Here is a 56,766-nt window from a genome sequence, read left to right as displayed (position 1 = left end):
TGTTCGTGCCGCTGTTCGACTTCATCCTCGGCGACGCCACCACCGAAGAGGTCGGCACCGGCGCCGGCGTGCTCAACGCCGCTCAGCAGTTCGCCAACGCCATCGGCGTCGCCGCGCTCGGCACCGTGTTCTTCGCCCGCGTCGGGCCGCCCTCGGCGGCAACGTACATTTGCGCTGCCAAGCTGGTGTTCGGCCTCTGCGCCGGCGTCTACGTGCTGGTGCTGCTGCTGGTCCGGTTCCTGCCGAAGCATGCCCAGCGGTGAAGCTCAGTCGCCCAGGCCGTAGCGGCGGATGCGCTTGTACAGGGTGCCGCGCGACATGCCGAGCCGGTGCGCAGCCGCGGTCTTGTTGCCGCGGCAGGCGATCAGGACCTCGCGGATGATCTCGGCTTCCGCGTTCTGGAGCGGGTTTTCGTGCTCCGACAACGAAACCGCGCTGAAGATCAGGACACAGCCGTCCTCGAACCGGCCCGGCGTGACGGGGCGGACGATGGCGACGCGGCCGTCGGCGAGGGGCAGGTGCGTGGCCGAGGGGCCGGCTTCGCGCAGCATCGACCACAGCGTCGCGCGGTCGGGCAGGGTCGCGGTGGGGCCGCCGTCGCTGATCATGATCTCGCCGTCGAGCGTGATCACGGTGGTGCCGGGCAGGGAGCGGAACGTCATGTGCGCGTCGACCAGCCGGCGCTGCCGGGGCGTGGCCGCGTCTCGCAACGCCGAACGCAGGCGCTCGGCGAAGGCCACGACGGCGGCCATCACAAACCGGTTGGTGTGCTCGGCGCGGCAGCACACGTTGACCGAGCCGAGCAGCAGCCGCGTGGTCGGGTCTACGATCGGCGCGGTCGCGCAGGTGTAGGGGTGCCAGGCCTGTTTGTAGTGCTCGGCACCGACCACCATCGACGCGGAGCGCACCGCCATCGAGAGCCCGACCCCGCAGGTGCCGACGCCGTCCTCGACGTAGCGGTGCCCGGGCTCGACCTCCACCTGCTGCAGGTCACGGCGCAACGCGGGGTCGGACTCCCAGCGCCAGGTGAGCGTGCCGCGCGGGTCGACCAACGCGACCGACGCGGCGTCGCCCACGAGCAGATCGGCCGTGCCGGGAATGACGCGGCCGCCGACCGCGACGAGCAAGGTTTCGGGGTCGAACTCGGCGGGCGCGAGGTCGAGCCGCTCGGGATCGACGCCGGACTGCCGCGACCGCACCCACGACTCCTCGATCTCCGGCCGCGCCGCCCCGCGGCGATCGGCCTCGAGGAACTGCTGCCAGACGTCCGAGGTGGGCACGGGCGGCTCCTCTCCTGGCGTCGTCGCCGGGAAACCTCGAGTGTGCAGGATCGGCGAAGCGCGCTGCCAGCCCCCGATCGGGCGGGGTGTTCATCTTTTGAACGCTTCCGCCTCGAGCCCGGTGTGGCGCGGCACCCCGGCGTTACCGTCGATCACCCGGCCGGCGAAGTCAAGGAGGACTCATGCGTTTCGGCGTCTTCATGGCCCCGTTCCACGCCTCACCGATCAAGAGCCCGGTCGCGGCCCTGGCTCGCGACGTCGAGACGATCAAGCTGCTCGACCGGCTGGGCTACGACGAAGCGTGGATCGGCGAGCACCACTCCTGCGGCGTCGAGCTCATCGCGAGCCCGGAGATCTTCATCGCCCACGTCGCGGCTCAGACGAAGACGATCAAGCTCGGCACCGGCGTGCTCTCGCTGCCGTACCACAACCCGTTGTGGGTGGCCGACCGCGCGATCCTGCTCGACCACCTCACGCGCGGCCGGTTCATGCTCGGCCTCGGCCCGGGCTCGCTGCCGACCGACGCGTCCATGATCGGCCTCGACCCCCTCAGCCAGCGCGGCGCGCTGGAAGAGGACGCCGACGTGCTGATGCAGCTGCTCAACGGCGCCGAACCCGTGACGGCCAAAACCGACCGCTATCAGCTGCGTGACGCGCTGTGCCAGCTGCGGCCCTTCACCCAGGGCGGGCTGGAGGTCGGCGTCGCCGCGATCGCGTCGCCGTCGGGGCCGCGCATTGCCGGCAAGCACGGGCTCAGCCTCCTGTCGATCGGCGCGACCCTGACCGGCGACCTCGACCTGCTGGCCCAGCACTGGGACGTCGCCGAGGAACGCGCCGCGCAGTTCGGCACCACGATGAACCGCGACGGCTGGCGCCTTGTCGGACCGATGCACCTGGCCGAGACGAAGGAACAGGCCTACGCCGAAGTCGAGCACGGCCTCGACGACTGGTGCGACTACCTGCAGCACGTCGCCGCCGTCCCCCACTTCGAACCCGGCGGCGCGACCTTCACCGAGCGCGTCGACTGGATCAACGCCAGCGGCATCGGCGTGATCGGCACCCCGCAGGACGCGATCCGCCAGATCGGCAACCTCGAGGCTCAGTCGAAGGGCGGCTTCGGCTCGTACCTGATGATGGCGCACGAGTGGGCGACCCCGGCCGCCACGGCGCGGCACTACGAGCTGTTCGCCGAAGCCGTCGCCCCGCACTTCCAGCAGCGGCTCGACCGCCTCGCCGCCACCGAGGCGCAGGCGAAGAAGCTGCGGGCCGAGCTGCACAGCCGGCAGGGCCAGGCCCTGGAGGAGGCGAAGGCCCGGCACGAAGCGGAGAAGTCCGCCTGATCGGCGCGGGCGTGGCGGCTTCGGTGCCGCCGTGGACGTTTCCGTTGGTCAGGCGGGCATCGCGCGCGAGTGGGCGGCGCGGAGCTCGGCGAGCTTTCCGGCCTCCGGCTGGGTTCCGACCATCGAGATGTCGCGGACGTCGGGGCCCGGCTCGCGGTCGAGCGACGGGATTTCGAACCGTCGGCGACCACTTTTGCCGGAAAACGAAGCGACAGCCCGCCCGCGCATGAATACCTTCGGGCGCATGGACACCACGTCTCTCACCTGGCAGCCGCTCACCCGCGACGACGCCCAGGCAGCAGCCGATCTGCTCAACGCCATGGAGACCGTCGACCGGATCGGCGAGAACTACACCGCGCAGGACACCCTGCAGGAGCTGGTCGATCCCTACGCGGATCTGGAGCGCGCGAGCCTCGCGGCCTTCGACGGTGACGTGATGGTCGGGTACATGAAGATCCGCTACAAGCGGTTCGCGGAAGACGTCCACCGCGTGTTCCTCGACGGCGGCGTGCATCCGGACCACCGGCGCCGGGGTATCGGCACCGCGCTCGTCGAGGCCGGCGTGGCGGCGGCGAAAACGCTGCACGCGCTGCACCACCCGGCGCTACGGCTCGCGATCGACGTCCACAAGGCCGGGCACATCGCAGGCCTGGCCGAACTCCTGGGCCCGCAAGGCTTCGCGCCCGTCCGGCACTTCCAGCACATGGAGCACCCGCTCGGCGCCGCGCTCCCCGAAGCGGAGATCCCCGACGGGCTGCGGATCGAGCAGTGGTCGGCGGACAACGACGAGGACTTCCGCGTGACCCGCAACGAGGCGTACGCGGACAACTGGATTCCGGCGCCGGTGCCCGCGGACAACTGGAAGAACAAGATCGCGAACCACACCCTGCGGCCCGAGGCCAGTTTCCTGCTGCGCGACGCGGCGGACGGCACCGCGGTGGGAATGCTCGTGGCCAACCACTGGGAAGGCGACGCGGCGGTCACCGGTGTCCGCGACGTGCACTTCATGAACATCGGGACGATTCCCGCCTACCGCAACCGCGGCGTCGCCGGCGCGCTGATCGGGCACGCGCTGCGGGCGGCCGCCGAGCACGGCTTCCACCGGGCCAGCGTGAACGCGGACTCGGCGAGCCCCGCGGGCCCGTCCGGGATCTTCGCGAGGGCCGGCTTCACGTCGAAGCGGCCGTACGTCCGCTGGGCGCTCGAAGTCTGACGCGCGGCGCAAGCTCACCTCTCGCAGATGAGGCCGTTCACGACCCGCGCCCAGATGCTCGCCATGAGGGACGCGACGCAGAACGGAGGCAGATTCATGACGATCGGACCCATCCAACTCGTCGTGCTGGGATTTCCGGACCCGGACTTCCACGGCGCGATCATCACCGAGCTCGAGCGCCTGAGGGAGAGCGGCACCGTCAACGTGGTCGACGCGCTGGCCGTGCACAAGGATTCAAACGGCGAGATCGAGGTCGCCCACCTCAGCAACCTCAGTGACGAAGAAGCCATCGAGCTCGGCAGCAAGGTCGGCGCGCTGATCGGGCTCGGGATCGACGGCGAGGAAGGCATGGAGGCCGGTGCCCTCGCGGGTGCCGAGAAGGCCGCCGAAGGCGTCGAGGTGTTCTCCGACGAAGACGCCTGGGACGTCCTGGAGGAGATCCCAGACGGTTCCGCCGCCGCTCTCGTGCTGCTCGAACACCGCTGGGCCATCCCCCTCCGCGACGCCATCGCGGAAGCGGGCGGGTTCCGCATCTCCGACGGCTTCATCAGCCCGCTCGACCTCGTCGCCATCGGCCTGGTCACGGCGGAGGAAGCGCAGCAGCTGCACGCCTTCGAGACCGCCACCCCCAGCCACACCTGAGTCAAGGAGGCACCACCATGTTCGGATCGCGCAGGGTCGCCCGCCGCACCGGCCGCCGAACCGCACGGCGCGTGAGCCGTCGGCGGCGCTGAACCACGGCCGGTGCCGTGCGGGCTCCCGCGCGGCACCGGTTCCGGGTCCGATGTGGACTCCCGGCGATCAACGGGTCGGGCTTCTACACTGACCCGATGCCGGACGACAGCCGCCCCGCGTGTGTCGAGGACGTCCACGAGCTCGCTCTCGGGATGCCGCACGTCACCGTCTGGCCCGGAACCGAGCACAAGCCGGTGTACCAGGTCGGGGGCAAGTCGTTCGTCTTCTTCCGAAACCCGCGCCCGGACGCCATCGACCCGGAGACGGGCGAGCGCTACCCGGACGTGATCGTGTTCTGGGTGCCGTCCGAAGGCGACAAGGCAGCACTCGTCCAGGACGAGGACTCACCGTTTTTCACCACGCCGCACTTCCGCGGCCACCTGTCGGTGCTCGTGCGCGCCTGTCGGCTCGGCGAGATCAGCCGGGCCGAGCCGGCGGAAGTGGTCCAGGAGGCGTGGCTGTCGCGCGCTTCGGCCCGCCGGGGTGCGGCGTGGCTCGCCGATCAAGAGACCAGGTCGTGACCGAGCCGAGTCTTGACCGGGTGACTGTTATCGCTAACACTATGCGCCGGAAAGAGTGACGCGGACCACCCGGACGAGGAAGGCGGTGACGTAGTGTCAGCAGGAGCGGCCGGCGATCGGCAGGCGAGCCTCACGGACGTGGCCGGCCTCGCAGGCGTCTCCCACATGACTGTCTCGCGGGTCATCAACGGCACCGGCCCGGTCCGCCCCGAGACCCGCGCCCGGGTGATGGCCGCGGTGGAGGAGCTGGGTTACCGGCCCAACTCCGCGGCCCGCGCGCTCGTCACGGGCCGCTCCGGCACGCTCGGCGTCGTCGCGCTGGAGTCCAATCTGTACGGACCCGCGAGCACCCTGTACGGCATCGAGAACGCCGCCCGGGAAGCCGGTTACGCCATCACGATCTCGAGCGTGAGCCGTCCGGGCCGGTCGTCCATCGCGGACGCGGTGGAGAGCCTGCGGCGCCAAGCCGTGGAGGGGATCGTCGTGATCGCCCCGCACGTCACGGCCGGGCAGGCGCTTGCGGGAGTGCCTTCGGCGGTCCCGGTGGTCGCCGTCGGCGGCGGCGACGGCGCGCCGGTTCCGGTGATCTCCGTGGACCAGTACGACGGCGCCCGCCGCGCGACCGAGCACCTGCTCGCGCTCGGGCATCGCACGGTGTGGCACATCGCAGGGCCGGAGGACTGGCTGGAGGCGCTCGAGCGCGAGCGCGGCTGGCGCGAGACGCTGGAGCGCCACGGCGCAGAGGTGCCCCCCGTCATCCGCGGCGACTGGAGCCCGGCCTCCGGCTACGCCGCCGGGCGGACGCTGGCCAAGAAGGTGCCCGCCGGGAACGGCGGGCTGGACGCGGTGTTCGCCGCCAACGACCAGATGGCGCTCGGGCTGCTGCGCGCGTTCACCGAGACCGGCATCGGCGTGCCGGCGGACGTGCACGTCGCCGGCTTCGACGACGTCCCCGAGGCCGCGTACTTCACGCCGCCGCTGACCACGGTGCGCCAGGACTTCATCGAAGTCGGCCGGCGCACGTTCGGGCTGCTGACCGAACGGATGGGCGGCGGCGACCAGCACGTGCGGTACCTGGTCGAGCCCGAGCTGATCGTCCGGGAGAGCACCGGACCACGCTGAGCGCGGTCCCCACCGAAGGAGAAACCCGTGTCCCCGCACTCCCCGAATGTTAACGCTAACATTCACGAGCGTCTCGTGATCGGCGTCGACTTCGGCACGCTCTCGGGCCGCGCCGTCGTGGTGCGGGTCTCCGACGGCGCCGAGCTGGGCACCGCCGTGTACGAGTACCCGCACGGCGTCGTCGACCGGACGCTGCCCGTGACCGGCCAGCCGTTGCCGCCGGACTGGGCGCTGCAGGTCCCCTCGGACTACCTCGGGGTGCTGCGCACCGCCGTACCCGCCGCGCTCCGCGACGCCGGCGCCGATCCCGCCGACGTCGTGGGCCTCGGCACCGACTTCACCGCGTGCACGGTGGTTCCGACCACTGTGGACGGAACGCCGCTGTGCGAGCTGCCGGAGTTCGAGCGCGAGCCGCACGCGTACGTGAAGCTGTGGCGCCACCACGCCGCCCAGCCGCAGGCCGACCGGATCACCGAGCTCGCGCGAGCCCGCGACGAGAAGTGGCTGCCCCGCTACGGCGGGCGGATCTCATCGGAATGGGAGTTCGCAAAGGCGCTGCAGGTTCTGGAGGAGGCGCCCGCCGTCTACGCGGCGACGGCGCACTGGGTCGAGCTGGCCGACTGGATCGTCTGGCGGCTGACCGGCCACTACGTCCGCAACGCCTGCACCGCCGGGTACAAGGGCATCCTGCAGGACGGCGAGTACCCCGGCGCCGATTTCCTGCGCGAGCTGAACCCCGGGTTCGCGGACTTCGTGCCGGACAAGCTCGACCGGCCGCTCGGGCGCCTCGGCGACCGGGCCGCCTCGCTCACCGCCGAAGCGGCGTTGTGGACCGGACTGCCGGAAGGCATCGCCGTCGCGGTCGGCAACGTCGACGCGCACGTGACCGCGCCCGCCGCGCAGGCCGTCGAACCCGGCCGGATGGTCGCGATCATGGGCACCTCGACGTGTCACGTCCTCAACGCCGAAGAGCTGCGAGAGGTCCCGGGCATGTGCGGGGTCGTCGACGGCGGGATCGTGCCCGGGCTGTGGGGCTACGAAGCCGGGCAAAGCGGGGTCGGCGACATCTTCGGCTGGTTCGTCGAGCACGGCGTGCCGCCCGGCTACCACGAGGACGCGCGACGAGCGGGCGTCTCGCTCCACGAACACCTCACCGTGCTCGCGTCGGCGCAGGAAATCGGCGCGCACGGGCTGGTCGCGCTCGACTGGCACAGCGGCAACCGCTCGGTGCTGGTGGACCACGAGCTGTCCGGCGTCGTCGTCGGCCAGACGCTGGCCACCCGTGCCGAAGACACCTACCGGGCGCTGCTGGAGGCCACCGCGTTCGGCACCCGCACGATCATCGAAGCCTTCCGGGACGCGGGCGTGCCGGTCACCGAGCTGGTCGTGGCCGGCGGGCTCGTCCGCAACGCCTTCCTGATGCAGCTCTACGCCGACGTGGTGAACCTGCCCCTGTCGGTGATCGGGTCCGCGCAGGGGCCGGCGCTCGGCTCGGCCATCCACGCCGCCGTGGCGGCCGGCGCCCACCCGGACATCACCGCGGCTTCGCGCGCGATGGGCTCGGTCCACCGGGACGTGTACCGGCCGGTGCCCGCCCACTCCCGTGCCTACGACGAGCTCTACGCCGACTACCGCGAGCTGCACGACCACTTCGGCCGCGGCGGCAGCGACGTGCTGCACCGCCTCGCGGCCCGCCGCCACGCCACCGCCACCGCCGGCGAAAGGACAGTCCTGACATGTCGCTGACCGACGAGCTGCTCGGCACCGTCGCCGAGCTGCGCCGCACCGTCGCGGACCTGCACGGCGAGCTCACGCGCAACGAGCTGGTCGCCTGGACCGCGGGCAATGTCTCGGCGCGGGTGCCCGGGCGCGAGCTGATGGTGATCAAGCCGTCCGGGATCTCCTACGACGACCTGTCCGCCGACACCATGGTCGTCACCGACCTGCACGGGCGGCTGCGCCACGGCGACCTCGCGCCGTCGTCCGACACGGCCGCCCACGCCTACGTCTACCGGCATCTGCCCGACGTCGGCGGGGTCGTGCACACGCACTCCACCTACGCCACCGCGTGGGCCGCGCGCGGCGAGCCCATCCCGTGCGTGCTCACGATGATCGCCGACGAGTTCGGCGGGGAGATCCCGGTCGGGCCGTTCGCGCTGATCGGCGACGACTCCATCGGCCGCGGCATCGTCGAGACGTTGCGGGCCAGCCGCTCCCCTGCCGTTCTCATGCGCAACCACGGCCCGTTCACCGTCGGGCGCACCGCCCGCGACGCGGTGAAGGCGGCGGTGCTCGTGGAGGACGTGGCCCGGACCGTCCACAAGGCATTCGAGCTGGGCGCGCCCAAACCGTTGCCGGCCGAGGACGTCGACCGGCTCTACGCGCGCTACCAGAACGTCTACGGCCAGCGCTGAGCCCGGCCGGCGCACACGACGAGGAGACAAATGGCTTCGCAGAACAAACCCCAGGTCTGGTTCCTCACCGGGAGCCAGGCGCTCTACGGCGAGGACACGCTGGCGCAGGTCGCCGGCCAGTCGCTGGAGATCCAGCGGCTGCTCGCCTCGACGGGACGGCTTTCGGCCGAGCTCGTCGGGAAACCGGTGCTGACCGAGGCCTCCGCGATCCGCCGGCTGCTGCTCGAGGCCAATGCCGACAACTCCTGCGTCGGGGTGATCGCGTGGATGCACACCTTCTCGCCGGCGAAGATGTGGATCGGCGGGCTCGACGCGTTGCGCAAACCGTTGCTGCACCTGCACACCCAGCTCAACGAAGCCCTGCCGTGGCGCAGCATCGACATGGACTTCATGAATCTCAACCAGGCCGCGCACGGCGACCGCGAGTTCGGCCACGTGCTGACCCGCCTTTCCGTGCCACGCAAGACCGTCGCCGGGCACGCGGGCGACCCCGTGGTCGCCGACCGGATCGACGCGTGGGCGCGGGCCGCGATCGGCGCGGACCACCTGCGCGAGCTGCGGCTGGCGCGCTTCGGCGACAACATGCGCGACGTCGCCGTGACCGAAGGGGACAAGGTCGAGGCCGAGCTGCGCTTCGGCGTCTCGGTCAACACCTACGGCGTGAACGACCTCGTCGAGCTCGTCGACAGCGCGTCCGAAAAGGACACCGGCGAACTGGTCGCCGAATACGCGTCGGCCTACGACGTGGCGCCGGAGCTCGCCGAAGACGGCGCCCGCCACGAGTCCCTGCGGTACGCGGCGAAAGTCGAGCTGGGGCTACGGCGGTTCCTCACCGAGGGCGGTTTCGGCGCGTTCACCACGAACTTCGAGGATCTCGGCGGCCTGCGTCAGCTGCCGGGGCTGGCCGTGCAGCGGCTGATGGCCGACGGCTACGGCTTCGGCGGCGAAGGCGACTGGAAGACCTCGGCCCTGCTCGCCGCGGTGAAGGCGATGGGGACGGGCACCGGCCGCGGCACGTCGTTCATGGAGGACTACACCTACCACTTCGGGCCGGGCGAGCCGAAGATCCTCGGCGCGCACATGCTCGAGGTCTGCCCGAGCATCGCCGCCGCCCGCCCGTCGTGCGAGATCCACCCGCTCGGCATCGGCGGCCGCGAGGACCCGGTACGGCTCGTGTTCGACGCCGCCCCCGGCCCCGGCGTGGTGCTCGGCCTGGCCGACCTCGGCGACCGGTTCCGTTTGGTGGCCAACGAGATCGAGGTCGTCCCACCCGACGAGCCGCTGCCCAGCCTGCCGGTCGCGCGCGCGGTCTGGCAGCCCGCGCCGTCGCTCGCCACCTCCGCCGAGTCGTGGATCACCGCCGGCGCGCCGCACCACACCGTGCTGACCCAGGCGGTGCCCGTCGAGACCCTCCGCGACTTCGCAGACCTGCTCGGCGTCGAGCTCCTCACCATCGACGCCGGCACCACCACCTCCGGGTTCGCCGACCGGATCCGCTGGAACCAGGCCTACCACCGGCTCGCCCAGGGCTTCTGAAAGGAGCACGAACAATGAAGTTCATCCGAGGGATCCGAGGGGTCACCGTCGCCGCACTGGCACTGACGCTGGCCGCCTGCGGTTCGAGCGTCAAGACGGCCGACCAGCAGCCGGCCGCCGGCTCGTCGGCCGGCGCGCTGATCGGCGTCACCATGCCGACGAAGTCGTCGGAACGCTGGATCCACGACGGCGACAACATCAAGGCAGCGCTGGAGAAGCTCGGCTACAAGGTCGACCTGCAGTACGCCGAGAACGACATCCCGACCCAGGTCAACCAGATCGAGAACCAGATCACCAAGGGCGCCAAGCTGCTGGTGATCGCCTCCATCGACGGCACCGCGATCACCACCCAGCTGCAGGAGGCGGCCGACCACAAGATCCCGGTGATCGCCTACGACCGGCTCCTGCTCAACAGCCCGAACGTCGACTACTACGCCACTTTCGACAACTACAAGGTCGGTGTGGAGCAGGCGGATTCGCTGGTCAAGGGCCTCGGCACCGGTCCGGGTCCGTTCAACATCGAGCTGTTCGGCGGCTCGCCGGACGACAACAACGCGACGTTCTTCTTCAACGGCGCCATGTCCGTGCTCAAGCCCCTCATGGACAGCGGCAAGCTCGTGGTGAAGAGCGGCCAGACGACGTTCGCGCCGACCGCGATCCTGCGCTGGGACCCGGCCACCGCGCAGCGGCGCATGGAGGACCTGCTCACCAAGACCTACGGCGGCGGCGCGAAGGTCGACGGCGTGCTCTCGCCGTACGACGGCCTGTCCATCGGCATCCTCTCGGCGCTCAAGAGCAACGGCTACGGCACCGCGGGTCAGCCCTACCCGGTGGTCACCGGCCAGGACGCCGAGGTCGCGTCGGTCAAGTCCATCATCGCCGGCGAGCAGTACTCGACGGTGTTCAAGGACACCCGCAAGCTCGCCGACGTCACCGTGAAGATGGCCGACTCCGTCCTCAAGGGCGGCAAGGCGGAGGTCAACAACACCACGGATTACAACAACGGCAAGAAGGTTGTGCCCTCCTACCTGCTGCAGCCCGTGGTCGTGGACAAGACCAACTACCAGAAGGAACTCCTCGACTCCGGCTACTACACGGCGGGGCAGCTGAAATGACGGAACTGCTCGGCATGCGCGGGATCACGAAGACCTTCCCCGGGGTCACCGCGCTCGCCGACGTCACCCTTTCCGTGCGCCGCGGGGAGATCCACGCGATCTGCGGGGAGAACGGCGCCGGGAAGTCGACCCTGATGAAGGTGCTCTCCGGGGTGCACCCGCACGGCAGCTACGCCGGGGAGATCCGGTTCGACGGCGAGGCGTGCGAGTTCGGCTCGGTGCGCGACAGCGAACGCCGGGGAATCGTGATCATCCACCAGGAGCTGGCGTTGTGCGGGCAGCTCTCGATCGCGGAGAACATCTTCCTCGGCAACGAGCGGGCCCGGCGCGGGTTCATCGACTGGAACCGCACCAACCACGAGGCCGGCGAGCTGCTGCGGCGCGTCGGCCTCGCGGAGAACCCGGTCACGCCGGTGCGCGACCTCGGCGTCGGCAAGCAGCAGCTCGTCGAGATCGCCAAGGCGCTGTCGAAGCAGGTGAAGCTGCTCATCCTCGACGAGCCGACCGCCGCGCTCAATGACGACGACTCGGCGCACCTGCTCGACCTGTTGCGCGGGCTGCGCGACGAGGGCGTGACGTCGGTGATCATCTCCCACAAGCTGGGCGAGGTGATCGCGATCGCCGACACCGTCACGATCCTGCGCGACGGCCGCACGATCGAGACCCTCGACGCGGCCGGGCTCACCGAGGAGCGGCTGATCACCGGCATGGTCGGGCGCGATCTGGAGCACCGCTTTCCGCCGCGGGAGCCCGACATCGGCGAGGAGGTGCTGCGGATCGAGGACTGGACCGTGCACAGCCCCACGCAGCTGGGCCGGGTCGTGGTCGAGGGCGCCAACCTGACGTTGCGGCGCGGGGAGGTGGTCGGCCTGGCCGGGCTGATGGGTGCGGGCCGCACCGAGCTGGCGATGAGCGTGTTCGGGCGTTCCTACGGCACCGGTATCTCCGGGCGGCTGGTGAAGGACGGCGTGCCGATCGAGGTGCGCTCGGTCCGTGACGCCGTGCGCCACGGCATCGCGTACGCCACCGAGGACCGCAAGCGCTACGGGCTGAACCTGATCGAGGACGTGCAGCGCAACGTCTCGGCCGCGGGCCTCGGGAAGCTGGCGCGCCGCGGCTGGGTCAACGAGCACGCCGAGCACGACACGGCCGCGCGGTTCCGCCGGGACCTGCGGATCAAGGCACCGACCGTGCGCAGCGTGACCGGGAAACTCTCGGGCGGCAACCAGCAGAAAGTCGTGCTGGCCAAGTGGATCTTCACCGATCCGGACGTGCTGATCCTCGACGAACCGACCCGCGGCATCGACGTCGGCGCGAAGTTCGAGATCTACTCGATCATCAACTCCCTTGCCGCGCAAGGGAAGGCGGTGCTGGTCATCAGCTCCGAGCTGCCGGAGCTACTCGGCCTGTGCGACCGGATCTACGCGCTGTCCGCGGGCCGGGTGACCGGCGAGGTCGCCCGCGAGGACGCCACCCAGGAGCTGCTGATGCAGTACATGACGAAGGAACGCCCATGACCACAACGGACACGGCCCGGCCCGCCGCGCCCCCGGCCGCCACCCCGGGCAGGCGGATCTCGATCAACCCGCGCCAGAGCGGGATCTACGTGGCCTTCGCCCTCATCGTGGTGCTGTTCGAGGTGCTCACCGGCGGCGCGTTGCTCGAGCCGCAGAACATCTCGAACATCATCGTGCAGAACTCCTACGTGCTCATCCTCGCGATCGGCATGATCCTGGTGATCATCTCCGGCCACATCGACCTCTCGGCAGGCTCGGTGGTCGCGATGACCGGCGCCGTCTCCGCGGTGCTCATGGTGAACCTGCATGTGCCGTGGCCACTCGCGGTGCTCATCACCCTGGTGACGGGCGCGGTGATCGGCGCGTGGCAGGGGTATTGGGTCGCCTACTTCGGCATCCCGGCCTTCATCGTGACGCTGGCGGGAATGCTGGCGTTCCGCGCGCTGACGCTGACCGTACTGGGCAACCAGGGCATCGGCCCGTTCCCCGACGCGATCCGCACGCTGTCCAACGGCTTCACCGACGGCTACCTCGGCAACATCGGCCTCGGCCCGCTCGGCGGCGCCGACCTGGTCAGCCTGATCGTCGGCGTGCTCACCGTCGCCGCCATCGCGATCACCCAGCAGCGCAAGCGCTCCGCGCGGCTCGGGTACGGGCAGGACGTGGACCCGTACCCGGTGTTCGTCGCGAAGGTCGCCGGCGCGGCGATCCTGGTGCTCGCCGTGGTCGTGCAGCTCGCGCGGTTCAAGAACCTGCCGTGGGTGCTGATCCTGCTGGCCGTGCTCGTGGTCGGCTATTCGCTCGTCGCCGGTCGTTCGGTGTTCGGCCGCCACATCTACGCGGTCGGCGGCAACCTCCAGGCCGCGACGCTGTCGGGCGTCAAGGTCAAGTCGGTGGCGTTCTGGATCTTCGTGAACATGGGCGTGCTGGCCGCGCTCGCCGGGATCATCTTCGCCGGCCGGCTCAACCAGGCCGGCCCGACCGCCGGCGTGAACTTCGAACTCGACGCGATCGCCGCGGCGTTCATCGGCGGCGCCGCCGTGCAGGGCGGCGTGGGGAAGGTCGTCGGCGCGATCACCGGCGGGTTGATCATGGCCGTGATCAACAACGGCATGTCCCTGATCGGTGCTCCGAGCGAGCGCGTGATGCTGGTCAAGGGCGTGGTCCTGCTCGCGGCAGTCGCGTACGACATCTGGACGAAACGACGCGGTACGGCTTAGAGGCGCGGCCGCCGGGGATTCAGCCGGCCCTGGGCCCGGGGCCGTGACCAGGGCCTAAGGCCGGCGGAAGATCGTGATCGAGTGGCCGACCTCGTCGATCGGGGTGCTCGTCGCCAGCAGGGCCTTCAGGTGGGCGTCCGCCTTGGCAATGGAGGAGTCGGAGACCGCGAGCAGGCCGTGGACCTGGTCCGGGGGCACGCGGAGGGGGTCGGCGGCGTCGATGCCGTAGAAGGCCGGCACGCCGCTGCCCTTGTAGACGAGCCAGGGGCGTTCGTCCGGATAGCGCGTTTTCAACCGGTCGGCGAGGCGGCCGAGGTCCTGGCCCCAGTCGACGTTCGAGTCGTGCAGGCGCAGGTGGGTCTGCGCCGGGCCGCCGAAGGCTTCGTTGGAGTAGGGCAGGTAGTACGGGAACGTCAGCAGCGAGCTGACGGCCGTGAAGACGACCAGGACCGCCGCGGCGAGGTGGGCCTGGCGGCGGCGCAGGAGGACAAGACCGGCGGCCGCGACGGCGAGGAACATCGGGAGGAAAACCGTGTACCGGACGCCGAAGTCGCGGCTGCCGGTCATGGCGGCGGCCAGCAGCACCGCGGACGGGACGAGGAGGTACGGCGCCGCGGGGCGCAGCCGGGGAATCGCGAGCAGCACGACGATGCCGGCCAGCCACAGCGCCAGCGTGCCGAGCGGGGTCTTCACGAGGATCGCGGCCGGGAGGTAGTACCAGAGGGCGCCGAAGTAGAGGCGGCCGAACAGGAAGCCGCTCCACACCTGGTCTTCGAAGCCGAACTGGAGGTGCATGCCGTCGCGGTACGGCGCGGGCACCGGGAGCCAGTCGGCGAGCGCGCGCAGGCCGTGGAGAGTCGGCAGGCCCGGCGGTGCCTGCCAGCGCAAGCGTGGATCGACGGCGAGGTAGGCGGCCCAGAGGACGGCGACGGCGATCAGCCCCACGCCGATGACCGCCGCGACGAGCTCGAGGGCGGTCCGTTTCGGACCGAGGCCACGCGCACGACGGAAGTGCCACACCGACAACGCGGCCAGGAACAGGACCACCGGAACCGCGGGCAGCGCGCTCATCTTCGTCGCGATCGCCGCGCCGAGGGCGAGTCCCGCCGGCGGGAGATACCGCAGGGGCCGGCGCCGGGCCCGCCACACCAGCCAGGCCGACGTCAGCAGGAACCCGGCCATCGGCACGTCGAGTGTGGCGAGCGAGCCGTATGCGATGACGTCGGGCGAGAAGGCGTAGAGCGCGAGCGCCATGAGGCCGCCGACCGGGCCGGCGAGATCACGCGCGAACGCGAAGACGACCAGCCCGAACAGCAGCGTCAGCACGATCATCGGCAGCCGCGCCAAGAACATCAGGTGGCCCGGATCGCTGCCCGACTCGTACAGCACGTGCCGGCCGAGCTGCGTTTCGTCGCCGGCGAAGGCGGGGTCGAGGTGCACGTCGGCGAAGGCCAGGCCGGACGCGATGATCAGCTTGCCCAGCGGCGGGTGCTCCGGGTTGTACCGCAGGCTGTGCTGGTCGAGGTAGACGACGGCCGTGCCGACGTACACCGGCTCGTCGATCGTCGGCGTCTGCCCGACGGCCGTGGTGACCATCGCGAACGCCATCTGCGCGAGCAACGCGAACCCGACGAGCGCAAACGCCCACCGCCGATGCCGCCGCAGCCACTCGAACCGGCCCGGCGGGGCCGGGGTCGGCGCCGGGTCCGCCGGGGTCGCCCCGCTCGCGCTCGACAGCTGGCTCGTAGGCGGCGACAACCCGAAGTTCCTTCCACGCGAGAGAACACGTCCGCGCCCATGCTACGTCCCGCCCGCCGCGGCGATCGGCTCGTGACCACCGGCGGCCCTCCAGGTGAGCGTGTCCGGGTCGTCCTGCCCGGCGGTCTGCACGGGCCGGCCGAAGCGATCGGCGCGACCCGAGTCTCGGTGAGCCGCGCGCTGCGGACGCCGAGCACCTCGTCAGCGTCGAACCGGCGCCGTGGTGGTCCTCGCGCCGGAGTTGCTCGCGCACCGCGAGAGGCGGGGGCTCGGCTGACCGCAGGCCGGGCGGTAATTCGGTTGACCCGGCCCCGCGGCGCCGCTGCACTGTGGCGCGACAGCCACGACACCCCGGGGAGACCGCCGCAGTGGAAATCCGCGCCACCACCGAGCAAGACTTCGACGTCTTCGTCGACACCGTCCACACCGCGTTCGCGCGGTTCCCCGAGACGCCGGCCGAGGGCGGCGGCGGGCTGTGGTGGTCGGCGCTCGAGATGGACCGCGGGGTGCTGGCCGTGGCGGACGGGCGGCCCGTCGGGACCGCGGCGGCCTACTCGTTCGAGCTCACGCTGCCGGGCGAGGTCGTGGTGCCGGCGGCCGGGATCACGTCCGTCGGGGTGCTCCCTTCGCATCGTCGCCAGGGGGTGCTGAGCGCGATGATGCGGCACCAGCTGGCCGAACTGCGGTCGCGCGGGGAGTTCCTGTCCGTGCTGCTGGCGTCGGAGGCCACGATCTACGGCCGCTTCGGCTACGGGCCGGCGACCTACACCGGGCAGCTGACGGTGCCGCGGCACCAGGCCGCGCTCGCCGCGCCGCGGGCTCACGCGCCGGCCGACACCGGCTCGGTCGAGGTGCTGAAGCGCGACGAGTGCGTCGAGCTGCTGGAAGACGTCTACGACCGCTACCGCCGCGCGCAGCCCGGCGCGTTGTCGCGGCCGCACCGGTGGTGGGCGTTGCGCGCGGGCCAGCCCCCGATCACCGCGGCGCCGCGGTACCTCGCCGTGCACCGGGATGCCGACGGGACCCCGGACGGGTACGCCAGCTATTCGCTCGTCGAGCCCGGCACGCTGACCGTCGACGAAACCATCGCCACCGACGACGCCGTCTTCACCGCCCTGGCCCGGTTCGTGCTCGGCCACGACCTGGTCACGCGCGTGGTGTTCAAGCACGTCCCGCCGTGGCACCCGCTGCGCTGGCAGCTCGCGGACTTCCGCGCCGGCACGGCGAGCGACGACGACTGGCTGTGGGTGCGGCTGCTGGACGTCCCGCGCGCACTGACCGCCCGCGGCTGGTTCACCGACGGCGAGCTGGTCCTCGACGTCACCGACCCCTTCCTCGACGAGCGCGGCCGCCACCTCCTGACCGTCCGCGACGGCAAGGCCGAGTGCGTCCCCACGGACCGCGCGCCCGACCTGTCCCTCGACGTGCGCGACCTCGGCTCCCTCTACCTCGGCGGCACCACCCCGAGCACCCTCGTGCGCGCCGGCCACGTCCACGCGCACCACCCCGAAGCCGCCGGTGTCGCCGACGCGCTGTTCCGCGCGGAGCGAGAGCCGCACTGCCTGCACTGGTTCTGACGGCGCGGGCGCACCGGGCCGTTCGGCGGCGGCGCTGGTTCCAAGGTTTGCGGTTCGGATCCTCGCCGAGGCGTACGGAAAGTCCGGGTTCAGCGGTTGAGCGCCTTCGCAAGCGCCGCGACGTCCACCTGCCGTGGCTTGGGCAGCCACGCCGGCTGGTCGGCGCCGCGGGGCGAGAGCACGTTCAGGTAGTGGTGCGGGGTCCGCGAGAGCGTGACGTTCTCCGTGACCCCTTGGTACAGCCCGAGCGGCGTGAGCGACGTGAACAGCTGCGGGTCCAGCAGCTCGTGCTCTCCCCCGCTGCCGACGGCGCGGTGGACGTAGCCCCAGTCGAAGAAGCCGAGGGTGCTCGCCCACATGGCGGCGCGCGTGAGGGAGACGTGGACGCGGTAGCTGCCGCCCTCGGTGGCGCGGCGGATGAGCGCGGCCAACGCGCCCGTGGCGCCCAGCCAGGCGACGAGGTAGTCGTTGATGATCGACGTCGGCGGGAGTTTCGGCTGGTCCAGCGTGCCTTCGGCGGCGACCATGCCCGTGACGGTGCCGGCGACCTGGTCGAAGCCCACGCGGTTCGCCCACGGGCCGGTGTCGCCGTGGCAGCTGGCGGTGACGTGGACGAGGCCGGGCCGCAGGCCGATGGCCTGGTGGGCGTCGACACCGAGCTCGGTGAGCAGGCCGGGGCGGCGGTTGGCGTAGAAGACGTCGGCGTCGCGCAGGAGGGCGTGCAGCGTGGCCTGGCCGTCGGTGCCGCGGACGTTGAGGCGGGTCGAGCGGACGCCCACGTTGGCCGTGGCGACCAGCGAGTCCATCTCGAACTCCAGGACGCGCCAGACGTTGAGCACGTCGGCGCCCAGCGCGGCCAGCGAGCGGCCGATGCCCGCGCCCGCGATGACGTGGCCCATGCCCAGCGCGCGGATGCCGGACAGCGGTTGCGTGCCCCAGTCGGGCAACGGTTCGGGCGGGGTGTCCGCGACCTTCTCGATCTCGATCAGCGGCCGCGAGGCGAGGTGCTCGAACACCGGCTCGGCCACGAACTCCTCGACGCTGCGGACCTTCGCGAACACGATGCCGTGCCGCTCCCCCAGCTCCTCCAGCTCGTCGGCGGTGTGCCGGGCGATCGCGCGGCCGAGCGCTTCGGGGCTGTCCGCGCAGTCCAGGACTGCGAGCATCTTCGACTTCAGGCCGGGGTAGATGTTCGCGGGGATGACGTGGCGGCCGTCGCGCGTGGGGTAGAAGCCGAGGTAGGAACCGACGAGCCGGTCGGCCATGTCGGCGGGGTAGCCGTTGAGCGTCTCCCACCGCAGCTCCGACGCCGGGGCGAGCCGGCGAATGGCCTGGCCCAGATCGACGGTGATGTCCTGACCCAGCCCTGCGCGCATGCGCCACAGCTTCGCGGCGAGCACCGATTGCTGGGTCAGCGCGACAGCCGCCGCCCCGCCGATGCGGATCGAGCTGGGCAGGAGCGGGTCGCGTTTGAGGAAGGTGATGGCGCCGCCGCTGTCCTCGGGCGTGAAACCAAGTGGTGCCAGCACTTCGCGCAGCTCGGCGTGCGGGTCGAACGCGTCGTCGGACGCACGATTGCGCACCGCCCGGAGCATGGCGTCGCGCATCGACCCCGGATCGGTTGTTTCCACAGTGGACACTCCAGGGTCGGAACCTCGACGTCCGCGACACGGGCCACGAGCTCGCCTGTGCCAGGGCGCCGCGGTGCGGCGGGCAGCGAAGCGCGTCGATCGTAGCGACGGCAGCGGGCCCGCCGGGCCGACTTCGGGGAATCCGTTATTCGTCCTGCGACGCCGCCGGACGGTTTCCGCGCACGACCAGGACGGGGCACAGCGCGTACGAGATCAGGCTCTGGCTGGTCGATCCGAGCGCCAGGCCGGCGAGCCCGCCGCGCCCACGGCTGCCGACGACCAGCAGTTGCGCGCGATCGGCCCAGTCGAGCAGGCCGTCGGCCGGCTTCTCCTTCACGACCAGGCGCTCGACCTGCACGTCGGGGTACTTCGCCTGCCACCCGGCGAGCCGCTGCGCGAGCAGTTCCCGCTCCTGGGCCTCGATCGCGTCGGCGTCGGCGGACGAGCCGGACTCCTCGAACACCGACGCGAGGAACCCTTCCTTCCAGCAGTGCACGGCGACGAGCGGAGTCCGGCGCCACGACGCCTCCTCGAAGGCGACGCCGATCGCGTCCTCCCCGATCGGCGTGGCGTCCACACCGACCACGACCGGGCCGTCCACCGGCGGCGCGTCCTCGGCGACGTGGGGACGCACGAACGCGACCGGACACTCCGCGTGCGAAGCAAGCGAGACCGACACCGAGCCCAGCACGAACCGGCCGAGCCGGTGCAGCCCCGTCGACCCGAGGATCAGCATCCCCGCCGACGCGGACTCGGCGCGCAGGGCCGACGCCGGCTGTTCCGGCCGCAGCACGGCCTCGGCGGCCAGCTCCGGCGCCACCTCCGCGACGGCCGCCCGCGCCCGGCTGAGCACCCGCTCGCCGCGCTCGCCGACGACCCGCTGCGCGTCCTCGTAGGTCGGCGCGGCGTGCGGGTACGTCACGGGGATCTCGTCCACGGCGTGCACGAGCCGCAGGCCCACGCGGCGCTCGCGGGCCATCCGCGCGGCCCAGCGCGCCGCCATCAGCGACGACTCGCTCCCGTCGACCCCGACGACCAGATCGGTGGACGCGCTTGCCATGGGTTCCCCGCCTTCGTCGGTCTGCCGGCACCTCGGACTGTAATCGCAGCGGACCTGCGCGCGAGACGGCCAACAGACCCCCGTCCGGGTGACTTTCGTCCAGCGGTGCCTGCCCCTTTGAGCCGCCGTCGAGTTTCTCTGCATACGGACGACATTGCGGCCCCGGCCGGCCACTCCCCCAGGACGTCCCTTCATCTGACTACTTGACAGCACACCTCGGCCGGTCCGATTTACATCCGCATGCTGACGATTCCCGCGACCGCAGCGAGATGCGTTGGCAGCACTCGATCTTCCGCAGCGGCCCGGATCGCCGACCGGCCGGTGGTCCTGTTCCGCCGGTTCGACGGCACGCGGTGACTCGTCCGGGTCAGTCCTGGCAGCCGTCGAGGGTCGGCACCGGGTACTTCGGGTCGTAGTAGCCGGGCGCGTCCTGGTCGCCCGCGGGCGCCGGGCCGACGGGCGGGTTGGCGTAGCCGGGTGCGAGGAAGCCCGTCTTCGCGGCGGCGCAGCCGACGGAGGAGAACGCGCTGTGCTCGCCGTCGATCCAGAGACCCTGGCTGGTTTTGCTGAAGCTCGTGCCGCTGCGGAGCACGTAGTTCTCGTCCACGCGCACGAAGCTGACGATCTGCCCCGGCCCCGTCAGCTCGCCGGGGTGGGGGTCGTCGAACGCGTAGGCGACCACGTACTTCGCGTCCACGGCCAGCTCCCCCGGCTTCACCCCGGGGTGCGCGGTCAGGGTGCCGAAGATACGCGGGCCCGCGTCGAGCAGGCGGTATCCGTCGGCGATCTCGGTCACGTACGGCAGCAGGCCCTTGTCGTGCTCCGCCACCTTCGACGCGATCCACGGCCGCGCGTCCGGCGCCAGCTGCGCCAGGAAGGCCCTGGGGTCATGCCCCGTCACGACGGCGGGTTCGAGCCGCGCGGCGAAGATCGCGCGCTTGACCTGCGCGTAGGCGTCCGCGGCCACTTCGGCCTTAACCGCCCCGGTCGCGGTGGTGGCGATCCCGTCGAAGCCCTTGGCCCACTTCTCGGCGGGCGTCCGGTCGTACGGCCGCGCCAGATCGACGCGCGCGAGAATCGGCACCGCCGTCGGATTGGGCGCAGCCGGCTCGGCTCCGGGCCGGCTCCCCACGAGCACGATCGCCGACACCGTCACCCCGAGGACGAGGAGGACGAGCGTCGCGCCCCACCACCGCCCCCTCGGCCGCCGCAGCGGTGCGCGCCGCTGCTTGCGCACCTTCCGGCGGTCCTTCCTCGCCCCCACCCGCGCGCCGGCCTCCGCCCGCTTGCGCCACTCCGGATCCACCAGATCCGGGTGGGAGTCGAGCAGGTCTTCCTCTTCCACGTGCTTGCCCCCAGAAAACGTCGTCGCCTCCTCATCGACGATCCGCGGACATCGTTACTGCGGGCGGGGACTTGCCGTGCGGTTCACCCGAGCGGCTCGCGGTCAGTGGCTGTCGCGGGTGGGTGGGGCGAGGGTGGTGATCGTGGTGGCGCGGGTGAGGGCGTAGGCGGCGAAGAGGGCGGGCAGGCCGAGGACGGCGAGCAGGAGCCAAGTGCTGGTGGCGTTGGCGATGACGGCCCACTGGACCGTGACGAGGAGGCCGGCGTTGAGCAGGACGCGGCCGGTCAGGGAGATCAGGCGGGTGCGGGTTCGGGCGGCCTCGGCGGCGGCCCTGGCGCGGCGGGCGCCGGACCACCAGGCCCAGGCGAGTGCGAGCAGGATCGTGACGGCGACGAGGATTTGGGTGGGCGTGAGGGTGTTCATGGTTCACCCCGATCGGATTCGCGTGGTGGGCGAAGAATGGTCGACAGAAGGGGCTGAAACCCGTCGGTGGTTCCGATGCGGTGGGCCCTTCCGGCTTGCCTGATCAGGATGGCCTTGACCGCATCGGGGTCGCAAAGTTTCCGACCAAGTCCGATCAGTGCTGCTCAGCGCCACGATCTCGGCTTGGCCGGGGTGTCGGGCATCATGGCACAACGGCGGGCGCCGCGCCCGGGGTGAGGAGGGGGCCGGCTGTGACGACTGCGCCGTTCGGGGAGCCGCCTGCGCCGGGGAGGCCCGGGTCGCTGTCTGAGTTCGCGGTCCGGTTGCAGGCTTTGCGGGAGTGGTCGAGTGTGCGGCTGCGCGCGTTGCCGGCGCTGGTGGAGAGGGAAATGGCGGCGCGCGGGGTGCCAGCCGAAGCGGTCAGATGCGCGTACGGGACCGCGCGGGAGATTTTCCGGGACGAGCCCAAGCGGTACAACGAGGCGTTGCTCTTCGACGTCATCCGGGCGTTGCTCAGGAAGGCGCATCCGTCGGCGGAGGCGCTCGAACGGCAGGTGGCGCCGTGGCGCGAGAGTTATCACCACGCCCGGCGGCGATCGCGGGAGAAGACGGTGTTTCCTGGGTTCTCGATCGGGCCGCTCAGCACAAGTGTTCAACTACTGGAAGGCAACGGGGAGCGGGAGATCGCGGAAAGTGATGTGCACGTTCTCGTCACGCCCCGGGCGGTTTCTCTTCCGGCCATAGTCGCCTATCGAAGGGAAAAGCTCCGCGAGGAGCAGGAAGACCGCCGCAAAAAGGGGCTCGAGTACCACGAGGCCTTGCTTCGCTACGCGGTCCACGATTTCGTGGTGAACCGCCGCGGCCCCGAAGAACTCTCCGAGGTCACGATCCACTTCACCTACTCCGACTACGTCACTTTCCTTGCCACCCAGCAACTCGACGAACCCCTCCCCGGCGGCGACACCCTCCGCAGCCTCTACCTCGACGGCCGCGACCCCCAGGACACCCCGGACTTCATGCGCTCCAGCTTCGGCCTCAACGTCGCCGTCGTCACGGCCGACGGGTGGCTCGTCGTCGCACGGCGCAGCGGCCGGGTTGGGGTGGGCAAAGGCGAGTGGAACTCCTCGGCCAACGAAGGGCTGCAAAGGAAACTCGACGGGCGACACGGGCCGCCCAACCTCTTTCGCGCCGCCGAGCGCGGGTTGAAGGAAGAGCTGCGGCTCAGGCCCGATCACTACGACCTCAAGCTCCTCGCGTTCGCCGTCGTCACGTCGAACTCCCAGTGGTGTTGCCTGTTCCTGGCGAACCTGCGCACGATGACCCGCCAGCAGTTCGAGAACAACCTCGGCCGCGGCGTCCAGGACGCCTGGGAGCACCGGGGATTCGAGTACGTGGAGTTCGAGCCGCAGCCGACGATCGAGTACCTGCTCCGACCCGACCGCCGCGACTCGTGGGCTCCCGCGGCGCCGGTGTTGTTCTACCTGTCGCTGGTGCACGCCCACGGCGAGGAAGCCACGGATCGCGTCGTGGAAAAGCTTGAAGCACAACAAGAAACGGGCGAGGACCGCTAGCAGGGCCCCCTCACGCCGGCGTGAGTGAAGGCGGCAACGCGGCCGCACCCCAGGACTGGTTCGGCGTCGCGCTCATGCGGAGTACCAGTTCGCCGCCCCGAATCACCTCGTCGTGGGTGATCCAGGCGCGGTGCAACGGCTTTCCGTTCAGTGTCGCCGACGTGATGTAGACGTTCGGCGGCGAGTTGCCGATCGCGCGCACGGTGAACGTCCGGCCGTGGCCTGTCGTGAAGCGCGTGCGGTCGAAGACGGGGCTGCCGAGGATGTACACGCCGCTCGCGGGCGACACGGGGTAGAAACCCGCCGCGGCGAGAACGTACCAGGCCGACATCTGGCCGGCGTCGTCGTTGCCCGCGAGGCCGGTCGGGCCGGTCCGGTAGGCGTGTTCGCAGACGTACCGGGACCACTGCTGGGTGAGCCACGGCGCACCCGCGTAGGTGAACATGAAGGGCATCTGCTGCACGGGCTCGTTGCTGTGGTTGTAGAACTCGTTCCACTTCATCATCACCTCCGGCGGCGTCTTCTCGAAGATGCCGTTGAGGCGCTCGACGAACGCCGCCCGTCCGCCCGCGAGCTTCACCAGGCCGCCGACGTCGTGCGGCACGAACCAGCCCTGCTGCTCCGGATTGCTCTCGATGCAGCCGTCGCCGTCACCCATCCAGGTGCCGTCGGCGTTGCGGCCGCGGAACCAGCCCGCGTCGGTGTTGAAGAGGTTCCGGTAATTGTGCGAAGTCGCGTACAGGCGCTTCGCGTCTTCCTTCTTGCCCAACGCTTCGGCGAACCGTGCGAGGGCGTAGTCGGTATACGCGTTTTCCAGCGTCGAGGAGAGGCTGTAGGTGACGCAGTAGCCGAGCGAGGTCCAGTTCGCGAAGTCGGTGCGGTTGGAGCGTTCCGCCGGGCCCAGCGCGACTTCGCGGCAGAAGCGGTAGGCCTTCTCGGCGTCGAACCCGCGCAGCCCCTTGAGGTACGCCTCGGCGATGACGTTGATCGCGGCGTCACCGATCATCGTGTCGGTGTCCTTGCCCAGCAGCTCCCAGCGGGCCAGCCCGCGCACGAGGCCGGCATCGGTGAGCGACACCAGCGACGTGATCGTCTCCTGCACCACGTCCGGGTCGATGATGGTCAGCAACGGGAACTGCGCGCGGAACACGTCCCAGCCGCTGAACAGCGTGCGGTGCGTGACACCGTCGCGCGCCGGCGCGGTGTCGCCCACGCGGTGGCGGCCGTCGACGTCGCCGAACAGCCGCGGGTCGATCATCGAGTGATACAGCGCGGTTTCGAAGATCTCGCGCTGCTCGGCCGTGCCGCCTTCGACGGCGACCTTGCCCAGTGCGTCCGCCCACGTGCCGCGGGCCCCGGCGGCCACGGCGTCGAAGCTCCAGCTCGGCAGGTCGTGGCGCAGGTTGCGGCGGGAGCCGTCGAGGTCGACGAACGACACGCCCGCGCGCACCGGCACCTGCTGCCCGGCGCGGACGGGGAACTCGGCGAAGAAGCCGAGCTGGGTGCCGTCGCGCTGCCCGAGGTCGGTGCGGACGTCGGTGCCGTCCCACGTGCCGAACACGGCGATCGGCTGCTGGAACTCCATCGTGAAGTACGCGGTGTAGGCCGGGCTCTGCGCGCCGCAGCCCCAGCCACCGCCGGTGTGGTCGCAGCGGATCCAGCCTTCGACGGTCGTCGCGTCGACCTGGCGCACGTGCTGCGCGATCGAGTGCGAGCCGTCCGGGCCGATGCGACGGGTGAGGTCGACCTTGACGCGGCCGGTACCGGCGTCGTGGAAGGTGAAGCGCAGCAAGCCCGCTCGCTCGGTGGCGGTGAGCTCGGCGCGCACACGGTAGCGGTCGAGTTCCACGGCGTAGTAGCCGGCGCGCGCGGTTTCGGTTTCCTTGCGGTACGGGCTCTTCGCCTCGTCGCGCCCGGTCACGAGCGGGCCGGTCTGCGGGAGCACCTGGAGGTTGCCGAGGTCGCCGTAGCAGCCGACGCCCGACATGTGCAGGAAGCTGAAGCCCTCGATCGTGGTCATCTCGGCCGAGTAGCCGCTGCCGTTGTCGCCGCCGGAGACCGTGTCCGGGCTCAGCTGCACCAGGCCGAACGGCGCGACCGCGCCCGGGAACGTCTTGCCGCACGCCGTGTCGGCGGCCGTGGTGACAGATCCGATGATCGGATCGACGGAGTCCACCGGTTGCGGCCGGGCGGCGGCTGCCACCGCAGTACGGGGCAGGGCCGCCGCGGCCGCCACTCCGCCCGTGCCGACCAGAAACCCGCGCCTGGACAGAAAAACCGCGTCGGTCATGCTTCATCGCCTTCCGGACGCTCGTGCAGTTGTCGCCGACAACACTGGGCGAACGAGCGGGCCGGGTCAAGCAAACATCGGATGTGTGGCCTTTTCTGTCCCCTCGTTTGTCCGGCCCGGGAATTCCACTGTGGACGTCACCGCGCGAGCAGCCGCCGGGCTCGCGGCACCACGTCGCGGGCGAATGCGGCGACCTGAGCACGGGAATTGTCTTCGGGCATGAAGACGAAACCGGTGTACGGCAGCTCGCTGCCGAGTTTCCCCAGCAACTCCGCCCATTCCGCGGCGCTGCCCCGCATGGGATCGGCACCCTGCTCCAGCCGCGGCCGCCCGGGTGTTCGGGTGACCATGCCGACGATCTGGGCGATCCGGCGCACGGCCCGCGGGTTCCGGCCCGCGGCGACGGCCGCGTCGTCGATGACGCGGTTGGCCTCGGCCCACTTCTCGTACGGCAGGTAGGCGGCGATCGGAGCGGCCCACCCGTCGGCGATCCGCCCGGTCAGCGCAAGGGATTTCGGGCCCTGCGAGCCGACCCAGATCTCGATCGGGTGCAGGGGCGCCGGACCCGGGTGCGCGCCCGAGACGGAGTAGAACTCGCCCTGGACCCGCACCGCCGGGCCGCCGTCCGCCCACAGCGCGCGAAGGATCGTGACGGCTTCTTCCAGCGCGACGTTGGATTCCCGTGGGCTTCGGCGCGGCACCCCGAGCTGCGTGATCGCGTCCCAGTAGCCACCCGCGCCGAGTGCCAGCTCGAACCGGCCGCCGGACACGATGTCCAGCGCGGCCGCGGTCTTCGCCAGTAGCACCGGCGGCCGTAGCGGCAGACTCGCGACGTCCGGGAAGACGCTGATCTTGTCCGTATGCGCCAGCAGATCGCCGGCCAGCACGAACGTATCCAGCCGGTCCGGCGCGAACGGCGCGTCCTGGATCCCGAGGAGGTCGAGGCCGCCGTCGTCCGCGGCCACCGCGAAGGCGCGGTCCGCCGCCAAGTCGGTGGTGGGCGTCAGCGCAACGCCGAACAGCAGGTCGTCGCGCAAGGCGCTCCCCCGAAGTCAATAGACATTACCGTCAATGATCCTGCCGAGATCCGGCCCACGCCGCCATCCGGCGGAGAGTCGATTTCCGCCGGAATCGGATCAGGGAGATCCGGCGCGGATGAGGGCACCGAACCTCCCTGTCGATCACGTCCGGCGGTTACGCTCGGAGCCGATCGGCGTCAGTCGACCGGCGGCCACACGGGGATCGGCCCGCGGCCCGACGGGAACCGGACGTTCTTGGCCCGCACGAACTCGTGCAGTGTCTCGGCCGCGTTCTCCCGGCCGAAACCGCTTCCCTTCACGCCGCCGAACGGCGAGCCGAGGAAGGAGCGGCGGACGTAGTTGTTCACGAAGACCATGCCGGCCTGCAGGTCGCGCGCGAGGTTCGAGGCACGGAAGTGATCGCGCGTGATGAGCGCGGCCGTGAGCCCGTACGCGGTGCCGTTGGCGATGCGCACGGCCTCTTCGTCAGTGTCGTAGACCAAAATCGACGCGACTGGGCCGAAGATCTCCTCCTGCGCCACCGTGTGGTCCGGCTGCACGCCCGTGAGCACGGTCGGCGGGACCCAGAAGCCGCCGGCCAGGCGCGCGTCGACCGGAGTTTCACCCTGGTACGCGATCTTCGCACCCTCGGCCACGGCGGTGTCGACGTAGGCGAGCACCTTCTGCTGCTGGCGCGCGTCCACCATCGCGCCGATGTCGGTGGCCGCGTCGAGCCCGTCGCCGACCTGCAGCTTCGCGGTAGCCGCCACGAAGCGCTCCACGAACTCGTCGTGCAGCGACCGGTGCACGAGGATCCGCGCGGTGGACGTGCAGGCCTCGCCCTGGTTGTAGAACATGCCCTCGATCGCGACGTCGACGGCCACCTGCAGGTCGGCGTCGTCGAGCACGATCAGGGCGTTCTTGCCGCCGAGCTCCATCGTGGCGAAGGTGAGGTTCTCGGCAGCGGTGCGCAGCACGGCCTGGCCGGTCTTGGTCGCGCCCGTGAAGGTGATCCGCTCGACGCCTCCGTGCCCGGCCAGCGCGGGGCCCGCGGACATGCCCGACACGGCGTTCACGACACCCGGCGGCAGGACCTGGTTGACGATCTCCACCAGCCGCAGCACGGCCAGCGGCGCCTGCTCCCCCGGCTTGATGACCACGGTGTTGCCCGCGGCCAGTGCCGGCGCCGTCTTCTTCGTGAAGTGCAGCGGCGGCCAGTTGAACGGCAGGATCGCGGCCACGACGCCGTAGGGCTCGTAGTGCACGCGCGCCTCGATCGGGCCCTGGTCGAGCACGTCGCCGTGCAGCGTGTCGGCGAGGCCGCCGAAGTAGTCGAACCCGGCCGAGCTGAACGACACGTCGAACCGCAGCGCGTCGCGGCGGGGCTTGCCGACCTCGCGGGCCTCCAGTTCGCCGAGCTCCTCGGCGTGCTCCCGGATCAGGGCCGCGACCTTGCGCAGCAGCCCGCTGCGCTCGCGCGGCGTGAGGCGGCCCCACTCCCCCTCGTACGCCCGGCGCGCGTCGCGGACGGCCTGGTCGACGACGTCGTCGCTCGCTTCCACCACGTCGGCCAGCCGGCCACCGGTGGCCGGCTCGAGAACGGCGAAGGCCGGCGCGTCTTCGGGCGTCACCCAGCTGCCGCCGATGAACGAGCCCCAGCGGGCGCGCGGCAGCGGACCACGGCCGTCGGCCGGAAGGACGGGTTCCAGGGCGTCGGACATCGTGAGATCCCTTCGGTGGACTGTGAACGATTGCGGTTGATCGCAGCCGAAGCCGCCATTGACCACAGATTACTCAGCTCTTACGATAATGCAATCGTTTGCGGCCAAGTGCGCCGCTCTTGCAGGTCTTGCGACGAGGCACAGTTCGACAGGAGGCAGTCGGATGAGGACTTTGCTCAGCGGAGGCGCGGTGGTCGCGCCGGGTCGTCCGGAACTTCTCGGCGGAGGAGACCTCCTGATCGACGGGACGACCATCGCCGAGCTCGGCCCGGTGAGGTCGGTGAGCCGTGACGGCGTGGACCGCGTCGTGGACACGACGGGCTCGATCGTGCTGCCGGGGCTGGTCAACGCCCACCAGCACGACTGGTACCTCTACGGCAAGGGGCTCGGCTGCGACGTGCTGCTGGAGCAGTGGATCACCGGCTGCCTCGTGCCGCTCAAGGACAACCTCGACGTGGACGACCTGCGCGTCGCCGGCGAGCTCGCCGCGCTCGACATGCTCCGCGGCGGGACCACCAGCTCCGTCAACCACCTGGTGAACGAGACGAGGATCGCCGACGAGGAGGCGATCCTGGGCCCGGTGGCCGACGCCGGGGTCCGCCAGTTCTTCGCGAAGGTCATCCGCCCGCACGACGCGCGCAACGACTACGCCGGCGCGCGCGAATCCTTCGAGAAGTGGGACGGCGCCGCCGAGGGCCGGATCCGCGTCGGCTTCGTGCTCGAGGCGACGGCCCACTGGGTCGCGCTCGGCACGAGCTCCGAGGAGATGGTGCTCGGCGGCCACGAGCTCGCCGTGGAGAAGGACACGTTCGTCACCTCGCACATCGCCGGCGGCACCATGTCGCGCGACGAGGGTTACCTCAAGTGGGTGCTGGAAACCGGCCGCACCGACGTGCAGTTCCTGCACCGCCTCGGCGTTCTCGACGACCGCTGGATCCTCGCGCACACCATCCACCCGCGCGGCAACGACCTCGACCTCATCGCGGCCTCGCACAGCACCGTCGCGCACACCGCGAGCTCCGAAGCCGCCCGCGGCGCCGGCATCACGCCGGTGAAACGCATGCTGGACAACGACATCCGCGTCGCCCTCGGCACCGACGGCCCCATGGTCGACCTCACCAACGACATGGTCGAGCAGATCAAGTGGACGCGCCTGCTGCAGAACCAGCTCCACGAACACCCCGGCTCGATCGACCTCGGCAAGCTCGTGACGATGGCCACCGAGGACAGCGCGCACGCCGTCCGCGCCGGCAACTACCTCGGCTCTTTGCGGCCGGGCTACGCGGCGGACATCGCGGTCTTCGACCTCGACACCCTGCACGCGGGCCCGGTGCACCGCCCGCTGGCGACCTTCGTCCACGCGGCGCGCGGGACGGACGCGAAGCACGTCTTCGTGAACGGCGAGCAGTTGCTGGACAACGGCCGGTTCACCCGGGTCGACGAGCTGCACGTCACGGATCTGATGCGCCGGGCCGGTGACCGGGCCCGTGCGTTGGGGCGGCGGGCGGGGTTGCTGCCGGAAGACTGAGCCGCAGCCGAAATCCCGGCCTCGCCACAGTTTTCCGTTGCGAGGCCGCGATTTCGGCTGCGGTCAGACCACACCCCGCGGCAAGATCGCCGACGGCTGAGAGAGTCGACGGTCGAGAACGACCTCGCTGCCGCCGGGACACCCGAAAATGTCGTACCCCCGGACTAGGTTCCTCGCATGGAGACACCGTGCCTGGCCGAAATCACGGCCGACAACGTCGCCGCCGCCTGCCGGCTGGCCGTGGCACCGCACCAACGCGACTACGTCGCACCCGTCGCCCACTCTCTCGCGGAGGCCTACGTCCAGCCCGACGTCGCGTGGCCGAGGGTGGTCTACGCCGGGGACGAACTCGTCGGCTTCGTGATGGGCGCCTTCGACCCCGGCTGCCCGATCGCGTACTTCCGTTGCGGGATCTGGCGGTTGAACGTCGCCGCCGGACAGCAAGGCAAGGGTTACGGACGCTTCGCCGTCGAGGCACTGCTGGAAGAGGCCCGGCGGCGCGGGGCCGAGGCGGCAACGGTGCTCTGGCGGCCCGGCGAGCACAGCCCCGAGCCCTTCTACCGTCGGCTGGGCTTCCGGCCGACCAGCCAGGTGCACGAGGGCGAGGTGGTCGGCCGGATCGAACTCGAAGTCTGACCTTCGGTGCCGAACTCCCGGCGCTACCGGGCTTTCGTTGCGCCGCAGCCGAAGCGGGCGTCAGCTCTTCGCCGCGGCCGTCGAGTCACGGCGGACCAATTCGACCGGCAGCACCACGCGTTTGGCCGGTGCCGTCGGAGAAGCGATGTGTTCCAGCAGCAAGCGGGCGGCTTCGCGGCCGATGTCGTAGTGCGGGATGCGCACGGTGGTCAGCGACGGGCGCTGGCGGTCGACGAACGGCATGTCGTTGAAGCCCGTCACCGACACGTCGCCGGGGACGGTGCGGCCGAGCTCGTCGAGGGCGGAGTAGCAGCCGAGGGCGATGAGGTCGTTGCCGGCCAGCACTGCCGTCAGCGAGGGGTGCGCGGCGAGCAGGCGCAGGGTCGCGGCGTGGCCCGCGGTTTCGGTGAACGCGTCGGCGAACTCGACCGCCTCGGCGGCGGCGGCGAGGCCGGCGGACGTGGTCGCGTCGAGGTAGCCGCGGTAACGCTCCCAGCCCGTGGACAGGTCGCGCGGGCCGGCGACGTGGCCGATGCGCGTGTGGCCGAGGCCGGCGAGGTGACGCACGAGCAGGTGGATGCCCGCGGCGTTGTCGGCCGTGACCGAAGGGATGCCGCCGTTGTCGGTGCGGCGGTTGACCAGCACCGTGGGCACCGAGGACTCCAGCTCGTCGGAGCGGCGGCTGGTGGCCAGGATGAACCCGTCGATCTGGCGGCCGCGCATGGCGGTGACCAATTCGCGTTCGCGGTCCGGGTCGCCGTCGGTGTTGCCGACGAGCGCCATGTACCCGGCGTCCCGCAGACCGTCCTCGATACCGCGGACGATCGGCGGGAACACCGGGTTGCGCAGGTCCGGGATGATGACCCCGGCGACCGACGACGTGCGGGTGCGCAGGCTGCGCGCGGCGGAGTTGGGCGCGTAGCCCAGGGCCCGGGCGGCCTCGGCGACCCGGTTCGCCGTCCGCGCGTTGACCATCCCGCGCGTGGCGGGGTTGAGCGCCCGGCTCGCGGTCGCGGCGTGCACCCCCGCCCGCTCGGCGACGTCCTTGATCGTCGGCGGCCTGTTCATCGTGCCAGCATAGAGTGACCGGACGTCACCAAGAGACGGCGACGTACTTGGACTCGGTGTATTCCAGCAGCCCTTCGTGCCCGCCCTCGCGGCCGAGCCCGCTCTGCTTCACGCCGCCGAACGGGGCGGCCGGCTCGGAGACCAGACCACGGTTGAGCCCGACCATGCCCGACTCCAGCGCCTCCGAAAGCCGCAGGCCGCGGGCGAGGTCGCCGGTGTACACGTAGGACACCAGGCCGTGCTCGGTGTCGTTGGCCAGCCGGACGACCTCGTCCTCGCTGTCGAACGTGACGATCGGCGCCACCGGGCCGAAGATCTCCTCCGCGAGCACGGGCGCGCCCGCCGGGACGTCGGCCAGGACGGTCGCCGGATAGTAGAACCCCGTACCCTCCGGCCGTTTCCCGCCGACCAGCACGCGGGCGCCGGCGTCGACCGTGCCGTCGACCAGCTCGGTCACCTTGTCCACGGCGGCCTCGTTCACGAGCGGGCCGAGCTCGATCCCGGCGTCGGTGCCGGGGCCGACGCGCAGCGCGCCCATCCGTTCGGCCAGCCGCCGGCCGAACTCGGCGGCCACGCCGCGCTGCACGAAGAACCGGTTGGCGGCCGTGCAGGCCTGGCCACCGTTGCGCATCTTGGCGACCATGGCGCCGTCCACCGCCGCGTCGAGGTCGGCGTCGTCGAAGACCAGGAACGGCGCGTTGCCACCCAGCTCCATCGACGTGCTGACCACGGTGTCCGCAGCCACGTGCAGCAGCGCGCGGCCGACCTCCGTCGACCCGGTGAACGACAGCTTCCGCACGCGCGGGTCGTGGACCATCGCCCCGACGACCTTGCCGGACCGCGTGGACGGCACCACGTTCACCGTGCCTGCCGGTGCGCCGGCCTCTTCGAGGATCGCGGCGATCGCGAGCGCGGTGAGCGGGGTTTCCGACGCCGGCTTGAGGATCACGGTGCAGCCGGCGCCGAGCGCGGGCGCGATCTTGCGCGTGGCCATCGCGGCCGGGAAGTTCCACGGCGTCACCAGCACGCTCACGCCGATCGGCTGCCGCAGCACCAGGATGCGGTTGGCGCCGCCCGGTGCGGTCTGCACGGTGCCCGCCACGCGCACGGTTTCCTCGGCGTACCACCGGAAGAACTCGGCGGCGTAGTTCACCTCGCCGCGCGCGTCGGGCAGCGCCTTGCCGTTCTCGCGCACGATCAGCTCGGCGAGCTCCTCGGCGCGGGCGTGCATCAGAGTGAACGCCCGGTGCAGCACGTCGGCCCGGGCCCGGGGCGTGGTCGCGCCCCACGCGGGCAGCGCCGCGGCGGCGGCGTCGACGGCGGCCAAGCCGTCCTCGACGCCGCCGTTCGCGACCGTGGTGATGGGCTCGGCCGTGGCCGGGTCGATCACGGTGATGCGGGACCCGTCGGACGAGGGCCGCCACTCACCGCCGATGAACAACTCTTCGGGGACCTTCACGGTGACTCCTCAGTACGGGTTGGCGACGAACAGGTCCTGCGCCGGGAACTTCGTCAGCACCTCGACGCCGGTCTCGGTGACCACGACTTCCTCTTCGATGCGCGCGGCGGAGAACCCGTCGGTGGCCGGGCAGTAGGTCTCGAGCGCGAACACCATCCCGGGGCGGATCTCGACCGGGTTGCCGAGGCTGTTGAGCCGGGAGATGATCGGCCGTTCGTGCAGGCCCAGCCCGAGGCCATGGCCGAACTGCAGGCCGAACGCGGCCATCTCGCTCGCGAAGCCGAACTCGGTCGCGGCGGGCCAGACCCGGGCGACGTCGTCGGTCCCGATCCCCGGCTTCACCGCTTCGATCGCCGCGTCCATCCACTCGCGCGCCTGCCGGTACGCGCCCCGCTGCACATCGGTGGCACTGCCGACGCTGAACGTGCGGTAGTAACACGTCCGATAGCCGTTGTAGGACTGGATGATGTCGAAGAACGCCTGGTCGCCAGGCCGGATGAGCCGGTCGGAGAAGTTGTGCGGGTGCGGGTTGCACCGCTCCCCCGACACCGCGTTGATCGCCTCGACCTGGTCGGAACCCATTTCGTAGAGCCGTTTGTTGGCCAGCGCGACGATCTCGTTCTCGCGCACGCCGGGCTTGAGCGCCTCGACGATGTCCTGGTACACGCCATCGACCATCGCCGCGGCCTGCGAGAGCAACGTGATCTCGTCGGACGACTTGATCTCCCGCGCGTCGAGCATCGCCTGCTGCGCGTCGACGACCGTGAGGCCTTGGCGCTGCATCTCGAACAGGAACGGCGGCTCCACGATGTCCACGCCCACCGGCGAATCCGCGACGCCGGCCTGCGTGAGCAGGTCCTTGATCTGCGTGACGGCGTCACGCATCAGGCCCGCCTCGGGCGAGATCGCGCCGCGCAGGCCGAGCATGCCGGCGCGGCAGTTCTCCGGCTCGAGCCACGGCGAGTACAGCTGGTGGTGCTTCGCTGCGGAACCGAAGTCCCACAGCATCGGCTCGCCGTCACGGGTCAGCAGCGCGTAGCGGGTCATCTTGTCACCGAGCGCGCCGCCGATCCACGTCTGCGTGGTGTAGCGGATGTTGTAGAAATCGAAGAGAAGGAACGCGCCGCACTCGCCCGCGTCGAGCGAGGCCCGTGCCCGGGCGAGGCGGTAGTCGCGCAGCCGCGCGAAATCCACGCGCTCCTCGAAGTCGACGGCGTTGTGGCCCGGCGCCGGAATCGGCCGACCGTCAGACATCGGTGGGCTCCAGACCGTCGGAGACCTCGGCGTTCTCGGACACCAGCGTGATGCCGGACCGGCGCGCCTGCTCCTCGATCAGCACGGCGAAGTCCTGCTCCACCAGCCCGGCGCCGATCGCGCCGGCCACGATCTGCGCGGTCGCCGAAGCCACCGGCATCGGCGCGTCCAGCTCGCGGGCCGCGGCGAGGCCGAGGTCGAAGTCCTTGCGCAGCAACGGCATCGTGAACGTCGGCGTGAAGTCCAGGTTCACCAGCGCCGGCGTCTTGTAGCGGGAGAAGACCGAGCCCATCACGGAGTCGTTGAGGAAGGTCATGAACGCCTCGCGCGTCACGCCGCCCTTCTCCGCCAGCACCGTGATCTCGGCCAGCGACTGGATCACCACGCCGAGGAAGACGTTGTGGCAGATCTTCACCAGCCGCGCCACCTCGTCCTCGCCGACGTAGGTCACGCCGCGGCCAAGGGTGTCGAGCATCGGGCGCACCTCGTCGAACACCGCGCGCGGCCCCGAGACGGCGAGCGTCAGCTTGCCCGAGCTCACGACCTTCGGGTTGCCGCTCACGGGGGCCGCCAGCAGCTCGGTGCCGCGCTTGGCCGCCTCCACGCGCACGGCGGCCGAGGCCTCGGCGGAGACCGTGGAGGAGTCGATCACGACCTTCGGCGCCTTCGCCGGGTCCGTGAACAGGCCGCCCTCACCCGACGTCACGTGTTGCAGGTCGGCCGAGGCCGAGACCATGGTGAACACCACGGCCCGCCCGGCGAGGTCCACCGGCCGCTCCGCGACGGTCGCGCCGGCGGCGACCAGCTCTTCGGCCTTGGCCCGCGTGCGGTTGTAGACGGCGACGTCGTAGCCGGCCGCGAGCAGCCGGCGCACGAGCGCCGCACCCATGCGGCCGGCACCGATCCAGCCGATCGTGGGTCGGTCGGTGAGGGTCACCATGGTCAGTACCTCCGAAACGTTTGCAATCGTTTGCAACCATCATGCGATGCCAGCTAGGATCCGTCAAGTAGCGAAAAGAAAGCCGAGCTGCGAACGTCCGCAGTCGGCCGCGCCCGAAACGGCTGTGAGACTCTGAAAGGCGGCACCGGCGTGCGTTCGATCAAGCTGGGCACGTTCAGCCCCTCGGTCCTCCTGTCGGTCGCCGCCGCCACCGGCGCGCTCGCCGAGGCCGGGCTCGAGGTCACGGAGGTGCCGGCGAAGACGTCGGCCCACCAGTTCGAGGACCTCTTCGAAGGCCGCCTCGACGCCGCGTTCACCAACCCGGACAACGTGCTGGCCTACCGGTGTGCCCCCGGCAACCCGCTGGGCCGGACCGGCGACGTGCGCGTCCTCGGCGCGGTCGACCGCGGCCTCGGGCTGGGCCTGTTCACCGCGCCCGGCGTCGCCGCACCCGAGCGCGGCAGCCGGCTCGGCGTCGACGTGCCCGGTTCAGGCTTCGCGTTCATCGCGTTCGAGCTCCTCGCGCGCGCCGGCCTGGTCCGCGACACCGACTACGAGGTCGTCAGCCTCGGCTCCACCCCGAAACGCGCGCGGGCCCTGGTCGAGGGCGCCGTGGACACCACCGTGCTCAACGCCGGCAACGACCTCGTCGCCGAAGCCCAGGGTGCCCGGCGCGTCGCGTCGGTCACCGAGATCGGCCCGTACGCCGGGACCGTCCTGTGCGCCACCGCCGACGGGATCGCCGCGCACCGCGACGCCCTCGCCGCCCTGCTCACGGTCACCTCGGCCGTGGCACGGGAGCTCGCGGCGGGCCGGCACCGGGAAGTCGCACTGGCCGCGGTGACCGACCGCCTCGGCCTCACCGGCACGAGTGCCGAGCGCCACCTGGCGATCCTGACCGATTCCGCGGTGGGCCTGGTCCCCGACGCCCGCCTGACCCGCGCGGAGCTCGACACCATCGTCCACCTGCGCAACCGGCACTCCCGTGCCGGGACGCCGGTCACCGCGGAGGAGGCGCTGCGGAGCGGCCTCGTCGACTCCTCACTGATTCCCTAATACGGAGAATGACTGCGATCGTTTGCCATGGCGCTGGCGCCACTGAACACCCATCGATAGAGACGTTCTAGCTGCACCTCTTCCGCAGCCGGCCATCGATCAACATTGACCTCAAGCCCTCCGCCGCCTACATTGCTGCAATCGATCGCAGCTGTGACGCTCGTCTCCGGCGCCCGGGAAGGCTCCCCATGAACAGCTCTCAGAGAACCATCGCGCCCCAGGTCCCGACGGCACGCCGGGTTCCGCTCGCCGTGTCGATCACCGGCTGGACGCTGCTCGTCCTCTCCTACCTGATCAATGCCATGGACCGGCAGGTGTTCTACCCGCTGCTCCCGGAGATCAGCGCCGGGCACGGCTTCAGCCTGTCGCAGGGCGGGCTCCTCGCGACCGGCTTCACCCTCGGCATCGCCCTGGCCGGCCTGCCGGCCGGGTACCTCGTCGAGAAGCTGCCCCGTAAGACGGTGCTCGTGATCAGCGTCTTCTTCTACTCCGCCGGCACCCTCGCCACGCCACTCGCGTCCGGCTTCGCCGACATGGCTGTCTACCGGCTGATCTCCGGGGCCGGCGAAGGCATGCAGGCAACGGCGCTGTACGCGGTGGTCGGCTCGTTCTTCGTGCTGCGCCGGTCGTTCGCCTTCGGCGTGCTGGGCGCGGTGTTCGGCACCGGCGTGTTCCTCGGACCGCTGGTCGGCACCGCGATCGCGCAGAACCTCGGCGGCTGGCACACGCCGTTCCTGTTCTACGGCATCGCGGGCCTGGTCCTGACCGTCCTCATCGGACTGCTGGTCCGGCGTGGCGTGACCGACCTCGACGCCGGTGTCGTGCGCGGAGCCGAGATCCCGACCGACCACGTGCCGAGCTCGCCGTTCAACCGCAACACCGCGATGCTGTGCCTGGCCTGCATCGCCGGCGGTCTCGTGTTCTACGGCTACCTCGGCCTGTACCCGACATACCTGCGTCAGCAGCTGCACTACACCGCGTCCGAGGCCGCGCTCGCGACGAGCGTGATCGGCGCCGGCGCCGCGACGTCGATCCTCACCGGCTGGCTCGCCGACCGCTTCAACCCGCGCACGATCCTGCTCGTCACCTACGCAGGCGTGGCCGTGAGCGCGTGGCTGGTCTTCAACGGCTCCGCGAGCCACGCCTGGCAGTACACGACGTCGTTCATGCTGGCCGTGTTCGTGGCGGGTTCGCTGTTCACCACGCTCAACGCCACCATGCAACGCGCGGTGCGCCCGAACTACGTCGGCCGCGCCGCCGGGATGTTCGTCTCGTTCTACTACGTGGCGGCCGCGTTCTCCGGGCTCCTCTTCGCCTCGCTCGTCGGCTCGCTCGGCTGGCACGGCGCCGCGTTGTGGCAGCTGACCATCCTGCCGCTGGCGACGCTGATCCCGTTGTCGTTCATCGACTCCCGCAAGCTCATCGACCCGCGCCGCGACCGCTGAAAGCGCGGACGCCGGTCACGCGACCCCAAGTCGCGTGACCGGTGTCCGAAAAGGACTCAGCGGCGGACGAGCTTGCGCCCGAGCTGCTTCTCGAGGTGCACCTCGATGAACACCCGCAGGTACGGGTCGTTCTCGTAGCTGGTGAAGGCCGCCGCCAGCTCCGGCTGCTCCTGCTCGGTCAGGAAGACGATGCGCCACGCGTTGAGCGGGTCCTCCTCCGAGCCGCCGACGGAGTGCTCGACGTGGAAGATCGGCTGCCCGGTGCCGGCGGTGAACACCCGGCCGTCGGGCGCCTCGAAGCGCTCCGCGCCGACGAAGAATGCCCGCCGGCTCTCGTGGTCGAGGCGGACGTGCTCGATGATCAGGTCGTAGTTGTCGGGGTCGGCCCATCGCCGCTGCTCCGACACGCGGGTGAAGTCCTCGAACTGCCCGTTGTGGACACTCGGGAACTTCTCGGCGCTGCCGGGCTTCACGACCGTCGGGATGTACACGTCCGGCGCCGCGGCCTTGCGCTTTTCCATGTCCCACAGGTCGGTGCCGGTGTACTGGAACGGCGGGGTCACCTCGTAGCGCTCGCGCAGCACCTCGTTCACCCGCACCGGTGTCAGCTTCGCCGTGGTGCTGCCCGGCGCGTCCCACGCCTGGGTGATGATCGCTTCGTGGTCCATCGGTTGTCCTTTCAGGGAAAGAGAATCCTCAAGCGGGTTGTGCGCCCAGCAGCAACCGGACCTCGGGTGCCACTTCCTGGGCGAAGGCGGCGACCTGGTCGATCGCCTGCTCCTCCGGCCAGAACACGAACGTCGTGAACGGCTGTTCTTCGCCGAGGCGGGCCAGCAGCTCGGCCCATTGCCGCGCCGTGCCCCGCACGGGGTCGGTACCCTCGTCGACGCGCAGCCGGCCGGGGTTCGCGGTGATCGTGCCGACCACCTGCGCGATCCGGCGGACCGCCGAGGGATCCCGGCCCGTGGTCTCGGCCGCGTCGTCGATGATGCGGTTGGCCTCGGCCCACTTCTCGTACGGCAGGTAGGAGGCGATCGGCGCCGCCCACCCGTCGGCGATCCGGCCCGTCAGCGCGAGCGCCTTCGGGCCCTGCGAACCGGTCCAGATCTCGATCGGGTGTGCCGGAGCCGGTCCCGGGTGGGCGCCGGCGACCGAGTAGTACTCGCCGTCGAACCGGATCGGCTTGCCGCCGTCGGCCCACAGCGCGCGCAACACCGTGATCGCTTCCTCCAGCGCGACGTTGGCCTCGGCGGGAGTCCGCCGAGGCACCCCGAGCCGGGTGATCGCGTCCCAGTAGCCACCGGCCCCGAGCGCCAACTCGAACCGGCCGCGGGACACCAGGTCCAGCGCCGCCGCCGTCTTCGCCAGCAACGCCGGCGGACGCAGCGGCAGGTTCGCCACGTCCGGGAAGACGCTGATCTTGTCCGTGTGCGCCAGCAAGTCGCCGGCGAGGACGAACGTGTCGAGGTAGCTCGGCACGTACGGGTGGTCCTGGATCCCGATCAGGTCCAGCCCGCCCGCCTCCGCCGCCCGGGCGAACTGGCGGTTGCCCACCACGTCGTCGATCGGCGTCAGCGAGACACCGAACTGCAGGTCCTTGCTCATGCCACGTGCTCCCGGACGAACGTGCCGATGCGGTCGACCGACGCCGCCGCTTCGGGGAGGAACGAAACGAAGTGCTGCCAGATGTGCGGGGCGCCCTCGGTCTCGACCAGCTCCGAGGCCACGCCCGCCGCCAGCGCGCGCTCGTGGAAGCGGCGCGAGTCGTCGATCATGACCTCTTCGGTGCCGACCTCGAGGTGGATCGGCGGCAGCCCCGTGAGGTCGCCGAACAGCGGCGACGCGAACGGGTCGCGCGGGTCGTGGTCGCCGAGGTAGCCGGCCGCGAAGCCGCGCAGCACTTCCCGGCTGACGAACGGGTCGCGGTCGGCGCGTTCCGCGAACGAGGGCGCCGAGACCGTCAGATCCGTCCACGGCGACACGGGCACCGCCGCCGCGGGCAGCGCCACGGCGAGATCCTTGAGCTTCAACAGCAACGCCAGCGACAGCCCGCCGCCGGCGGAGTCACCGCCGACGGCGATGCGGGTCGCCGGCACCGTGCCGAGCAGCGCCTGGTAGGCCGCTGCCGCCGCGTCGAGCGCCGCGGGAAAGGGGTGCTCGGGCGCCAGCGGGTAGTCCGGCAGGTAGACGGTGCCCCGCGTGGCGGTGGCCAGCCGGGCACCCACTTCCCGGTGGTTGTACGCCGAACCGTCGGTGTAGCCACCGCCGTGGAAGTACAGCAGCGCCCGGCCGGCGACGGAGGCCGGCGTGGTCACCGCGAGCCCCGGGAAGCCCGGGGCCGCGGTGACGAGCGCGTCGTCGGGGACGGGGAACTGCTCGCTCCAACGCCGGTACGCGTCCCGGTGCCGCAGGTGTTCCGGCCGGTCGTCGACGGGCATGCGCTCGCCCATCGTCGCCAGCAGGTGGTGCGCCTCCGCGAGCTCCGCGCTCAGCGAGATCATCCGTTCTCCTGCGGCAGCAGCACCGGCTTCGTCGCGGTGCCGTCCTTCATGGCCTCCGCCGCGCGTTCGACCTCGCTCAGCGGGAAGGTGGTCACGAGCCGCTCGACGGGCAGCCGACCGGTGGCGGTGAGCGTGGCCAGCACCGGCAGGAAGGTCGGCGGGTTGCTCTGCCCTTCGACCACGCCGATCACTCGCTTGCTGTTGTTGACCACGTCGGCCACGTCGATCGGCGCGGTGACGCCGAACGGCGGCACGCCGACCACCGCGGCCATGCCGCCACCGCGCAGGCTCGTGATGGCCTGCACCAGCACCGCCGGCACGCCGCTGCTCTCGACGACGTGGCCGGCACCACCGCCGGTGAGGTCCCGGATCGCCTCGATCGGGTCGGCGGTGCGGGAGTTGACCACGGCGGTCGCGCCGAGCTCGCGAGCCAGCTCGAGCCGCGAGTCCAGCACGTCGACCACGATCAGCTGCTCGATCGGCAGCAGCGCGGCGGCCATCACCGCCGAGAGCCCGACCACGCCGGCCCCGAACACGGCCACCGCGGAAGCGGCGCCCGGCTGCAGCACGTTGAGCACCGCGCCCGCGCCGGTCTGGATGCCGCAGCCCAGCGGTGCGAGCACCGACGAAGGCACGTCGGCCGCCACCTCGGGCACGAGAACAGTGTTGCGCACCCGGGCGAGGGCGTAGGTGGCGAACGAGGACTGGCCGAAGAAGTTGCCGTGCACGATCTCGTCGCCATCGTGCAGGCTCGGGCTGCCGTCGGGCCGGGAGCCGTTGGTGAAGTTGCGCGGCAGGAATTCCACGCACTGCGAGGGCAGCCCGGAGACGCAGCCCACGCAGTGACCGCAGGAGTCGAACGTCAGCATGACCCGGTCCCCCGGCCTCACTGAGGTCACGCCCGAACCGACCTGCTCGACGATCCCGGCCCCCTCGTGCCCGGCCACCCCCGGCAGCGGGAAGGGGAACTCCCCCGCCCGCACGGCGATGTCGGCGTGGCACATGCCCACCGCCTCGATCCGCACCAGCACCTCGTCCGGCGCCGGGTCGGCCAGCTCCAGCGAACGCCGCGTGAACCGCTCCCCCGCCGAGGCGACGGTCATCGCGGAGGTGGTCGTGGGCATCAGGACTCCTCGCCGGCCGGGGCGGTCGCCTGGATCTGCAACGTCAGCTCGGTCGCGTCGCCCATGAGCAGCGGGCCGCCGGGCCGGGATACGTTGCCGGCGACACCGAACGCGGAGCGCGAAACCCGTGTGGTGGCACGGAATCCGACGCGGAAGTTGCCGTAGTGGTCCACGCCGTCGCCGGTGAAGTACAGGTCGAGCGCGACCGGCAGCGTCGTGCCGCGGATCGTGAGGTCGCCGCCTAGGGTGAACCGGTCGCCGTCGGCCTCCAGGCTCGTGGAGGCGAAGGTCGCCTCCGGGTGGTCGGCGACGTCGAAGTAGTCCGCGGCGCGCAAGTGCTCGTCACGCGCCTCGGTGCCGGTGTGCAGCGACGCGGTGTCGATGGCCGCCGTCACCGACGACTTGGCCAGGTCATCGGCGACCTCGACGGTGCCGGAGAAGGCGCCGAACGTGCCGCGCACGCGGGCCGCGACGAAGCGGGTGGAGAACTCGATGGAGGAGTGCACCGGGTCGATCTCGTAGCGGCCGGCCTTGATCTCAATGCTCATCGTGGTGGTTCCTTTTCTCGGTGTGGGAACGGGGAAGTCAGTGGAAGACGCCGTCGTGGACCTCGGCGACGTAGCCGCCGGGGAATTGCAACAGGACGCTGGTGCGGTCCTTGCTCCGGTACGGTCCGGAAAGGACGGTCGCCCCACCGGCCGTGGCCTTCGCGACCGTGGCGTCGACGTCGGAAACCGTGTAGCCCGTGGTGTCGCGGCCGTAGGGGTAGTTCCAGTCGCCGTTGCCGGCCAGCACCACGGTGTTGCCGAACGGGGTCTTGATCCGGACGCGGTGGTAGGTGGTGCCCGGGGCGCCGATCTCGCCGCCGTCGGCGTTGCGGACGGCGGAGATCACCGTGCCACCGGTGAAGCGCAGGTAGGAGGCGAGGAACGCGTTGACCGTGTCCTCGGACAGGTACACGCGGAACTCCGGCTGCGTGATCAGCGGGGTGAAGCCCGACATGTCGAACTGCTTCCAGATCTGGGAGCTGAAGCCGCCCGGGAACCGGACCACGGCCTCGCGCCCGACCGGACCCGTCCACGCGGAGACGGGCACCGTCGCGCCGGCGCGGTGGGCCACCTTCACCGCTTCGTCGGGGTCCTTCACGCCGAAGCCGGTCTGCTCCGAGCCGAACGGGAACGGCACCGGCGTCTGGTAGTCGTACGCCGCCAGCAACCCGACCGGCGAATGGATGATCGAGGCCAGCGCCTTGCTCGGCGTCGGGGTTATCCCGAAGACGTTCTGGCCGTTGTCGGTGCCGCCGAAGGTCGCTTCCCAGCTCTTGATGAAAGCGGGCAGCTTGCCGTGCTGCACGTACACGTGCGACGCGTCGTATTCCACGCCGAACGCCTTGGCAGGCGGGCCGAACCGATCCTGCGAGCCTTCCGCGCTGCCGCTCGACACCGCCACCACGACCCCGGTGACGGCTGCGGCGACCACGCCGAGGATCCCGGCGCGCTTCACGATCCTGCTCTTCATGACGTCTTCTCCTCCCCCGTAGGTGGTCAGTTCTTGGCGTAACCGGCGGCGATCTGCCCGACCAGCACGGCGAACGGCATCTCCAGCGCCGCGTATACGTAGCCGGCCTGCGGGTCGCTGTTGTCGGCGAGGACCTCGACCATGGCGGTGGCGTAGTCGATGGGGATCACGCCCGCCTGCTGCATCCGCAACAGGCCCGCTTCGCGCTTCGTCCGCGAGAACGTGCCCGACGCGTCGATGGCCGCGTAGGCGTCGAAGCCCTCGGCGGTGACACTGATGGCCGGGAACGCGAGGCACACCTCGGTGGACACCCCGGCGAAGATCACCTTCTTGCGGCCGGTCGCGCGGATCGCGCCCTGCACGCGCTCGTCGTCCCACGCGTTCACGGTCGACCGGTCGAGCACCACCACGTCGTCGGGCAGGACCGCGGCCAGCTCGGGGATCAGCGGACCCCACATGCCGTCGGCCTCGGTGGTCGAGACGACGAGCGGCAGGCCGAGCACCTGCGCCGCCTTCGCCAGGCCCACGACGTTGTGCTTCAGCTCCTCCACCGCGATGTCGCGCACGCCGCTGTACAACCCGACCTGGTGGTCGACCAGCACAACCATCGCGTTGTCCCGGGTCAGCCGCTCGATGAACTTGCTCTCAACCATGGGGAACTCCTCCTGAGGCTACTCGGTAAATGTACAGGATGGTCAATTTTTTTGACTAGTTGACCGCGATCACCTTTCGGCGGCCCGGGATGCCGAGCTTCCGGGCGACGGGCCTCAGCGAGAAACCGGCGATCACGGCGATGAAGACGGTGAACGCGCCGGCGAGGACGCCGGTGTAGCTCCGCCAGCCCACCGGTGCCAGGAGCAGAAGCCACTTCTCGGTCAGCGACACGCTCGCGGCCAGGGGGAACGTGAACGACCAGAAGCCCAGCGAGAAGGGCAGCTTCCGGTAGCGCGGCAGCAACATCACCTGCACCAGCAGCACGAGCACGCCGACGCCGGCGATCGCCTGGCCGATCGGGTCCACCTCGAACCCGTGCATCGTGAACCACGCGAGCCCCGCGACGGGCGGTGGTGCGAGCAGGATCGCGGTGGTCGGCCGCAGCGCCTCGGGAAGCGGGCTGTGGAAGCTCAGGCGCTGCACGATGATCGGCGTCATCACCACCGAGAAGAACACGCCGACGGCGAACAGGCCCCACGCCAGCCCGTGGTAGCCCAGCACGTGGGCGACGTCGGCGCCGATCAGGCCCGGCGCGACCGTCGGTAGCAGGTAACCGGCGTGGACGGCTTCCAGGCCGAGGCGTCCTTCGAACCACGACGCGAGGATCCAGGCGGCGAAGACCGCCGACGTGACCAGCGCGAAGAGGTACAGGACCCGCCCGGCCACGGGAGACCACGTGAACAGATCGGAGGCCAGCAGCATCTCGACGACCGGGGCCAGCGAGGCGATCGGCCCCTGCGCGGGGTGGCGCAGGTGGTCGATCAGCTGCTGCTCGCTCTTCGCACCGCGCACGACGTGGGCGATCATCAGCCAGACCCACGAGATCGCCGCGACGGCCCAGAACGCCTGCGGTACCGCGCGGGGCAACCCGAGTGCCGGCGCCGCCCTCGTCCACACCCCGGCTAGCCCGACCAGACCGAAGCTGATCGCGAACGTCGTGAACGGGTAGCGGGCCGGCGCGGTTCTGACCGGCTGGCTGCCGGCGGGGTCGGCCGACGGCGTGGCGGGGACGGTGCTCGTCAACGGGTGCTCCAGGGAAGGATGGGATTCCGGGCCGCCCCCTCGACGGCCCGCAATGTGCCGGAGCCGGTGTCGTCGCCCGGCGGATCCGGCGTTCGTGCTGAGAGTCATCGTGCTCGGATCGGCTTCACTCAGTGCCCGTCAGATGACGGGTCCGGAGACGGTCACCCGTCGCCGTTGATCGACTGGGCCCGATGTGATGACCCCCGGTCGGGCGACAGACGCGTCCGGCGCGCCGCTGCCATGACCGCTGCGCCGACGGAGCGCCTCCACCGGCTGACCGAGGTGACGATCGGCCCGATCCGCCTCGTCGCGCGGGTCGGCGCAGGCGTGCGCCAGCGCGACGTGCTCGCACCGCTGCGGAGTACGGCCGCACCCCGGTGGCCGGCGCGAGGCCGGGCCCAGTGCTCGGCCGGCGCCACGGGGTACGCGGCGGACCGGGCGCGCCTGGTCGAGGTCGTGCGCCTCGACGGGGGTACGGCGGACGGTGAACGTCGAGCGCGAGCCGGAGCTGTTCCGGGCCCTGTGCCGCAGCGAGGCGAGCGCCGTCGTCACGGCGATGGTGGTCGCGCACGGTTCCCCGGCCGGCCTCGAACTGCACGCGCTCGGCGGCGCCTACGACCGTGTGCCGCGCGTGCCGGACGCCGTCCCAGGGCGCGGCGCGGCGTTCCGGCTGACCACCTACCGGTGACCGAGCCGGCCGGTGCCTCCGCCGAGGAATCCGGTCGCCCCGCCGAGCATCGAGCCGGCCCGGAGCCCCAGCCGGTGCTGTGGCGCCGGCTTCGGTGGCACCAAGCGGAAAACGGGCCCTTCGGCCGGTGCGCCGGGATAGGCCGTGAGGTCCCCGCGAGCCGGCACCGCGCAGTCGGCGACCCGCCCCTCGGCGGTCCCGACCAGCAGCCGTCCGGTGCCGGCGAGCGCCAGCGCCAAGCCCGTCGACGGGAGCCCGGCCACGACCAGGGGATGTGTCCAGAGGACATCGCCGGTCGTGACGTCGAGCGCCACGAGCAGGCCGGAGCTCAGGCTCAGGTAGACGATCGCGGCAGCGGCTTCGAGCGCCAGGACCTGGCCCCCGACCACGAACTGCCACCCGACCTCGCCATCCGGCAGCCGGCGCCGCGTCACGAGGGTGGCGCTGTGCCGCGCGTCGGCCACGGGACCCTCGACGTCGAGCTCCGGCCCGGTGCGCGACCACGCGGTCGCGTAGATCAACGCACGACCGTCGAGCTCGACCGCGGCCCCGATTTCCGTCAAGTCCGCGGCTTCTTCCGACGGAGCCACGGGAAACAGCGGCCGCACGGTCGGCTCGTCACGGTCCGGGTCCGCGACCGCGACCCAGCGCACCTTGTCGTCGCCGGGCACTCCGGTGACGTACGACGACAAGGCGCGCCGGACCGGCAACACGGCCCAGCCTTCCGGCCGCTCTCGTCCGTCCGGGGTGAAGGAACCAAGCAGAGAACGGGACTCCGGGCGATCGGGCAGCCGCGAACCGTCCACAGAGGACCACACCGCCACCGCCCCGCCTTCCGACGAGGCCATGACCGCGCCGTCGGCAAGGGCCTCGACACTCCACACCGCACCGTGTTCACGCCACCCGGCGCTCAGGGCCTCGAGGTGCTCTCGCGCACGGGTTTCGTCGCGCGGATCGTCGCTTTCGCGGCAAGGCCCGTCGAGCTCCCGCCACGAGATCTCGCCGTCGCGCACCGCGAGCCAGTCGTCGCGTTCGAGCATCGCGTCGTAGCCGACGGTGTGGGACTCGCGGCCGAGCTCCTCCTCGTCGGCGGGAGCGACGGCGAGATCCAGCACCCGGCCTTCGCGCCACCGGCGCCAGCGTACGGAACGGATCTCCCGGGTGTCGGCGAGTGCGGACACCACGCGGCCGGAGCCGAAGTGCCACAGCAGCAGCTGTCCCTTGTAGAAGAAGCCACCGTCGTACCGCCCGGTCCCGATGGCCAGCACCGGCAGCCGCGGGTGGAAGTCCACGGCGTGCACCGGAAAACGGCTGCGCAAGAGCAGGCGGCAGGTCAGATCCCGAGGGTCGTAGAGGCCGACCACGTGCGGGGACAGCCGGGTGCGCCGCTCCCAGTCCCGCCACCCCTGCCGGCCGGCCACGGCGACGAGACCGTGCTGCTCGCTGTCCGCGACCGTGACCGGGCGGCCGATCTCGGGGAACGGGCCGGCGCCGAACACCCGCCGGACGGTCACCACCGCGCGGTCCCGCGAAGGATCAAACGGACGGCGGAAGGGCGTCGAGCCACGAGCGCGTGAGCTCGGCCCGGTCGGACGTACGCAGCAACGCCGACGGACCGCGCGCGGCCTCGTGGAAGATCGTGCGGGTCCCGCCGTTCGGGGCGTCGAGCAGGAGCCACGATTGGTAGAAGCTCAGTCCGTCGCTCACCGCGGCCCAGCCGAACCGGCTCGGCACGACCAGCTCGCCCACGATCCCGTCGAGGGTGTGCGGCGCCGCCACGACGACGAACCGGCCGCCGACGATCAGCTCCTCGGACACCTCGACCCGGTCCACCCCACGTTGCCACGCCGGCCACTCTGCCACCGCGACGAGCCGGGTGAACACCGCGTCGGCCGGTGCCGCCACGTGACGTTCGTGGCTGACGAAGCTGTCGCAACGGTCCGGCCCCCAGCCGGGCGGCCAGTGGACGTCCGGGTGCACTCCTGCGCTCATACCCCCGAGAGTGGACTTCGCGGGTGGACACAGCACCCGTCACATGACTGGCTTGTCCGACCGGTCCCGGTCGTCGTACGCGGTGAGGGCGTCGCGCAGCGCGGCGCGGGACGTGATGCCCAGCTTGGGGAAGATCTTGTACAGGTGGTCGCCCACGGTCCGGTGGGAGATGAACAGCTTCTGCCCGATCTGCTTGTTGGTCAGGCCGGCGCCGGCCAGCTCCGCGATCTCGCGCTCCTGCGGCGTCAGCGGCGACTTGGCGTCCGGCGCCGACTGCCGCGTGAGCCCGGTCGCGCGCAGTTCGTTGGCGGCGCGGTCCCGCCACGGGACGGCGCCGAGCGCGGCCAGCGTGTCGTGCGCGATGGTCAGCTGTTCCCGCGCCGCGCTCGTGCTCCGCAGGCGGCGCAGCCGTTCCCCGTACGCGAGGCGCACGCGGGCCAGGTCGAACGGCCAGCGGTCCAGCGCGGGACCGGACAACGCCGCCTCGAACCGTTCCCGGGCGGTGTCGTCGTCCGCCGTCAGCGCGGTCGCCGCCGCTGTGACCAGACGCAGGCGGGGCGACAGCTTGCCCAGTCGGGCCTCGCGCAGTGCGGCCGCGTGCGCGCTCGCCTCGGCGCGGCGCCCGGTGAACAGCGCTGCCTCGACGAGGTCCGGTGCCGCCCAGAGCGCGGTCGGCCGGTACCGCGCGAGCTCTCCCGGCGGGCTGACCTGCGTCGCGTGGTGGTAGGCGTCGTCGTACTCGCCGGCGCCGATGTCGGACAGCGCGCGGGCCTGCCACGCGAAGTACGTGATGCCGGCGGCCTGGTGCGCGATGGCCCATCGTGTCATTTCGCCGGTCAGCTGCCGCGCGGCCTCGACCTCGCCGCGGCCGGCGGCGACGAGGGCCTGTACCCAGTGGAAGTACCAATGGAAAAAGCGCAAGCCGTGCTCGGTGCAGACCGCGAGGCCCTCGTCGGCGAACTGCCACGCCTCGTCCCAGCGGCCCGACTGGAAGCCGTCGATCCCCAGGTGCATGAGCGCGCCCAGGTGGCGGCGGGCCGGCCCCTTGCCCGCGTGGCGCGACTGCGCGAGGTGCCGTTCCGCCTCCCGCAGCCGGGGCAGCCGGTCGGCGAAGACGGCGGCGGTGCCGATCCGGATGAGCCGGGTCGGGTCCTCGTCACCGCCCACGGTGTCGATCACGGCGTCGAGCTCGGCGACGTCCTCGTCGGTCGCGCGGGCCGGGTCGGAGAACACGGTCGCGTTCACGCGCAACAGCGGCGGTGGCTCCGGCTTCAGCCGCCCGACCAGGCGGTGGAAGATCTCCCACGCCTGCTGCGTGCCGACGTACCAGCTGATCAGGAGCAGGTTGAGCAACGCCTCGACCAGCACGGCGTCGTCGGCGTCGAACCCGTGATCACCGGCCTCGACGGCGCCGGCGAGCAGCCGGTGGGCGGTGGTGACGTCGCCGTCGGAGTTGATCAGCAGGTGCGCCGCCGCGGCCGCGCCGGGCAGCGAATGCGTCGGAAGGGAACCGGACCGGCGGGCGTCGCCCAGCAGCCGGCTGGCCGTGGCCAGCTCGCCGCCGGCGTCGGCTCCGACGTACGCGGCCTCGGCGAGCCGGCGGCCGCGGTCGGCCGGGTCGGGACTGAGCTCCGCGGCGCGGGTCAGCGCCGCGACCGCGCCCAGTGCGTCGCCTTGCCGCAGCAGGGCCTGAGCGGTTTCGTCCAGCTGCGCGGCGATGTCGGCGTCGACGCCGACGGACGACTCGGCCAGGTGCCACACGCGGCGTTCGGGCGTCGCGACGACCCCGGCCAGCGCGCGGTGGGCCCAGCGCCGTTCGCGTTCCGCCGACGCCTCGACCACCGCGGCGCCGATCAGCGGGTGCCGGAAGCCCAGCCGGGTGCCGCTCACCTGCACGAGCCGGGCGTCTTCGGCCGGGGCCAGGTCGTCGAGGTCGCACGTCTCGCCGCCCGCCGTGCGCAGCCGGGCGACCTCGACGCTGCCGCCGAGCGCCCCGAGCAGCATCATCAGCCGGCAGCGCTCGGGCAGGCCGCGCACCCGCGAAGTGAACAGCACCTGCAGCCGGTCCGACAGCGGCAGGACCTCGGGCAACGTCGTGAAGTCCGTCCGCTGGTCGCCGTCGAGCGCGGACGGCAGCTCCAGCAGCGCGAGCGGGTTGCCCGTGGCTTCGGCGAGCAGCCGGTGCCGCACGGCCGGCGACAGCTCCGGGAAGTGCCGGTCCACGAGCGTGCGGGCCGCCTGCGCGGGCAGCGGCGGCAGCACGGCCTCGGCCAGCCCGCTGTCCTGGAAGAACCCGCGGTCGGCCGAGCGGCACGCGGCGAGGAAGACGATCGGGCTGCCGACCAGGCGGCGGGCGACGAAACCGAGCACCTCGGCGCTGGCCCGGTCCACCCAGTGGAGGTCGTCGATCACGATCAGCAGCGGGGTCTCGGCCGCGACGGCCCGCAGCCACAGCAGCGCCGCGTTCGACACCACGAGCCGGTCGGGCGCCGGCCCGACCTCGAAGCCGAGCGCGCACCGCAGCGCCGTGCGGTGGGTGTCGGTGAGGGCGGCCATCTCCTCGCCGAGCGGGAAGAGCAGCTGGTTGAGCGCGGAGTAGCCGACCTCCGCCTCGAACTGCACGCCCGCCGCCCGCAGCACCCGCGTGCCGCGCCCGGCCTCGCCGGCGGCGAATTCGTCGAGCACGGCGCTCTTGCCGACCCCGGCCTCCCCCACCACGAGCAGGGCGCCACCGCGCACACCGGCGCCTTCGAAGAAGGAGCGGATCGAGGCGATCTCGTCGTCACGGCCGATCAGCGGCACGGGTCGGCCCTCCACTCCCGGAGTCGCCGGGTGCCGAAGCCACCGGTGCTGTCGGCGCTCTCGGAGCTGCCTGCGCCGCCGCGAGCCGCGCCTCGCCTGCCGAAGCGGACGAGCCCGCGGGCCGCTCGGCCGCCCGAGCCGCCGTGCGCGTGTCCGATGCCGTGGGTCCGCACTCGTTCCTTCTTCAGGGCCGCCGTAATGGCCACCCGGGCCGATGAAATATTCACGACAATCCGGATCGGCGGTGAAGCGGCAGGGACAACGGTTGATCCGGACAGTTCGTACCCGTCTTCGCGATCGGCGTCCGGAACCGCGATTCGACAAAAGTCATCTTAATGAACTACCCGATCCCCGGTGAGACCAGGTTCGCCGAAGATCCAGTGATACCAAGAAAATTCGACCTCGGTCAAACCACGCGCGCAGTCGCCTCCCGGCATGCTCGGCTACCAATCCATCCCACTCCGAAGGCAGCCGATCGTCGGCAGCGATTCACCGAGGAATAAGCTGCGGGTAACGACGGTTACGGAGAGGCCCGCCGCGACACCCTCGGCGGAAGACGTGTTCGACATGAACGCCTTTCGGTTGATACTCATTCTCCGCTGACACATGATGGACTGGATCGCGAGAGGGGACTACGGATGATCGGCTCATTTTCTGTCGGGATCGGTTCATGGACGGGGTGAGCAGACTCATCCGGCTGGCACACCTCGAGGGCCGCCTCGACGTGCGGTGCCTGATGGCCGGACAGTTCACTTTGGACCACGAGGCCGCCCCGCCGGGCGAGGTGCAGTTCCACCTTGTCCTGCAAGGACGCTGCACGGTCACCACCGGCACGTCCACAGTCGACCTGGGTCCGGGTGACTACCTCCTGCTCCCCCACGGGGACGCCCACACGGTGACCGCGGCCTCGGGCCGCCGGCGCCGGTTCGAGGAGGAGCCGGGAGCGACGTTCACCACACGCAAGTCCCTCGGCGCCGAGCACGAGCTCGACCTGTTCTGCGGCCACTACCGCTTCGACTCGGCCGCGGGCGCGCTGCTGTTCCGCCTGCTGCCGTCCCTGGTACACGTCACGATGGACCGCCCGGCGCTCGCGCTGGCCGACGTCCTGCGCGGGGAAGCGGACTCCGACGGGCCCGGCACGGGCGCCATCGTGTGCTCGCTGTGCGACGCGCTGCTCGCCATGTCGCTGCGCAGCCGCCCCGACCAGCGGCTCGACACGCCCGCACTGTGGACCGCCATGGGCGACGACGTGCTGGGCCGGGTGATCGCTCTGGTCGTGGAACGCCCGGGCGAGTCGTGGACCATCGACCGCATGGCGACGGAGGCGCGGATGTCGCGCGCCACGTTCCTGCGCCGCTTCACCGCCCGCACCGGCATCACGGTCGCGACGCTGCTGACCTCGATCCGGATGATGGTGGCCGCCGACCTGCTGACGCGCTCGGATCTCTCGGTGGCGCGGGTGGCGAGCGAGGTCGGGTACCGCTCGGAATCGGCGTTCGCACAGGCCTTCCGTGCCACTGTGGGCACTCCGCCTGCCCGTTTCCGCAAGCACGCGGTGACGAGCCAGTGCACGCGGCTGTAGCCTGTCGTCGCATCTATTGACGGTAAAGATTAATGACCAGTCGGAAAATCATCCCGGTGCGGACGCACCGCCCTGGCGCCGCAACGGTGCGCGTCCCGGGATCGCGGAGCCGGCCCACCGGAGAAGAACCAGAACCAGGAGCAGACGATGTCCGTCGTCGAGATGACCACCTTCACGGTGGCCGAGGAGAACACCCGGGCGATGCTGGCCGCGCGCCCGGCGATGGTCGAGGCGTTCCGGGCCGACCGGCGCGGGTTCCTCTCCGCGCGGCTGGTGCGGGTGGCCGAGAACACGTGGCTGGACTTCGTCGAGTGGTCCGACGACGCCGCGTGGGACGAGTCGAAGGCCAAGGGCGCGAACCTGCCCGCGATCGGCGCGTTCTTCGCGACGATCGACACGCTGGTGAGCGCCGAACGCGGCGTGCGCTACGACGACGCCCAGGAGACCCCGGTCGTCGAGCGCCGCGTGCGCACCGTGGCGTACGGGCCCGAGCCTTCACAGGTCGGTGAGCTCTACCTGCCCGAGGGCGAGGGACCGTTCCCGGTCGTGGTCGTCGTCCACGGCGGGTACTGGACCGCCATGTGGGACCGCCGCCAGATCACCGACGTCGTCGACGACTTCCTCGGCCGCGGGTACGCGGTGTGGAACATCGAGTACCGCCGCATCGGCGAGCCGGGCGGCGGCTGGCCCGGCACGTTCCTCGACGTCGCCGCGGCCGTGGACGCGGTCGACGGGATGGACCCCGCGCTCGACACGAGCCGGGTCGTTTTCGTCGGGCACTCGGCCGGCGGGCACCTCACCACCTGGGCCGCCCACCGCGGCGCCCTGCCCGCCGAAGCCCCGGGTGCGAACCCGAAGGTCACGCCGCTGGGCATCGTCTCCCTCGCCGGCGCGCTCGACCTCAAAACGGGCGACGCCACCGGGTTCGGCACGGTGCTCGCCGACCCCGACGCCGAGCCGCCGAAGGACGCGCCCGAGGCCGCCCGCCCCGAGGCGTGGCCGATCGTCGCCGCGGAGGTCGGGGACGGCGTCGTCACGCTCCTGGTCGGCGCGCGCTACGCCGAGAACCCCGAGCGCTACGGCTGGACCTCCCCGCTCGAGCTGGCCAACCCCGGCGTGCCCGTGCTGGCCGTGCACGGCACCGCGGACGAGGCCGTGCCCGCGGACTGGAGCCGCCGCTACGCGGAGAAGACCAACGCGGAAGGCGGCAGCGCCCGCTACGTCGAGGTCGAGGGCGCGACCCACTTCGACGTGGTGCAGCCGGCCCACCCCGTGTGGCCGACCGTCACCGCCTGGATCGACGAGACGTTCACCAAGAACCAGTGACGGGCCGGGCGTCGTGCCGCCGATCGCCGGCACGACGCCCGTCGCTCATTCCGCGGTGCGCCAGCGGCCGCGGGTCAGCTCGGCGTAGTCGGTGAACTCCGGGAGCGCGCCCAGCTGCCGCAGCAACGCGAAGTCGTCGGCGAAGTACCAGTGCTCGGCGACGAGCCCGTCCTCGAACCGCCAGATCGCCATCTCCGTGATATCGATCTTGTTCCCCGTCGCGGGAAAGCCGTAGAGCTCACCAGCGTGGGTGGCCGTCAGCGACCACACCGCCCACACGCGGTCCGCCTTGGCGACGATGTCCTCGATGACGTCGTGCCGGTCCGGCAGGGAATCCTTGCGGTAGCCGCCCATGCCGAGGCCGGACAGCTCCGCCAAGGACGCCATGCCGACGCGGTTGACCGTCGCACCGGGCTTGAGGAACTGCGCGCGTTCTTCGAGCGAAACCGAACGGAACTTCAGGACGAGGTCGATGTTGCGGCGTTCCTCTTCCGTGTACTCGACATCCTGGTAGTCGCCGCCGGCGAGGCTCGTCACGAGGCTGCGGGAGTGCATGCGGTGTCCTTTCGAGGTCGGCCAGGCCCTGACCAGTTCGGCTTCGATCACGATGTCCACGAGGTTCGACACCACCGCGCCACCACCGGCGAGCAGGCCGTCGAACCGCAGCCCGAACTCGCGCCGGTCGAGCGACGTCCGGGCGGAGAACCCGGCGCGCGTGGCGCCGCGGTGGTCGACGACACCACCGGTGCGCACGGCGAGCTCGATCGGCCGGGTGACCCCGCGGATCGTCAAGCTACCGGGCAACATCCAGTCGCGGGCGGAAAACCCGTCGCACGACGCGGTGAACTCCAGCTCCGGAAAGCGTTCGGTGTCGAGGAAATCCGCCGAGCGGATCAGTTCATCTCGCTTCGGATGGCCCGAAGACACGCTCCCGGTCGCGACGCGGACGTGCACCGACGCGCCCGACAGGGTGACCTCGACCTCGCCGTCGAGCACCTCGAACCGGCCGGTCACCCGCGCGATCGTCATGTGCACCACGGAGAACGCGACGAGGCTGTGCGCCGCGTCCACCGTCCAGGTGCCGGCCAGGGCTTCCCGTGACCGGCGGACCGTTTCGTCCACAGTGGTCACGAAGCCACCCCCACCGGCACGGCTCCCGAGGTGTTCGCGAACCGCGGCATCACGTGGTCGATGAACCGCTGCAACGAACGGTTGCCGAGTGCGGGATCCAGCTGCCCGTACAGGAATACGAGCGCGAGGTGCCCGATGCCGCGCTCGGCGTGGGCCTCGATCTCGCGAGCGACGGTGTCGACGCTGCCGACGATCATCGCCTTGCGCAGGAACGCGTCCCGGTCATTGGCCGCAACGCCGACCACGCTGTTCTGGAACTTCGCCGCACCGGCCGCACCCTGGAACGCCTTGACGGTCGACGCGTCGAGGTAGTCCAGCGCCGGCGTGACCTCGCGCAGCGCGGACTCGTCGGTTTCGCCGACGTAGACCATTTTCTGCACGAGCGACCAGTCGCGAGCGTCCTGAATGGTCTGTTCGTCGTGACCGGACCGGTCGAGCGCGTCGTGGTAGAGCGCCCACTTGCGGGCGGTCTCATCGAGCTCGTCACGCGCGGTCTGCAGCGCCCACCCGCGGCCGGCCACGTCGAGGATGCCCTGGTCGGACAGCGCGGCGCGGGCGAAGCGGATCGACGGGCGGAAGCTGCCGGGCATGATGCGCCGGGTGAGCAGCCCGCTCGAGTGCGTGGTGGTGAAGTCGATCTCCACGCCGTCGTCGTCCCGCTTGTCCAGCGCCTGGAACGCGACGTCGAGCACCTCGTCCATCAGCCCCGCGCGGTTCGCCGTGTCGCGGCCGAGCCCCTGGTACTCGCGCGGCGAACCGCCCGTGCCGACGCCGATGGTGCAGCGCCCGCGCGTGAGCAGGTCGAGCGTCGTGCACGCCTCGGCGAAGTTGAGCGGGTTCCACAGGGCCGGGACCGCGACCGAGATGATCGTGTGCAGGTTCTCGAGCTGCGGCGCGAGGTAGGCCCCGAACGTGAACGGGTTGCCGTAGGTGTTGTAGCCGGTGAAGTGGTGCTCGGTGAGGCAGACGCCCGCGAAACCGCTGCGGTCCGCGATGCGCGCCTGCTCCGTCACAGCCTCGACGACCTCGAGGTCGTGCGCGCCGTCGGGCGACTGGGCGTTGAGGTAGATCGAGAACTTCATGTCTCCCCTGGTTTTCTGTGAGAGTCGGATACGGGTCGGGCCGGCCGCGTGCTCAGGCCGCGGTGTCGCCCCGGATGTGCGCGGCGACGTCGGCGCGCAGGTGCACGAACTTCGGATCCGCTCGCGTGGTGATCTGGTCGCGCGGCGCGGGCAGGTCCACCGTCACCTGCTCGGCAACCGTGGCCGGCGGCCGGCTCAGCACGATCACGCGGTCGGACAGGTACACGCTCTCGTCGATGTCGTGCGTCACCACGAGGATCGTCATGCCGAACCGGTCGCGCACCGACAGCGTGAGGTCCTCGAGGTCGGCGCGGGTCTGGGCGTCGACGCTCGCGAACGGCTCGTCCATGAGCAGGATCCGCGGCCGGCAGGCCAGCGCGCGGGCGATGGCCACGCGCTGCTGCATCCCGCCCGAGAGCTGCCACGGGTACTTGCGCCGCGCGTCACCCAGCCCGACCGCCGCCAGCGACTCGGCGGTGCGTTCCCGCCGTTCGGCCGCGGGCACGCCGGTGGCGCGCAACGGGAACTCGACGTTGCGGCCCACCCGCATCCACGGGAACAGCGAGCGGCTGTAGTCCTGGAAGACCATCGACAGCCCGGCCGGCACGCCGTCCACGGGCTTGCCGAGCACGCACACCTCGCCCTGTCCGGGCCGCAGCAGCCCGGCGAGGCAGCGCAGCAGCGTCGACTTCCCCGTGCCGGACGGGCCGACGATCGTCAGCAGCTCGCCGTCGGCCGCGGTGAACGACACGTCGTGCAGCACCGGTTGCGGCTGCCCGGAGTAGCTGTGCCCGAGGTCCGTGACCCGCACCGCGGGCTCGGCGGGCGCGTCCGGACCGCCCGCGACCGGGCGGGCCGCCGTGTGGACCGGGTTCTGCATGGAGGTCATCACCAACTCCTGTCGAGTTCTTCGGGGATCAGTCGTGCCGGGCACGGCTGTGGCGGTGCCAGCGCAGAGCGCGGCGTTCGAGCGCGGTGAACACGGTGTTGAAGACGTAGCCGAGCACGCCGAGCGCGACCATCGCCGCCCACATGCCCGCGAACTCGAAGTGGCGCTGGGAGTCGACGAGGAAGAAGCCGAGCCCGCTGGTCGCGACGACCCACTCCGACAGCACCATCAGCACCAGCGCCAGGGCGAGCCCCACGCGCATGCCCGCCAGGATCGCCGGGGTGGCGTAACAGAGATCGACCTGCAGGAGCCGACGCAGCGGCCCCAGGCGCAGCGTGCGGGCCGTGTCCCGCGCGACGGGGTCGATCGCGCCGGTCGCCTGCATCGCGTTGAGCAGCACTGGCCACGTGCAGCCGAACGCGATCACCAGCACGCGCATCACGTCGTTGGCGCCGAACACGATCAGGAAAACCGGCAGGATTGCCGGGGTCGGCAGCGCGCGGAGGAACTGCGCCGCCGGGTCCACCATGCGCCGCACGGTGGGGAATGCGCCCGCCGACACCCCGATCGCCGCGCCGAGCAGCGAGCCGCCCAGCCAGC

Annotated in this window: 50 protein-coding genes (2 of these 50 running past the window's edge); 21 read left to right on the top strand and 29 right to left on the bottom strand. The window is 71.2% G+C overall.

The window, feature by feature from the left end; genetic code table 11:
• A protein-coding gene (locus tag AB0H62_RS23165; RefSeq protein ID WP_255637849.1) for an MFS transporter crosses the window boundary here: on the top strand, positions 1–263 show its end. It extends 1,174 nt beyond the left edge of the window; 263 of the gene's 1,437 nt are visible here — the last part of the coding sequence; the start codon falls outside the window, past its left edge; the stop codon is at positions 261–263.
• 3 nt (positions 264–266) lie between these two features.
• Here the strand turns inward: AB0H62_RS23165 and AB0H62_RS23160 are convergent, their stop codons facing one another.
• A complete protein-coding gene (locus AB0H62_RS23160) occupies positions 267–1,280 on the bottom strand; it encodes a helix-turn-helix domain-containing protein (RefSeq protein WP_220239601.1) in 1,014 nt (337 codons plus the stop codon).
• A 182-nt stretch (positions 1,281–1,462) separates the two neighbouring features.
• On the opposite strand from AB0H62_RS23160, the gene AB0H62_RS23155 reads away from it, so the two are divergent.
• Entirely contained in the window at positions 1,463–2,620 is a 1,158-nt protein-coding gene (locus AB0H62_RS23155; protein WP_220239600.1) for an LLM class flavin-dependent oxidoreductase, read from the top strand.
• A gap of 48 nt (positions 2,621–2,668) precedes the next feature.
• Here the strand turns inward: AB0H62_RS23155 and AB0H62_RS23150 are convergent, their stop codons facing one another.
• Positions 2,669–2,866, bottom strand: coding sequence for a hypothetical protein (locus AB0H62_RS23150; RefSeq protein WP_220239599.1), 198 nt, complete (start codon positions 2,864–2,866; stop codon positions 2,669–2,671).
• Between AB0H62_RS23150 and AB0H62_RS23145 the strand changes: the two genes are divergently transcribed.
• The 10 genes from AB0H62_RS23145 to mmsB all read left to right on the top strand — a co-directional run bounded on the left by AB0H62_RS23145 (position 2,865) and on the right by mmsB (position 14,013).
• Complete coding sequence (locus tag AB0H62_RS23145; RefSeq protein WP_220239598.1) at positions 2,865–3,833, top strand: GNAT family N-acetyltransferase; 969 nt, start codon at positions 2,865–2,867, stop codon at positions 3,831–3,833. The two genes, AB0H62_RS23150 and AB0H62_RS23145, sit on opposite strands and share 2 nt — an antisense overlap.
• A gap of 96 nt (positions 3,834–3,929) precedes the next feature.
• Positions 3,930–4,475 (top strand): hypothetical protein, encoded by a 546-nt coding sequence (locus tag AB0H62_RS23140; RefSeq protein WP_220239597.1) that lies wholly within the window; start codon positions 3,930–3,932, stop codon positions 4,473–4,475.
• Between the two features lie 188 nt (positions 4,476–4,663).
• Positions 4,664–5,089 (top strand): MmcQ/YjbR family DNA-binding protein, encoded by a 426-nt coding sequence (locus AB0H62_RS23135; RefSeq protein ID WP_360588053.1) that lies wholly within the window; start codon positions 4,664–4,666, stop codon positions 5,087–5,089.
• Between the two features lie 93 nt (positions 5,090–5,182).
• Positions 5,183–6,211, top strand: coding sequence for a LacI family DNA-binding transcriptional regulator (locus tag AB0H62_RS23130; protein ID WP_220239595.1), 1,029 nt, complete (start codon positions 5,183–5,185; stop codon positions 6,209–6,211).
• 60 nt (positions 6,212–6,271) lie between these two features.
• Positions 6,272–7,957, top strand: coding sequence for a ribulokinase (araB, locus tag AB0H62_RS23125; RefSeq protein WP_220247609.1), 1,686 nt, complete (start codon positions 6,272–6,274; stop codon positions 7,955–7,957).
• Positions 7,948–8,625, top strand: coding sequence for an L-ribulose-5-phosphate 4-epimerase (locus AB0H62_RS23120; protein ID WP_220239594.1), 678 nt, complete (start codon positions 7,948–7,950; stop codon positions 8,623–8,625). Before araB ends, AB0H62_RS23120 begins: the two co-directional genes overlap by 10 nt.
• 30 nt (positions 8,626–8,655) lie before the next feature.
• Positions 8,656–10,161 (top strand): L-arabinose isomerase, encoded by a 1,506-nt coding sequence (gene araA, locus AB0H62_RS23115; RefSeq protein ID WP_220239593.1) that lies wholly within the window; start codon positions 8,656–8,658, stop codon positions 10,159–10,161.
• 14 nt (positions 10,162–10,175) lie between these two features.
• Complete coding sequence (chvE, locus tag AB0H62_RS23110; protein ID WP_220239592.1) at positions 10,176–11,276, top strand: multiple monosaccharide ABC transporter substrate-binding protein; 1,101 nt, start codon at positions 10,176–10,178, stop codon at positions 11,274–11,276.
• Positions 11,273–12,793: a multiple monosaccharide ABC transporter ATP-binding protein gene (gene mmsA / locus AB0H62_RS23105; RefSeq protein WP_220239591.1), complete on the top strand. Its 1,521-nt coding sequence runs from the start codon at positions 11,273–11,275 to the stop codon at positions 12,791–12,793. The genes chvE and mmsA overlap by 4 nt, the downstream gene beginning before the upstream one ends.
• On the top strand, positions 12,790–14,013 hold the full coding sequence (gene mmsB, locus AB0H62_RS23100) for a multiple monosaccharide ABC transporter permease (protein WP_220239590.1): 1,224 nt from the start codon (positions 12,790–12,792) through the stop codon (positions 14,011–14,013). The genes mmsA and mmsB overlap by 4 nt, the downstream gene beginning before the upstream one ends.
• A gap of 54 nt (positions 14,014–14,067) precedes the next feature.
• Here mmsB and AB0H62_RS23095 read toward each other — a convergent pair whose 3' ends face one another.
• A complete protein-coding gene (locus AB0H62_RS23095) occupies positions 14,068–15,771 on the bottom strand; it encodes a phospholipid carrier-dependent glycosyltransferase (protein WP_255637846.1) in 1,704 nt (567 codons plus the stop codon).
• 368 nt (positions 15,772–16,139) lie between these two features.
• Between AB0H62_RS23095 and AB0H62_RS23090 the strand changes: the two genes are divergently transcribed.
• Positions 16,140–17,348: a GNAT family N-acetyltransferase gene (locus tag AB0H62_RS23090; protein WP_220239589.1), complete on the top strand. Its 1,209-nt coding sequence runs from the start codon at positions 16,140–16,142 to the stop codon at positions 17,346–17,348.
• Positions 17,349–17,437: 89 nt separating this feature from the next.
• On the opposite strand, the gene AB0H62_RS23085 is transcribed toward AB0H62_RS23090, so the two are convergent.
• The 4 genes from AB0H62_RS23085 to AB0H62_RS23070 form a co-directional block, all read right to left on the bottom strand.
• Positions 17,438–18,931 carry a CoA transferase gene (locus tag AB0H62_RS23085; RefSeq protein WP_255637845.1) on the bottom strand — a complete coding sequence of 498 codons (1,494 nt, stop codon included), beginning with the start codon at positions 18,929–18,931 and terminating at the stop codon, positions 17,438–17,440.
• Positions 18,932–19,124: 193 nt separating this feature from the next.
• Positions 19,125–20,039, bottom strand: a complete 915-nt coding sequence (locus AB0H62_RS23080) for a universal stress protein (protein ID WP_220239587.1) — start codon at positions 20,037–20,039, stop codon at positions 19,125–19,127.
• Positions 20,040–20,406: 367 nt separating this feature from the next.
• Positions 20,407–21,384: a hypothetical protein gene (locus tag AB0H62_RS23075; RefSeq protein ID WP_220239586.1), complete on the bottom strand. Its 978-nt coding sequence runs from the start codon at positions 21,382–21,384 to the stop codon at positions 20,407–20,409.
• Between the two features lie 102 nt (positions 21,385–21,486).
• A complete protein-coding gene (locus tag AB0H62_RS23070) occupies positions 21,487–21,807 on the bottom strand; it encodes a hypothetical protein (RefSeq protein WP_220239585.1) in 321 nt (106 codons plus the stop codon).
• Between the two features lie 350 nt (positions 21,808–22,157).
• Here AB0H62_RS23070 and AB0H62_RS23065 point away from each other — a divergent pair, with 350 nt between their 5' ends.
• Positions 22,158–23,378, top strand: a complete 1,221-nt coding sequence (locus tag AB0H62_RS23065; RefSeq protein ID WP_220239584.1) for a hypothetical protein — start codon at positions 22,158–22,160, stop codon at positions 23,376–23,378.
• A 10-nt stretch (positions 23,379–23,388) separates the two neighbouring features.
• On the opposite strand, the gene AB0H62_RS23060 is transcribed toward AB0H62_RS23065, so the two are convergent.
• From AB0H62_RS23060 to AB0H62_RS23050, 3 genes are all read right to left on the bottom strand, one after another.
• Entirely contained in the window at positions 23,389–25,668 is a 2,280-nt protein-coding gene (locus AB0H62_RS23060; RefSeq protein WP_360588047.1) for a GH92 family glycosyl hydrolase, read from the bottom strand.
• A gap of 137 nt (positions 25,669–25,805) precedes the next feature.
• A complete protein-coding gene (locus AB0H62_RS23055) occupies positions 25,806–26,705 on the bottom strand; it encodes an LLM class flavin-dependent oxidoreductase (protein ID WP_255637844.1) in 900 nt (299 codons plus the stop codon).
• A gap of 179 nt (positions 26,706–26,884) precedes the next feature.
• Complete coding sequence (locus tag AB0H62_RS23050) at positions 26,885–28,408, bottom strand: aldehyde dehydrogenase family protein (protein WP_220239582.1); 1,524 nt, start codon at positions 28,406–28,408, stop codon at positions 26,885–26,887.
• Between the two features lie 163 nt (positions 28,409–28,571).
• Between AB0H62_RS23050 and AB0H62_RS23045 the strand changes: the two genes are divergently transcribed.
• Positions 28,572–29,936, top strand: a complete 1,365-nt coding sequence (locus AB0H62_RS23045) for an amidohydrolase family protein (protein WP_220239581.1) — start codon at positions 28,572–28,574, stop codon at positions 29,934–29,936.
• Between the two features lie 177 nt (positions 29,937–30,113).
• Positions 30,114–30,572, top strand: coding sequence for a GNAT family N-acetyltransferase (locus AB0H62_RS23040; protein WP_360588043.1), 459 nt, complete (start codon positions 30,114–30,116; stop codon positions 30,570–30,572).
• A gap of 60 nt (positions 30,573–30,632) precedes the next feature.
• On the opposite strand, the gene AB0H62_RS23035 is transcribed toward AB0H62_RS23040, so the two are convergent.
• The 4 genes from AB0H62_RS23035 to AB0H62_RS23020 are packed head-to-tail and all read right to left on the bottom strand — an operon-like array spanning position 30,633 to position 35,293.
• The gene (locus tag AB0H62_RS23035; RefSeq protein WP_220239579.1) at positions 30,633–31,640 is read right to left on the bottom strand and encodes a LacI family DNA-binding transcriptional regulator; all 1,008 of its coding nucleotides are present in this window, start codon (positions 31,638–31,640) and stop codon (positions 30,633–30,635) included.
• A gap of 25 nt (positions 31,641–31,665) precedes the next feature.
• Positions 31,666–33,099 carry an NAD-dependent succinate-semialdehyde dehydrogenase gene (locus AB0H62_RS23030; protein WP_220239578.1) on the bottom strand — a complete coding sequence of 478 codons (1,434 nt, stop codon included), beginning with the start codon at positions 33,097–33,099 and terminating at the stop codon, positions 31,666–31,668.
• Between the two features lie 9 nt (positions 33,100–33,108).
• Complete coding sequence (locus tag AB0H62_RS23025) at positions 33,109–34,353, bottom strand: M24 family metallopeptidase (protein WP_220239577.1); 1,245 nt, start codon at positions 34,351–34,353, stop codon at positions 33,109–33,111.
• Entirely contained in the window at positions 34,346–35,293 is a 948-nt protein-coding gene (locus tag AB0H62_RS23020) for an NAD(P)-dependent oxidoreductase (protein WP_220239576.1), read from the bottom strand. The genes AB0H62_RS23025 and AB0H62_RS23020 overlap by 8 nt, the downstream gene beginning before the upstream one ends.
• A gap of 150 nt (positions 35,294–35,443) precedes the next feature.
• On the opposite strand from AB0H62_RS23020, the gene AB0H62_RS23015 reads away from it, so the two are divergent.
• Together AB0H62_RS23015 and AB0H62_RS23010 are read left to right on the top strand one after the other, a co-directional pair.
• Positions 35,444–36,349: an ABC transporter substrate-binding protein gene (locus tag AB0H62_RS23015; RefSeq protein ID WP_220239575.1), complete on the top strand. Its 906-nt coding sequence runs from the start codon at positions 35,444–35,446 to the stop codon at positions 36,347–36,349.
• Between the two features lie 188 nt (positions 36,350–36,537).
• On the top strand, positions 36,538–37,794 hold the full coding sequence (locus AB0H62_RS23010; protein ID WP_220239574.1) for an MFS transporter: 1,257 nt from the start codon (positions 36,538–36,540) through the stop codon (positions 37,792–37,794).
• Between the two features lie 56 nt (positions 37,795–37,850).
• Here AB0H62_RS23010 and AB0H62_RS23005 read toward each other — a convergent pair whose 3' ends face one another.
• The 8 genes from AB0H62_RS23005 to AB0H62_RS22970 are packed head-to-tail and all read right to left on the bottom strand — an operon-like array spanning position 37,851 to position 44,674.
• The gene (locus AB0H62_RS23005) at positions 37,851–38,462 is read right to left on the bottom strand and encodes a hypothetical protein (RefSeq protein WP_220239573.1); all 612 of its coding nucleotides are present in this window, start codon (positions 38,460–38,462) and stop codon (positions 37,851–37,853) included.
• A 28-nt stretch (positions 38,463–38,490) separates the two neighbouring features.
• The gene (locus tag AB0H62_RS23000) at positions 38,491–39,399 is read right to left on the bottom strand and encodes an LLM class flavin-dependent oxidoreductase (protein WP_220239572.1); all 909 of its coding nucleotides are present in this window, start codon (positions 39,397–39,399) and stop codon (positions 38,491–38,493) included.
• Positions 39,396–40,295, bottom strand: a complete 900-nt coding sequence (locus tag AB0H62_RS22995) for an alpha/beta hydrolase fold domain-containing protein (protein WP_220239571.1) — start codon at positions 40,293–40,295, stop codon at positions 39,396–39,398. Before AB0H62_RS22995 ends, AB0H62_RS23000 begins: the two co-directional genes overlap by 4 nt.
• Complete coding sequence (locus AB0H62_RS22990) at positions 40,292–41,419, bottom strand: NAD(P)-dependent alcohol dehydrogenase (RefSeq protein WP_220239570.1); 1,128 nt, start codon at positions 41,417–41,419, stop codon at positions 40,292–40,294. The genes AB0H62_RS22995 and AB0H62_RS22990 overlap by 4 nt, the downstream gene beginning before the upstream one ends.
• Complete coding sequence (locus AB0H62_RS22985; RefSeq protein ID WP_220239569.1) at positions 41,419–41,967, bottom strand: YceI family protein; 549 nt, start codon at positions 41,965–41,967, stop codon at positions 41,419–41,421. Before AB0H62_RS22985 ends, AB0H62_RS22990 begins: the two co-directional genes overlap by 1 nt.
• A gap of 37 nt (positions 41,968–42,004) precedes the next feature.
• Positions 42,005–42,937 carry a hypothetical protein gene (locus AB0H62_RS22980; RefSeq protein ID WP_220239568.1) on the bottom strand — a complete coding sequence of 311 codons (933 nt, stop codon included), beginning with the start codon at positions 42,935–42,937 and terminating at the stop codon, positions 42,005–42,007.
• A gap of 26 nt (positions 42,938–42,963) precedes the next feature.
• Positions 42,964–43,590, bottom strand: coding sequence for an isochorismatase family protein (locus AB0H62_RS22975; RefSeq protein ID WP_220239567.1), 627 nt, complete (start codon positions 43,588–43,590; stop codon positions 42,964–42,966).
• Between the two features lie 55 nt (positions 43,591–43,645).
• Complete coding sequence (locus AB0H62_RS22970) at positions 43,646–44,674, bottom strand: hypothetical protein (protein WP_255637843.1); 1,029 nt, start codon at positions 44,672–44,674, stop codon at positions 43,646–43,648.
• Between the two features lie 484 nt (positions 44,675–45,158).
• Between AB0H62_RS22970 and AB0H62_RS22965 the strand changes: the two genes are divergently transcribed.
• Entirely contained in the window at positions 45,159–45,362 is a 204-nt protein-coding gene (locus tag AB0H62_RS22965; RefSeq protein WP_220239565.1) for a hypothetical protein, read from the top strand.
• On the opposite strand, the gene AB0H62_RS22960 is transcribed toward AB0H62_RS22965, so the two are convergent.
• Genes AB0H62_RS22960 through AB0H62_RS22950 form a run of 3 tightly spaced genes read right to left on the bottom strand, consistent with a single transcriptional unit; the run spans position 45,353 to position 50,156 of the window.
• Positions 45,353–46,876: a hypothetical protein gene (locus tag AB0H62_RS22960; protein ID WP_220239564.1), complete on the bottom strand. Its 1,524-nt coding sequence runs from the start codon at positions 46,874–46,876 to the stop codon at positions 45,353–45,355. The two genes, AB0H62_RS22965 and AB0H62_RS22960, sit on opposite strands and share 10 nt — an antisense overlap.
• Positions 46,877–46,898: 22 nt before the next feature.
• Positions 46,899–47,354: an SRPBCC family protein gene (locus AB0H62_RS22955; protein ID WP_220239563.1), complete on the bottom strand. Its 456-nt coding sequence runs from the start codon at positions 47,352–47,354 to the stop codon at positions 46,899–46,901.
• A 39-nt stretch (positions 47,355–47,393) separates the two neighbouring features.
• Positions 47,394–50,156 carry a LuxR family transcriptional regulator gene (locus tag AB0H62_RS22950; RefSeq protein WP_266118403.1) on the bottom strand — a complete coding sequence of 921 codons (2,763 nt, stop codon included), beginning with the start codon at positions 50,154–50,156 and terminating at the stop codon, positions 47,394–47,396.
• Positions 50,157–50,835: 679 nt separating this feature from the next.
• Between AB0H62_RS22950 and AB0H62_RS22945 the strand changes: the two genes are divergently transcribed.
• Together AB0H62_RS22945 and AB0H62_RS22940 are read left to right on the top strand one after the other, a co-directional pair.
• Positions 50,836–51,738, top strand: coding sequence for an AraC family transcriptional regulator (locus tag AB0H62_RS22945; RefSeq protein ID WP_220239561.1), 903 nt, complete (start codon positions 50,836–50,838; stop codon positions 51,736–51,738).
• A 147-nt stretch (positions 51,739–51,885) separates the two neighbouring features.
• On the top strand, positions 51,886–53,064 hold the full coding sequence (locus AB0H62_RS22940) for an alpha/beta hydrolase fold domain-containing protein (protein WP_360588035.1): 1,179 nt from the start codon (positions 51,886–51,888) through the stop codon (positions 53,062–53,064).
• Positions 53,065–53,109: 45 nt separating this feature from the next.
• Here AB0H62_RS22940 and AB0H62_RS22935 read toward each other — a convergent pair whose 3' ends face one another.
• The 4 genes in view from AB0H62_RS22935 to AB0H62_RS22920 are tightly spaced (at most 52 nt apart) and all read right to left on the bottom strand, a layout consistent with a single transcriptional unit that may run on beyond the window.
• A complete protein-coding gene (locus tag AB0H62_RS22935; RefSeq protein ID WP_360588033.1) occupies positions 53,110–54,195 on the bottom strand; it encodes a YceI family protein in 1,086 nt (361 codons plus the stop codon).
• Complete coding sequence (locus AB0H62_RS22930) at positions 54,192–55,277, bottom strand: LLM class flavin-dependent oxidoreductase (protein ID WP_360588031.1); 1,086 nt, start codon at positions 55,275–55,277, stop codon at positions 54,192–54,194. Before AB0H62_RS22930 ends, AB0H62_RS22935 begins: the two co-directional genes overlap by 4 nt.
• Before the next feature lie 52 nt (positions 55,278–55,329).
• Positions 55,330–56,166 (bottom strand): ABC transporter ATP-binding protein, encoded by an 837-nt coding sequence (locus tag AB0H62_RS22925; RefSeq protein ID WP_360588029.1) that lies wholly within the window; start codon positions 56,164–56,166, stop codon positions 55,330–55,332.
• Between the two features lie 28 nt (positions 56,167–56,194).
• Positions 56,195–56,766: the 3' portion of an ABC transporter permease subunit gene (locus AB0H62_RS22920; RefSeq protein WP_360588027.1), read on the bottom strand. It continues 277 nt past the right edge of the window; 572 of the gene's 849 nt are visible here — the last part of the coding sequence; its start codon lies beyond the right edge, outside the window; its stop codon occupies positions 56,195–56,197.

It is taken from the genome of Amycolatopsis sp. NPDC050768 (assembly GCF_040654155.1).
Lineage (GTDB): Bacteria > Actinomycetota > Actinomycetes > Mycobacteriales > Pseudonocardiaceae > Amycolatopsis.
Note: the sequence above shows the minus strand (reverse complement) of the source record. Positions and strands in the feature narration are given on the sequence as shown.

Bases quoted from the DNA above. Each gene is read 5' to 3' on its own strand.
- AB0H62_RS23135 (WP_360588053.1), top strand. From the start codon at position 4,664: ATGCCGGACGACAGCCGCCCCGCGTGTGTCGAGGACGTCCACGAGCTC.
- AB0H62_RS23005 (WP_220239573.1), bottom strand. From the start codon at position 38,462: ATGGACCACGAAGCGATCATCACCCAGGCGTGGGACGCGCCGGGCAGC.
- AB0H62_RS23080 (WP_220239587.1), bottom strand. From the start codon at position 20,039: ATGGCAAGCGCGTCCACCGATCTGGTCGTCGGGGTCGACGGGAGCGAG.
- AB0H62_RS22930 (WP_360588031.1), bottom strand. From the start codon at position 55,277: ATGAAGTTCTCGATCTACCTCAACGCCCAGTCGCCCGACGGCGCGCAC.
- AB0H62_RS23035 (WP_220239579.1), bottom strand. From the start codon at position 31,640: ATGAACAGGCCGCCGACGATCAAGGACGTCGCCGAGCGGGCGGGGGTG.
- AB0H62_RS23155 (WP_220239600.1), top strand. From the start codon at position 1,463: ATGCGTTTCGGCGTCTTCATGGCCCCGTTCCACGCCTCACCGATCAAG.
- AB0H62_RS22995 (WP_220239571.1), bottom strand. From the start codon at position 40,295: ATGATCTCGCTGAGCGCGGAGCTCGCGGAGGCGCACCACCTGCTGGCG.
- AB0H62_RS22925 (WP_360588029.1), bottom strand. From the start codon at position 56,166: ATGACCTCCATGCAGAACCCGGTCCACACGGCGGCCCGCCCGGTCGCG.
- AB0H62_RS22990 (WP_220239570.1), bottom strand. From the start codon at position 41,419: ATGCCCACGACCACCTCCGCGATGACCGTCGCCTCGGCGGGGGAGCGG.
- AB0H62_RS23000 (WP_220239572.1), bottom strand. From the start codon at position 39,399: ATGAGCAAGGACCTGCAGTTCGGTGTCTCGCTGACGCCGATCGACGAC.
- AB0H62_RS22955 (WP_220239563.1), bottom strand. From the start codon at position 47,354: ATGAGCGCAGGAGTGCACCCGGACGTCCACTGGCCGCCCGGCTGGGGG.
- chvE (WP_220239592.1), top strand. From the start codon at position 10,176: ATGAAGTTCATCCGAGGGATCCGAGGGGTCACCGTCGCCGCACTGGCA.
- AB0H62_RS23070 (WP_220239585.1), bottom strand. From the start codon at position 21,807: ATGAACACCCTCACGCCCACCCAAATCCTCGTCGCCGTCACGATCCTG.
- AB0H62_RS23140 (WP_220239597.1), top strand. From the start codon at position 3,930: ATGACGATCGGACCCATCCAACTCGTCGTGCTGGGATTTCCGGACCCG.
- AB0H62_RS23060 (WP_360588047.1), bottom strand. From the start codon at position 25,668: ATGACCGACGCGGTTTTTCTGTCCAGGCGCGGGTTTCTGGTCGGCACG.
- AB0H62_RS23010 (WP_220239574.1), top strand. From the start codon at position 36,538: ATGAACAGCTCTCAGAGAACCATCGCGCCCCAGGTCCCGACGGCACGC.
- AB0H62_RS22940 (WP_360588035.1), top strand. From the start codon at position 51,886: ATGTCCGTCGTCGAGATGACCACCTTCACGGTGGCCGAGGAGAACACC.
- AB0H62_RS22985 (WP_220239569.1), bottom strand. From the start codon at position 41,967: ATGAGCATTGAGATCAAGGCCGGCCGCTACGAGATCGACCCGGTGCAC.
- AB0H62_RS22975 (WP_220239567.1), bottom strand. From the start codon at position 43,590: ATGGTTGAGAGCAAGTTCATCGAGCGGCTGACCCGGGACAACGCGATG.
- AB0H62_RS23020 (WP_220239576.1), bottom strand. From the start codon at position 35,293: ATGGTGACCCTCACCGACCGACCCACGATCGGCTGGATCGGTGCCGGC.
- AB0H62_RS23050 (WP_220239582.1), bottom strand. From the start codon at position 28,408: ATGTCCGACGCCCTGGAACCCGTCCTTCCGGCCGACGGCCGTGGTCCG.
- AB0H62_RS23145 (WP_220239598.1), top strand. From the start codon at position 2,865: ATGGACACCACGTCTCTCACCTGGCAGCCGCTCACCCGCGACGACGCC.
- AB0H62_RS23025 (WP_220239577.1), bottom strand. From the start codon at position 34,353: ATGTCTGACGGTCGGCCGATTCCGGCGCCGGGCCACAACGCCGTCGAC.
- AB0H62_RS23045 (WP_220239581.1), top strand. From the start codon at position 28,572: ATGAGGACTTTGCTCAGCGGAGGCGCGGTGGTCGCGCCGGGTCGTCCG.
- AB0H62_RS22980 (WP_220239568.1), bottom strand. From the start codon at position 42,937: ATGAAGAGCAGGATCGTGAAGCGCGCCGGGATCCTCGGCGTGGTCGCC.
- AB0H62_RS23040 (WP_360588043.1), top strand. From the start codon at position 30,114: ATGGAGACACCGTGCCTGGCCGAAATCACGGCCGACAACGTCGCCGCC.
- mmsA (WP_220239591.1), top strand. From the start codon at position 11,273: ATGACGGAACTGCTCGGCATGCGCGGGATCACGAAGACCTTCCCCGGG.
- araA (WP_220239593.1), top strand. From the start codon at position 8,656: ATGGCTTCGCAGAACAAACCCCAGGTCTGGTTCCTCACCGGGAGCCAG.
- AB0H62_RS23150 (WP_220239599.1), bottom strand. From the start codon at position 2,866: ATGCGCCCGAAGGTATTCATGCGCGGGCGGGCTGTCGCTTCGTTTTCC.
- mmsB (WP_220239590.1), top strand. From the start codon at position 12,790: ATGACCACAACGGACACGGCCCGGCCCGCCGCGCCCCCGGCCGCCACC.
- AB0H62_RS23120 (WP_220239594.1), top strand. From the start codon at position 7,948: ATGTCGCTGACCGACGAGCTGCTCGGCACCGTCGCCGAGCTGCGCCGC.